This window comes from Streptomyces sp. NRRL S-87 (assembly GCF_000719335.1).
Taxonomy (GTDB): Bacteria; Actinomycetota; Actinomycetes; order Streptomycetales; family Streptomycetaceae; genus Streptomyces.
The window spans coordinates 1-55057 of the sequence record NZ_JOGB01000013.1 but is presented as its reverse complement, the minus strand read 5'-3'; the positions used below and the strand labels follow the sequence as shown (position 1 = coordinate 55057).

Here is a 55057-nt window from a genome sequence, read left to right as displayed (position 1 = left end):
GTGCAGGAGCTGCCGCCCATCACCCGGGTCCGCACCATCGCCGGCGCGGAGGCCTGGCTGGTCTCGTCCTACGAGCTGGTCAAGCAGGTGCTGGAGGACGACCGGTTCAGCCTCAAGAACACCTCCGACCCCGGGGTGCCGCGCCAGTACGCGCTGACGATCCCGCCGGAGGTCGTCAACAACATGGGCAACATCACCGGGGCCGGCCTGCGCAAGGCCGTCATGAAGGCCATCAACCCCAAGGCCCCCGGCCTGCAGGAGTTCATGACCTCGTACGCCGCCGAGCTCGTCGAGAAGATGCTCAAGCACGGGGCGCCGGTGGACATCCGCAGTATGTTCACCGACCCCTTCAGCGAGGCCCTGCACTGCCACATGCTCGGCATTCCGCTGGAGGCCGCCGCACCGCTGGCGGAGTCCCTGCCGATCGCGTTCATGAACTCGGCCACCGAGATCCCGGCCGCCCGCCTCAACTGGGACCGGGACATCGCGTACATGAAGGCCCGGCTGGACGACACCACCACCGGCCTGATCGGTGACCTGGCGGCGCTGCGCGGCACCCCCGGGTACGAGCACGTCTCGGACGAGATGTTCGCGACCGTCGGGGTGACCCTCTTCGGCGCCGGCGTCATCTCCACCGCGGGCTTCCTCGCGATGGCCATGGTCACGCTGCTGACGCACCCGGACGAGCTCGACCAGCTCGCCGCGCAGCCGGAGATCATGCCGCAGGCGGTGGACGAGCTGCTGCGCATCAACCTGTCCATCGGCGACGGGCTGCCCCGCCTGGCCATGGAGGACACCGTCCTCGGCGGCCAGGAGGTCCGGGCGGGCGAGTTGGTCCTCGTCCTTCCGGAGGGCGCCAACTTCGACCCCTCGGTCTTCCCGAACCCGCACGTCCTGGACTTCCACCGGGAGAACTCCTCGGCGCACTTCTCCTTCGGCGGCGGCTCGCACTACTGCCCGGCCACCGCGCTGGGCAAGAAGCACGCCGAGATCGGCCTCAAGGCCGTGCTGGAGGCGATGCCCAGGCTGCGGCTGGCCGTCCCGGTCGAGCAGCTCGTCTGGCGCACCGGCTTCATGAAGCGCCTCCCGGAGCGCCTGCCCGTCATGTGGTGACCGCCCCGGCAGCCGCGTGGTCACCCGCAGCCGACGTGGTGACCCCGTCCGCGTGACCCCCGCACGCCGCCGCCCGCTCGCCCGGTCCCCCCGTACCGGGCCGCCCGGGCGGCGGCGTCCGTGCCGTGCGGTGCGCGTCAGACCAGTTCGGGTTGGGTCTCGCGGCGCTGTTCCGGGATGCGCGGCTGTACCGGCAGGCGGTCCCAGGACCTGGTGGTGCGGACGAAGGCGACGGCCACCGAGGCCGTCGACAGGACGACCAGCGGGCCGAACAGCCACGGGTGGTCGGCCATCTGGGTCGAGAGGTAGCGGTACGAGAGCAGCAGTGCCGTGAAGACCGCGGCCCCGTGGACGACCAGCACGGCTCCCTGACGGTCCCAGCCGCGGCTGAGCGCGCGCATCCCGGCGTCGATGGTGAGCGTGAAGACCACACCGGCGACGATGTCCGCGCCGTAGTGGTAGCCGAAGCCGAGCGTGGCGCCGAGGGTGGCGACGAGCCAGAACGCGCCGAGGAACCGCAGCGCGCGCGGGCCCTTGCGGGAGTGGATGAAGATCGCGGTCGCCCACGCGGTGTGGAGGCTCGGCATGCAGTTGCGCGGCGTGATCCCGTCGAAGGGCATCGCCCGCGGGGCGGGGATCTGCGGCGGGGTGTCCGGCCAGAGGTTCGCCACCGCCCAGTGCCCGCCGTCGGCTCCGTAGGCGAAGATCGGACCGACCACCGGGAAGATCATGTAGAAGGCCGGCCCGAGCAGGCCGATCACGAGGAAGGTGCGCACCAGGTGGTGTGCCGGGAACCGCCGCTCGGCCGCCACGTTCCGCAGCTGGTAGAGGGCGACCAGGACCGCGCCCACCGCGAGCTGGATGTAGACCCAGTCGAGGACGTGCGCGCCGACCGAGCCGGTGGCCTCCACGATCCGGCCGGCCACCCACGACGGGTTGCCCAGGGCGTGGTCGGCGGCCGCCACGTACTGGTCGAGCACCGTCGGCCGGGTCTTCGAGGTGATCATCAGCCACGTGTAACCGGTCTTGCGGCCCGCCACCAGGAGCAGGGCGAGGCCCGCGCCCTTGAGGAGCAGGGTGCGCTCGCGTCCGGTGCGACGCGTGACGGCGACGACGGCGCAGCCCAGCGTCACCCAGAGGGCGCCGCTGCCGAACATCGACTCGGCGCCGACCCACCAGCGCACCAGCCAGAAGACCAGGTCGATGCCGATCGCGGCGCCGATCGCGAGGAACCGCTGCCGCCAGGTGAGCACCACCATCATCAAGGCCATGGCGGCGTACAGCACCGTGCCCGACCGGGGCGCGAAGATCACCTCGCGCGCCTGGGCGCTGACAGGACCCGCCACCCCGTAATGGCGCGCCGCGATCTCCAGTGCGATGAGGAACCCGAGGGCCACCACACTCACAGCGGCCCACAGCACGACCCGTGGTTGACGCCACGCGGCGGATTTAATTCCGCCGTCAATTCGCGAAATCACTCGCGATATCGCAGATATCAATTTTTCAGCCGATGTTCATGTGTTCAACGTGGTCATTGTTGGCCCGAACATGCTAGCCGAGCAGCCAGGATCTGATCACGGGTGCGTCGAATGCGGCCATCGACTCACCTTTCCCGCCCGTCGCGGCTGGCACGGCGGACGCACTGCGCCCCCACCGCATGCCCGGCGGCGGGAGAAGGCGCCGAGGCGGGCGGCGCCTGGGGTGGGGTGGGCGGCCGGGATGGGCTGGGGCGGGCGGGGCGGGTGCCAGGACCGCGCGCACCCGTCCCATCCGGGACGCACGAAAGGCCGTCCTCTCGTGCGTGAGAGAACGGCCTCCGACCTGCGTGAAGCAGAGTCGGGACGACAGGATTTGAACCTGCGACCCCTTGACCCCCAGTCAAGTGCGCTACCAAGCTGCGCCACGTCCCGATGCGCGCTGACCTGGGGTTTCCCCCTGGCTGAACGCGCACGAGAACCATACCGCACTTCCCGGGGTGGTCGCGCGCACCTTTCGGGATCCATGATCGGCCGCCTGGATCCCGCGAGGGGAAGGAGTTGACCTCAAGCGCACTTGAGGTACGAGGGTGGGGGCATGACGCAGACGCACGTCCCCGCTCCCCCCGCTCCCCCCGCTCCCTCCGCTCCGGCCTCCTCCCCGGCTCCCGCCGCTCGCCCCGCTCGCCTCGGTCACGCCGACCTGCCGCGCCTCATGAGCCTGATGACCGGGGCCGAGAAGCACGGCCCGGCCGCCACCTCCACGCTCGACGCGCTCTGGGTCCTGTACGACCGGGTGCTGCGGGTCACCCCCGCCACCGCCGACGCGGCCGACCGGGACCGGTTCCTGCTGTCCAAGGGCCACGGCCCCATGGCGTACTACGCGACCCTCGCCGCCAAGGGCTTCTTCCCCGTCGACTGGCTGCCCGGCTTCGGCTCGTACGACTCCCCGCTCGGCCACCACCCCGACCGCGTCCTCGTCCCGGGCGTGGAGATCGGCAGCGGCTCCCTCGGGCACGGCCTGCCGCTCGCCGTCGGGACCGCCCTCGGGCTGCGCGCCCAGGGGCTCGCCGACCCGGCGGTGTGGGTGCTGATCGGCGACGCCGAGCTCGACGAGGGCAGCAACCACGAGGCCATCGCGTACGCCGGCCCGGCCGGACTGGACCGGCTGCACACCCTCGTGATCGACAACTCCTCCGCGACCCACGGCTGGCCCGGCGGCATCGCCTCCCGCTTCACGGCGGCCGGCTGGACCGCGACCACCGTCGACGGCCGCGACCACGACGCGCTGTACGCCGCCTACACCGCCGAGCACCCGGGCCGGCCGCACGCGGTCGTCGCCCGTGTCGAGGCCAAGGGCTGATTTCGCCACACCAGTTCCGCAGCAAGCTCAGAACAGCCCGGAAAGAGTCGTCATGGACACGATGCGCGAGCGCTTCATCAGCACCACCACCCGCCTGCTCGACGAGGACCCGCGGCTCGCCGTCGTGCTCGCCGAGATCACCATGGACGGGTTCCGCCCCGCCCAGCAGGACCACCCCGACCGCGTGATCAACGTCGGCATCCGCGAGCAGTTGCTGATCGGCGCCGGTGCCGGGATGGCCCTGACCGGCATGCGGCCGATCATGCACACGTTCGCGAGCTTCCTCGTCGAGCGGCCCTTCGAGCAGGTCAAGCTCGACTTCGGGCACCAGGGCGCGGGCGGGGTCCTGGTCAGCGCGAACGCCTCGTACGACTGGGCTGCCGGCGGCGTCACGCACATGGCCCCCGGCGACGTGGCGCTGATGGACACCCTCGACGGCTGGACCGTCCACGTCCCGGGCCACCCCGACGAGGCGGAGGCGCTGCTGCGGCACGCAGCGGGGGCCGGGGACGACAAGGTCTACGTCCGGCTGTCGAACCTCGCGAACGCGGCTCCCCGGGCGCTCCCGCGGCCCGGCGCGGCCACCGGATTCCTGACCGTCCGCGAGGGCTCCCGCGGCGTGGTGCTCGCGGTCGGCCCGATGCTGGACGCCGCCCTCGCCGCCGTCGAGGGGCTCGACGTGACCGTCCTGTACGCGGCCACCGTGCGTCCCTTCGACGCCGCGGCCCTGCGCGCCGCCGCCGGTCGGCAGGACCGCGCCGAGGTCGTCCTCGTCGAGCCGTACCTGGCGGGCACCTCGACGGCCGCGGCCAGCGACGCGCTCGCCGACCTCCCGCACCGGGTGCTGGGTCTCGGGGTCGGCCGCGCCGAGCTGCGCAGGTACGGCACCGCGGAGGAGCACACCGCCGCCCACGGCCTGGACGCCCGCGGCCTGCGCGGGCGCATCACCGGCTTCCTGGGGTGAGGACCGCGGGCGTCGCCCCCGGGCTCCGGGTCAGCCGGCCTCCCGCGCCGCGCCGGCCGCGTCCTCGCGGGCGTGGATCAGGGCGACCAGTTCCGCCGCCAGGGCCTTGATCGTCTCCAGCCCTTCGCGCCCCCACCGGCGCGGCTCCAGGTCCACCGCGCACACCGTGCCGAGCACGAAGCCCTGCCGGTCGGTGAGCGGGGCGCCGAGGTAGGACCGTACGCCGCTCTCGTCGGCCACGGCGTTCGGCGCGAACCGCGCGAAGTCCCGTACGTCCTCGAGGACCAGCGCCCGGCGCCGCACCACCACGTGCGGGCAGTAGCCGTGGGCCCGGTCCAGCACCCGCCCCGTGTAGGCCCCGGCGGGGGCGCCGGCCCGGTGGTGCAGGCCGGCGAAGAACTGCCGGTCCTCGTCGATGAAGTTGACGGCCGCGTACGGGGTCCCGGCCGTCTCGCCGACCTTGCGCGCGAAGGCGTCGAGCTCCGGGTCGGTCCGCTCCCCCAGGCCCAGCTCGCGGAGCCGGACGGCGCGCGCGGGCGCCTCCCGGTCCACCGGCGTGAGCAGCAGGTGTCCGGTGGACTCGTAGTACGTCATGTCTGTTCCCCCTGGTGGTTGGTGGACCGCGGGCGTACCGGCGCCCCGGCGAGCAGGTGGCCGACCAGCGTCGCGAGGACGCGCGTGCCGGCGCGCGGCAGGCGGGCGTCGCACCGTACGACCGGGATGCCCGGCGCCAGCCCGACGGCCTCGCGCACCTCCTCCGCGGTGTAGTGGTGGCCCCCCTCGAACTCGTTGACGGCCACGACGAAGCCGACCCCCCGCCGCTCGAAGAAGTCCACGGCCGGGAAGCAGTCCGCCAGCCTGCGGGTGTCGGCCAGCACGACCGCCCCGAGGGCGCCCGTGCACAGCTCCTCCCACAGGAACCAGAACCGCTCCTGCCCGGGCGTGCCGAAGAGGTAGAGCACGTGCCCGGCGTCGAGGGTGAGCCTGCCGAAGTCGAGGGCGACCGTGGTCGCCGTCTTCGCCTCGACCCCCGTCAGCGGATCGGTGGGCGCGCCGAGGTCGCTCAGCAGCTCCTCCGTGCTGAGCGGCTCGATCTCGCTCACCGCCCCGACGAACGTGGTCTTGCCGGCCCCGAAACCGCCCGCGACCAGGATCTTCAGGGTCGCGGGCGGCGGCCCGCCCGGGTCCTGGCACTCCCCGGGCTCCCGCCGGCGGGCACGGTCAGAGTCTTCTACGCAGGCCATCGAGCACCGCCCGGAGCAGGTTCTGGTCGTCGGCGGCGCCGCCGGCCGGGAACCGGGGCGCCCGGGCCGTGACGGCCCCGCACTCCAGCAGGTCGGACAGCAGCACCTTGGTCACCGCGGCGGGCAGCCGCAGCTGGGCCGCGATCTCCGCGACCGAGAGCGGGCCGGTCGGCCCGGCGCACAGCCGCAGCGCCAGGGTGTGGTCGTGGCCGAGCGGCTCACGGACCGGCGTCCCGGTCGCACGGACCAGGGACAGCAGGTCGAGGAACGCGCTCGGGCGGGTCCGGCCGCCGCTCGCCGTGTACGGGCGCATCAGCCGGCCTGCGGAGTCGTCCAGCCACGGCAGGTCGTGCGGGGGTGCCGGTGCCCTCACCGGCCGGGGGCCGCGGCCGGGGGCGCGGTCGCCGGCGCGGGCACCCGCACGGGCGGGGCGCCGGGCGCGCTGAAGGTGCCGGGCGCCGTGGAGGTGCCCGCGGCGGTGGACGGGGTGCCCGGCGTGGCCGGGGTGCCCGGGGCGGCGGTCACCGGACGGGGCCGGCCGGCGGCGGCGTGTCGGGGCGGGGCCGCCAGGTACGGGCGGACGCTCTTGACGAGCATGGCCATCTCGTAGCCGAGCACGCCCGCGTCGGCGTCCCGGTCGGCGAGCACCGCCAGGCAGGTGCCGGAGCCGGCCGCCGAGACGAAGACGAGCAGCGAGTCCAGCTCGACCACCACCTGCCGGACCTCGGCCCCGTCCCCGAACCGGGCACCGGCGCTGCGGCCGAGCGAGTACAGCCCGGAGGCGAGGGCGGCCATGTGGTCGGCGCTGTCGGGGTCGAGGCCGTGCACGCAGGTGACGAGCCCGTCCGCGGTGAACAGGACCGCGCTGCGCGCGTAGGGCACGCGTTGCACCAACCCGCCGAGCAGCCAGTCGAGTTCGGACAGCTGGGGGGTCTTCACGTCGCCGGACATGGCAGTGCGCTCCTTGCGGGGAGAGGGGAGGGTGGGGGCGATGGGCGGGGATCGAGGGGGCTCACGGGGCCTCCGCGCCCGGGTCGGCGGAGCCGCCGCGGACCGGGTCGGCGGCCATCTCGACCGCGGTGGCCTGGGCGAGGCCGAAGCCGCGCCGGAACGCGGCCATGAGCCCGGCGTCGGGCACCGGCTGCTCCGTGTCGTCGGCGGGCCGCACGGCGGCCGGGGCGGGGGCGTCGCGCAGCTGCGGGACCACGTGCTGCTGGGCGCGGCGCCGTGGCAGGGGCGGCCGGGCGGGGGCGGCGGCGGGACCGGCCGACGGCTCGGCCGACGGCTCGGTGGACGGCGCGGCGGACCGGGAGTCGGCCGCCCATGCCGGTACGTGCGCCACGCCGGCCCGCTCCGGCTCGGCCCGCGCCGCGTCGAGCTGCACCGGTACCGTCGCCGCGCGCTCGGCGTGCGCCCGTACGCCGACGCCCGGCTCCGCGTACGCCCGCACCCGCGCGGCCGGTGTCGCGGCCGGGGCGGGGGCGGGCGCGTGGGCCCGAGCCGCCGTCCCGGCCGGGGCGGGCGCCCCGGCCGACGCAGGTGCCGGGACGGGGCTCGTGTCGGCGGCCGGCACCGGGGCCGGTTCCGCACGCGGCGGCGTCCGTACCGCCGCGTCGTGGGCCCGCGCCGGCTCCAGCGGGGGCAGGCCGGTCCCGGCGCCCGTCCCGGCGACGGTCGGGCCGGCGGCACCCGGCTCCCCGAAGCTACCGGAGGCCGGTGCCGCGCCGGCCCCGGGGGCCGGCGCGGCGGGGCCCGCGGACGCCGACGAGCCGCCGAAGCGGTCGGCCGTCTCCTCCGGTTCGGCCCCCAGGAGGTCGCGCGGCAGTACCAGCACCGCCACCACACCGCCGTAGATGTTCGTCTTGAGCTCGACTGCGATGCCGTGCCGCCGCGCCAGCGCGGAGACCACGAAGAGGCCGATCCGCCCGTCCGCCAACAGGTGCCGGACGCTGATCCGGTCCGGGTCGCCGAGCAGGGAGTTCATGCGGTGCTGCTCGTCCGACGGCATGCCCAGCCCGCGGTCCTCGACCTCGATGGCGATGCCGGCCGTCACGCGCTCGGCGCGCAGCAGCACGTCCGTGTCGGGGGGCGAGAACACCGTGGCGTTCTCGACGAGTTCGGCGAGCAGGTGCACGACGTCCGCGACGGCGTGCCCCCGCACGCTGCCCCCGGCCGGGGGCACCACCTTCACCCGCGTGTACTGCTCGACCTCGGCGACCGAGGAGCGCAGCACCTCGCTGATGTCGATGGGCCGGGTCCACTGGCGGCGGGAGGCCGATCCGCCCAGCACGGCGAGGTTCTCGGCGTGCCGGCGGATGCGGGTGGCGAGGTGGTCGACGTGGAAGAGCTCCTTGAGCAGGTCGGGGTCCTCGACGATGTCCTCCAGCCCGTCCAGCAGCTGGATCTCGCGGTGGACGAGGGACTGCAGGCGCCGGGCGAGGTTCGTGAAGACCTCGACCTTCTGGTCGCTGTCGGAGTGGCCCCCGATGGCGGCTGTGCGCACGAGCGCGGCGTGCGCCTGCTCGCGGGCCTGCCGCAGCTCCTGGCCGAGCAGCCAGAACTCGTCCACGCCGGCGGGCGCCGGACCCTCGGGCAGCACCGTGCCCCCGGACCGCCGGGGCGGCACGCTCTCGCCGCGCTCCAGCCGGTCGAGCACGGTGCGCAGCTCCTGCTGCCCGCGCGCGCTGGAGCGCCGCAGCGCCTCGCAGCGGTCGCGGACCGTGCGGGCGGCGCGGTGGGCCCCGAGCCAGGCGGCGGCCAGGGCGCCGGCGAAGAGCACGGCGCAGCCGGACAGGACGAGCCAGAGCCGGCCGTCGGCCGCCGCACCGCCTCCGACCGCACCGGCGCCCCCGGCCCCGCCGCCCCCGAGCCGGAGGCCGTCGAGCTGGAGGGTGAACAGGACGGCGGCGGCGCCGATCAGTCCGGCGGCCACGGTGGGCAGGACGGCGGCCCGGACCAGCTGGGGCCGTATCTGGCGGGGGGCGCCGGCCGGGGCCGGGCGCGCGGCGGTGTGGCGCGGGGCGGTTCGGGTCGCGGTGCCGGCGGTGTGCCGGGGGCCGGCGGGGCGGGCGCGCCTGCCGCCCTCGGGGCGGTCGGCGCGGGCCGCGGGTTCGCGGAGTCCGGACATCGTCGTCCTCGGTACGTGGGGTCCGGACCCGGGAGGTCCGGCGTTGATCACCGGGAAGCCACGCTAGTCCGGACGGTCCGCCCGCGGCCGGCCAGTCGGGGAACTTCACCGGCTTCGCGGGGCTGCTTCCAACTCCGGAAGGAGCGCTCGTACGGCAGCCCGAATGCGCGCCGGGGCACGCCGTCGGCGGTCCGGTCCAAGGGGGCGCTCCGGATGGGCCGCGCGCCGTCCGACAGCTCCCGCACGCCGCGGGCAGTCACTTTCAAGCCATGGTCGGGCCGGACGGCGGTGTGTAGGTTCCTCACCGCTGACGTGGGCCGACGGCTCGGATCCCGGGCGGCCCGCATTCGAGTCCGTGCGGATTTGGGGGAGGAAAAGGACGTGCGAGTTTCGCGATTCCTGAAGGAGTGGCGTACGCGGCTGCTGGCCGCGGGTGCCGCGCTGACCATGGCGGGCGGGGCCGTCGTACTGGCGCCGGGGGTGGCGCAGGCCGCCCCGGCCCGCGGACTGGCGTACGTGTGGGCCAACTCCCCGAACTCCGCGCTGAACGTGCCGTACACGCCGTCCGCGTTCTACAGCCGCAACTCGACGGGCGGCACCAACACGGTCGTCCGCACCGGAACCGGCCAGTACACGGTGCGGATGCCCGGACTCGGCCTGATCGGCGGCACGGTGCACGTGACCGCGTACGGGTCGACCAGCCACACCTGCGGCGTCAACTACTGGGTGCCGGGGGCCGGCGGCCGGCTCGACGTGCACGTCAGCTGCTTCACCCGCACCGGTGCCCGGGTCAACACGACGTTCGACGCGAGCTTCGTCAACACCGCGGTGGTGGGCGGCAGTCGGATCGCCTACGTGTGGGCCAACCAGCCCACCAGCGCCGCGTACACGCCCTCGACGTCCTACCAGTTCAACTCGGGCGGGTCCACGAACACCATCACCCGCCAGGGCGCCGGCCAGTACCGGGTGCGGGTGCCGTCCATCGGCGCGGCCGCCGGGCACGTGCAGGTGACCGCCTACGGTGACGTGGCGGCCCGCTGCAAGGTCGTGAACTGGTTCCCGTCCGGGTCGACCGAGTACGTCAACGTCCGCTGCCACAACGCGGTCGGCCGGCTCGCGGACAACCGCTTCACGCTGACGTACGTGCGCTCCACCGGCATCCTGCGCACCACGCCGGCCGCGTACGCCTGGGCGAACCAGCCCACGACCGCCGCCTACAACCCGGCCGCCTCGTACGCGTACAACTCCACCGGCTCGGTGATGCGCATCCGCCGCATCGGCACCGGCACCTACCGGTTCGTGCCGCCGAACATGCCGCTGGGCAACGGGCACGTGCAGGTGACGGCGTACGGCTCCGACTCCGCCTACTGCAAGGTCGACTTCTGGACCCCGAGCACCGGCGTCCAGATCCGCTGCTTCGCCCCCTCGGGCGCGCTGGTCGACACCTACTACGACGTGGCCTTCCAGCGCTGACCCCGGCCCCGTGCACCACGCTCCTGCCCGGTCCGCACCTGCGGGCCGGGCAGGACCCGTTGCGGGGCGGGCAGGACCCGTTGCGGGGCGGGCAGGACCGGTTGCGGGGCGGCGGGATCCGTCACGGGGCGTAGAGCCGGGGCGGGTCGACGAGCACGACCTCGCCGCGGTCGGCCGCGGCGTGCAGGTCGTCACTGAAGCCGCGGGTGCCGAAGAGCAGGAGGCGGACGTCCCCGGCCGCTGCCCGGGCGGGCTCCGCCGACCGGGCGGCCAGGGCGCGCAGCCGCTCGAGGTGGCCCGCGTCCATGGGCGTGCCCCAGCGTGCCAGTCCGAGGGCGAGCGGAGGTCCGACCGTGTCCCCGGCCGACCGTACGACGACCTCGGCCGCCGTCGCGTCCGGTGCGCCGGTGGGGCGGTCGGGTTCTCCCGGGTCGGCCGGCGAGCCGTACACCGCCGTGACGGGGCCGTCGGCGCCGAGCAGGGCGGGACCGGCGAAGCGCGCCGCCCACTGCCGGCAGACGTCGCCGAACTGGGGCTCCACCACGTACGCCGTGAAGTCGTCGCGGGCCGCGCGCCAGACCGACGCGGCGTCCGTCTGCTCCAGCTCGGTGCGCCGGGGGCGGGCCACGGCGTGCTCGAACGCGAGGAGTTGGTCGGTGATCCGGTGCCGGGTGACGGCCGGCCGCAACCCGTCCGGCTCGGACCGCAGCACCCCGTGGTCACGGAGCAGGGTGAGCGCGCGCGAGACGTCGGCGAGCTGCTGTCCGAGGAAGGTGGCCACCTCGCCCTGGGTGGTGCGGCCCGTGGCCAGTGCGGTGAGCACGGAGTGGCAGATCCCCGGGGTCGCCTGTGCGACCTCCTCGTCCACGAGGTGACGGGCCTCGGCGAACAGCGGGGTGCGCGGGCTGAGCACGGTGCGGCAGATCCAGTCGTCGAAGTCGTCGAGGTCCCGCGGCGCGTCCTCGCTCACGTAGTCGTACCGGTAGGCGGGGGTCCCACCGACCACCGCGTGCACCAGGAGCGCCAGCTCGGGATCGTCGAGACCCCACAGGCGCGCCGCCCTGCGGTAGTCCAGCGGCCGCACCTCGAGCCGCAGGCCCGCCAGGGCGTGCAGGTGCGAGCCGACGGTGAACAGCCGGCCCATGACCGGCCCCGTCTCCCCACTGAGCACCAGGCGCACGCGGTTCGTGCGCGGTGCGACCTCCAGCCGGTGCAGGGCGGCACGGAGGGCGGCGGGCAGCGTCGGACTCGACCTCACCAGGGCGGGGAAGGAGTCGACGACCACGAGGTACGGCCGGTCGTCGCCGAGCGCGAAGAGGGCGTCGAGCGCCTGGCCCCAGTCCTGCCAGGCCGGCCCGTCCGGCTGCGCACCGGCGTGCCGCTCGTACTCGGCGCGGAGCCGCCTCAGCGTCTCCGCCTCGGTGGCCTGCTGCCCGCAGAAGTAGAGGCCCCCGGTGGACCGGGCCATCGCTTCGAGCAGGAGGCTCTTGCCCTGGCGGGGGCGGCCGCGCACCATCCCGAGGCGCGGCGCCGGCGTCGGGTCGTCGGCGAACGCGCCGAGGGCGGCCCATTCGTCGTCCCGGTCGAAGAGCCGGTCCGGCTTGACGTGCTCCGGCGCGGCGACGTACGCCGCTCGCCGTCCGTGTGCGGTGTTCACGCTGTGCACCTCCGCAGCCTGCCGAGGCCCGTGTCCATTGTGGGCCGCCGGGCCTCCGGACGCGCGGCGGGCGCCGGGATGCGCGGGTCCGCCGGATCGGGGACGCGTCGGGTACGGGGATGCATCAGGCGTCGTCGTCCGGGTATGCGCGCGGTGCCTATAGCCGTGCTGTGGAGGTGGCTGGACATGGCCGCAGGGAAGAAGGCCAAGAACGTCGGCAAGACCGTCAAGGGCAAGGCCGAGGAGGCCACGGGCAAGGCCCTGGGCAACGAGAGGATGGAGATGAAGGGCCGCGCCGAGCAGATCAAGGGTGACGCGAAGCAGACGGGCCAGAAGGCCAAGGACACCCTGAAGCACTGAACGAACGGGCTCGGACACGGGCCCCGTACGACGAGGCCGACGGCATCCGCCGTCGGCCTCGTGGCGCCCGGGGTGGGCCGGGGGCCTCGGGGGATCAGCGCCGGCGCCGGCGGCGGGGCGGTTCGTCCTCGTCCTCGGGCGCCTCGTCCTCGTCCTCGTATCCGCCTTCGTCCTCGTCCTCGTATCCGCCTTCGTCCTCGTCTTCGTCCTCGTACTCCTCCTCGTCCTCGTCCCCGCCTGCCTCCGGCTCCTCGGCTGCGGGCTCGGCCCGACCCCCTTCTGCCTCGCCCTCGTCCTCGCCCTCGTCCTCGTCGTAATCCCGCTCGCCTTCGTCCTCGTCCTCGTAGGCGCCCCCGTCCTCTCCCTCGTCCGCTCCCTCGTCCTCGCCCCCGGTACCGTCCGGTTCGTCCTCGCGCTCTGCTTCGTCCTCGGGGTAGTCCTCGTCCTGGCCGTCCTCTTCGCCCTCCCCTTCGGCGCCGGACTCCTCGGCGGCGGCGCGCTCCTCCTCCTCGACGGCCTCCTCGTGGCTGACCACGACCTCGCCGTCCCGGATCTCCCCGCGCCAGCCGTCGGGCTCGTCGTTGGAGAGGGTGACGAAGCGGCTGAAGTGCTTGAGGTCCAGCCGCATCCGTCGGCCCTGTGCGCGCCACAGGTTTCCGGTCCGCTCGAAGAAGCCCGACGGGTAGTACTCCACGACCAGCACGATCCGGGTGAGGGCCGGGGCCAGCTCGTGGAAGCTCACGCAACCGCGCGTCGTGCCCTTCGGCCCGTCGGAGGTCCAGATGATCCGCTCATCCGGGACCTGCTCCTGGACGGTGGCCTTCCACGTCCGCGTGGACGGGCCGACCTTGACCCTCCAGTCGGTGGTCGTGTCGTCGCCCTGCGAGACGGAACGCACGCCCTTCGCGAAGCTGCTGAAGTCCTCGTACTGGGTCCAGTGGTCGTACGCGGTGCGCAGCGGCACACCGACGTCGATGGTCTCCACGATGTTGATGGCCTTGTTGCCGCTCTTGCGGCCCCGCTTCTTGCCGCCGCCGCCCCCGTCACCTCCGCCGTCCCCGTCACCTCCGCCGCCGAAGAGGCCGGCGCCGGCGTCGGTGACCTTGTCCTTGATCCCGGAGAAGGTCTGGCCGATGACCGCCTTCATGGGTGAGTCGCCGCCCAGGATGCGGCTTCCGACACCCGCGAGCGAACCACCGTTCTCGGCGACGTCGTACAGGCGGTCGGTGAGGTCGTCGACCTTGTCGGCCGCCCGGTCCGCGAGCTGACCGGCCTGCGCGCTGAGGAACCCGCCGACCTCGTCCAACAGCCGGTCCATTCCGGACTGCCCGCTCCCGGCTCCCTTGGCGTCCTGTTGCTTCGTGGCCATGGTTCACCTCCGCGCGGTCGGCCGGCGAGCGGCCGTCTTCTTCGTGGCGGTCTTCTTCGCCGGGGTCCTCGAGGCCGATCCGCCGGATCCGCCGGCGCGCGCCGAAGCGGTCTTCTTGGCGGGCGCCTTCTTCGCGGGTGCCTTCTTCGCGGGTGCTCTCTTCGCGGGTGCTCTCTTCGCGGGCGCCTTCTTCGCAGCGGGCCTGCTCGCGGTGGTCCTGCTCCCGGAGGTCCGCTTCGCGGCGGCCTTCTTCGGCTCCGCCTTCTTCGCGGCCGTGCTCGTGCTCTTGGTGGCCGTGCCCTTCGCCGCCGTCTTCGTCCCCGTGGCCTTCCCGCCCGTGGCCTTCCCGCCCGTGGTCTTCGCGCCGGCGGTCTTCGTACCCGCCGTACTGGTCGCGGTCGTCTTCTTCGCCGCGGTCTTCTTGGCGGCCGGTCCGCCGGCCGACTTCGCAGCCGGGCTCCGGCGCTTCGCATCGGCGGAGGACGCCTTGGAGGTCCTGCCGCCCGTGCTGCTCCGCGCGGTGCCGCCGCGCGCGCCGCCGCCGGACGAGGTCCGCGTACGGGAGGCCGGCTTCTCGGCAGCGGCCGGCTTCTCGGGGGCCGCGGTGCGCGCCGAGGTGCTGCGCCGCCGCCGTGGTGGCTCCTCCTCGTCCCCGGGCTCTTCCTCCTCCTCGTCCTGGTCGCCGGGCTCCTCGGCCTCCTCGTCCTCGTCCTCGTCCTCGTACCCGCGTCCGTCCTCGTCGTCGCGCTCGCCCTGGTCGTCCCGCTCGCCCTCGTCGTCCTCGTCCTCGTCTTCGTACTCGTCCTCGTCCTCGTACTCGTCCTCGTACGCGTCCTCGTCCTCGTCGTCCTCCCCCTGGTCACGGCCGTCATCGCGCGGACCGCTCTCGAGGGCGAGGGTGCGCTCGTGGAGGGAGTCGGCGAGCGAGGCCAGCTGGCGGTCGGCGGTGGCCTTCAGGGCCTTGCGACCGGCATCCAGCGCCTCACCGGAGAGCTGCTGTCCGAGTTCGGCGACCTGCGGCATCTCGCTGAGCTTCTTCAGGCCCTGGGTCGCGAGTTGCTTGGGGTCGAGACCGATGCGGCGGCCGGCGATGTACGTCGCCAGCGTGAAGGCCAGGCGCGCCTTCTTCGTCCGCCCCAGTAGGTAGCCCCCGGCGACGGCGGCCGCCAGGCCGATCTTCGTCATGTCCTGCATGTGCCTTGTCCCTTCCGTGCTCGGGCGTGCGAATGGGCCGTCGATACTGGGGGGCTGCTCCACCTCCGGCCAGATATGCGCTGAATCCATAAGAAATTGGTCGAGACGCTACAAAACGGTTTGCTTCGACGGTCGGCGGGCAGCCGCAGACACCGTCCGACGCGTGAGGGGAGTGCTCCATGGCCACGGCAGAGCCGCCGCGCCGGCGGCGCGCCCCTCGGGACGACGACAACGACCAGGACGCACGGACCGCCGGCCGTCGCCGCAGCGGGAACCCGGCGCGGGGCGCGTCCGCGCGCGGGGGCGTCACGGGGGCGGGCAAGGCCATGCACCTGGCGGTCGGGCAGCTCGCGGAGCTGCTCGGACGCAGGCCGGACTCGGTGTCGGCCCTCCGGCCCACCGAGGACGGCTGGGAGGCCCAGGTCGAGGTCGTCGAACTGCCCCGCATCCCCGACACCACCAGCGTCATGGCCAGCTACAAGGTCACGTTGGACGGGGACGGGGAGCTGATCTCCTACGAGCGGACGCGACGGTACAGCCGAGGCATGATCGACCGGCCGACCTGAGGGGCCGGCCACCTGTGGAGGAAAGCGGCCATGACTCTGATGCCGCAAGGCGGAAACACCATCAGCAGGGGCTCGAGCGGACAGAGCGGCACGAGCAGCCTCTACGACGTCCTGGAACTGATTCTCGACCGCGGCCTCGTGATCGACGTGTTCGTCCGCGTCTCGCTCGTCGGGATCGAGATCCTGAAGATCGACGCGAGGATCGTCGTGGCCAGCGTCGACACCTACCTCCGCTTCGCCGAGGCGTGCAACCGCCTCGACCTGGAGGCCGGCCGGAAGGCGCCCGAGCAGCTCACCGACCTGGTCGGCGACACCATGGAGAGCGGGGCGAGCGGCAAGGCCAAGGGGGCCCTCAGCGGAGCGGTCGACGCCGTGAAGCAGTCCCTGACCGGCGGGTCTTCGGACGAGGAGGACGCCGAGGACGAGGAGGACGAGGACCAGGAAGAGCTGCAGGCCGAGGAAGAGCCCGTCCGCCGGCGCCGCCGCCCGGCCCGCCGGGCCAGGGAGAGGGAGTAGACGATGGCCCTGTACGTGTACTCGATCGTCGCCGCCGAGCACCCCTGCCGTCTCGAAGGCCTGAAGGGCATCGGTGCGGAGCCAGGGCCGCTACGGACGGTCGCCGCGGCGGGGCTGCGCGCGGTGGTCAGCGACGTCCACGAGGCGGTCCGACCCGCCCGCCGGGACCTGACCGCCCATCAGGCCGTCCAGGAACGCCTCATGGCCGACGGTACGGTCCTTCCCCTCCGGTTCGGGTACACCGCCCCGGACGAGGCCACGGTCACCGCCGCCCTCGAGGAGGGCGCTGCTGCCTACGGTGCGGCCCTGGACCGGCTCCAGGGCTGCGCCGAATTCCACGTCAAGGCCTCCCGCGACGAGGAGTCGCTCCTGCGCGAGATCCTCACGGACTCCGCTCAGGCGCGGCTGCTCAACGAACGGATCCGGGCCGGCGACACCGATCCCCGGCTGCCGCTGCAACTCGGGGAGCTCGTCGCCGCGGAGGTGCACGGCAGACAGGAGGCGTTGGCCGCCGACCTCGTACGCGAGCTGGTCCCGTTCGCCCGGGCGCATGCCGCGCACCCTCCCGTCGAGGACGGCAAGGCCCTGGCCGTGTCCCTCTCGCTCCTGGTCGCCGACGACCGGCAGGAACAGTTCCGCAAGGCCGGCGCGGAGCTCACCGAGCGGGCCGGCGACACCGACGTCAGGGTGACGGGGCCGCTGCCCCCGTACAGCTTCGTGTAGGGCACCGCGGCCGGACGGCCGCCCCGCCGTCCGGGCCGGGGCCGACGGGAAGGAGAGCCATGGGACTGCTGACGGGCCTGCTGGGCGCGCCGCTGGCGCCGGTGCGCGCCGCCGTGTGGGTGGCGCAGCAGCTCGAGGAGCAGGCGGCCCGCGTGTACTACGACCCCGCCCCGGTCCGGGCCGCGCTGGCGGACCTCGACCGGCGGCTCCGCGCGGGCGAGATCGACGAGGCGGAGTTCGAGCGTCTCGAGGCGGAGCTCCTGGACCGCCTCGACGAGATCGCGGCGTTCCACCGCGGCCCGTCCGGGGCCGGGGAGGGCGAGGACCATGAGTGACCCGTTCTTCGACCGACCGACGCCCGCGGTGCCGTCCCGCGCCTCGGTGGCGTCCTATCCGCAGGGCTCGTCGGCCAACCTGGCCGACATCCTCGAGCGCGTCCTGGACAAGGGCATCGTGATCGCCGGCGACATCCGGATCAACCTGCTCGACATCGAGCTGCTGACGATCAAGCTGCGGCTGCTGATCGCCTCGGTGGACAAGGCGAAGGAGATGGGCATCGACTGGTGGGAGCACGACCCCGCGCTCTCGTCGCGCCACGTCTCCCGCGCCGAGCGGGGCTCCCTCGACGGGACCGGGCGGTCGCGGGACGCCCGCGAGGACACCGGACGGCTGGAGGAGGAGAACCGGCGCCTGCGCGCCGAGCTGGCGGCACTCCGCCGGGAGCGCCCCGCGGTCGGCCCCGCCGAGGGCACCGACCCGGGCCTCCCCGAGGAGGAGGCCTCCCCGGACCGCGCGGCACGGAGCAGGAGGGCCGCGCCGTGAACGGCGGCCCCCAGCAGTCAACCGCGCCGGGCGCCGGGCCGGCGGCCCTCACCTACGTGTACGCGGTGGTCGCGCCCTCCCCTGGCCTCGACGCGGTCGTCTCCGGCATCCGCGGAGTCGCCGGCGCCGCCGTGTCCCTGCTGGGCTGCCCGCCCGAGGACGGGCCCGCCGCCCCGGCCTTCGCGATCAGCCGGGTCCCGGCCGACGCCTGGGACGAGGCGGCGCTCACCACCCGTTTCGAGGACCTCGGCTGGCTGGAGACCACCGCCCGGGCCCACGACCGCGTCATCCAGGCCCTCGCCGCGCACACCACCGTCCTGCCGCTGCGGCTGGCGACGCTCTACCAGGACGGCGACCGGGCCCTGGCGGCGCTGCGCGCGCAGCGCGAGGACTTCGCCGACCGACTCGCCCGACTGGCCGGGCACACGGAGTACGGCGTGAAGGTCTACCTCCGGCCGGACGCCCACGCCCCGGCTCCGGGCACGGAACCCACCGCGCCCGCCGGCCCGGGCTCCGGGCCCGACCCCGCCTCCCCCGCCGCCTCGGGTCCCGGCAGGGCGTACCTGCAGGCCCGCCGGGCGGACCGCACCGCCCGCGAGGACCGCTGGCGGCAGGCCGGGCAGGCGGCGGAACGCATCGCGGCCGCCGCGATCCGGCACGCGGCCGGGGTCGTGCGGCACCCGGCCCAGACCGGCCCCCTGACCAGCGCCGAGACCGGTGAGAACGTCCTGAACGACGCCTACCTGGTCCGGAACGACGAGGTCGGCGCCTTCCGCGCCGCCGTCCGGGAGGCGGGCGAGCGGCTGCCGGACGTCCGCATCGAGGTCACCGGGCCCTGGGCGCCGTACTCGTTCGCGGTGCCGCCGCCCCGGGCGACGGCGGACCGGGCCGAAGCCGACACCGACACCGACACCAGCACGAGCACCAGCACCAGCACCAGCACCAGCACCAGCACCAGCACCAGCAGCGACACCGGCGCGCGGACATGACGTCGACGACTCCCTGGGACGGGATCACGACGGGGTACGCGGCCGGCGCGCCGCACGAGCACCAGCCGGTCCGACGCGTCGCCCTCGTCGACCTCCTCGACCGCCTCCTGGCCACCGGTGTGGTCATCACCGGCGACATCGTCCTGTCCGTCGCGGACATCGACCTCGTACGCATCTCCCTGCGCGCCCTCGTCACCTCCGTCAGCGGCGCCGCTGAGCCGGGGCCCGGGGCGGTGACCGACCATGGGCGCTGACCGCGGCCCCGGCCCGTCCCCCGACCCGGACCTCGGCGACGTCACCGACACGATGGCGACGGCGTTCCGCCTCCTGGGCGCGGCCCCGCCTGCCGCGGGCGACGCCTCGGCCCGGGCCCCGCGGCCGGACCCGCCCGCCGGTGCGGACCGGGTCCCGGCGCGGCGCATCCGGACCGGTCACGAGACGGTCGGCGAGGACCTCCTCAAGCTCGTCCTCACCCTCGTCGAGCTCCTGCGCCAGCTCATCGAACGCCAGGCGCTGCGCCGCGTCGAGGCGGGCGGGCTGACGGAAGCCCAGGAGGAGGAGCTCGGCGCCACCCTCCTCGCCCTGCACGACCGCATGGTCGAACTGTGCGCGGAGCACGGCCTCACCCTCGACGACCTCAACCTCGACCTCGGACCGCTCGGCACCCTCCTCCCGCGCGACGGTGCGTCAGATCCGGTCGGCACGCCCGACGTCCCGGCCCCACCCGGCGCCTCCGGCGCAGCTGACACGACCGGCAGCCCCCCGACCACCGGCGGCTGAACGGCCCGACCACCGGCGGCCGACGCGGTCAGCCGGACGCCTCGCGGGCCAGGGCCAGGGCGAGCTGCTGCAGGACCTCTTCGCTGGTGACCGGCGGGTCGATGCCGTCGTGCGCGTCGGCGAGGGCGTCGAAGGCGAGCAGGAACCCGGTCACCAGGCCGCTCAGCGGCTCCGAGAGCTGTTCCAGCACCGCCACGCCCGCCTCCTCGGCGGTCGCCCCGACGGGGACCTGGAACTCCTTGGGAATGGCCTCTTCCAGGAGGTCGGAGACGTACTCCGTCCCGGCTCCCGACCTCGCGGCGGTGAGGGCGGCGATCGCCGTGAGCTCGACGTCGTTCTCCGTCATCGGCCTGCTGCTTCCTGTCGTCGGTGGGAGGCGCCACCGCCCGCTCTGCGGGCTGCGGGGGCGCGGGCGGCCTTCCTGGCGGGCGCCTCCTCGTATGCGGCGTCTGTCCCGCGGGCGCGGGCCGAAACCGGGAGGGGCCCGAATCCGCGGCCCGAGCAGGTGCCCCGTCGGCTGCGGCGGTGCCTTTCGCGAACGGGTCGTCGGCACCGGGGCGGAAGAACCGGCCACGGACCACGCATGGACCGGCGGATCGGTGGTACACGCGATCCGTTGCCCCGTTCGAGAGGCACAAGGAGGTACTCATGATTGTCCTCGGCGTCATTCTTCTGATCATCGGCTTCGTGACCGGGATCACGTTCCTGTGGACGATCGGCGTGATCCTGGTCGTGATCGGCCTGGTGCTGTGGCTGCTGGGTGCGGTCGGGCACGCCGTTGGCGGCCGTACGCACTACTGGTGAGGCCGGCGACGGCCATGAGCGGCGCGCCCCCGGCGGACCTCGACGGTCCGGCCGGGGGCGCCGCGTGTCGGAGCGGCGCGAGGCGGAGGTACGTGTGCCGGGGCGGCGCCCGGCGCCTGATTGCCGCGCCAACGGCCGGGTATCCGCGTCCTTCCCGAGGAGGACGTCATGGCCAGCGCACCGTTCCAGAGGACCACTCCCACCACCGCAGGAGGCTCGGGCGCGCCGCTGCCGGCCCCCGCGCCCGCGCCGCCCGACCCCTCGGGTGCCGGGGGCCCCGGACGGCCCGCACCCGCGCCCCGTCCGCCCCACGCCCCCGCCGCGTCGACCGCGGGGGCCGTGGCCCTCGCGCCCGAAAGCGCCCGGGAGCGGGTGAACCGCCGGTGGGCGGAGATCCTCCAGGAGACCCGTGTGGCGCAGACCGGCGGCCAGATCCTCTTCGGGCTGCTGCTGAGCATCGCGTTCACGGCCCGGTTCCAGACGCTGAGCCCGTTCGAGTACGGCCTCTACGTGGTCACCGTCGTCCTCGGGGCCTCCTCCACCGCCGCCCTCGTCGCGCCGGTCGCCCTGCACCGCTGTCTGCACGGCCTGCGGCGCAAGCACGAGGTCGTGGAGGCCGCCGGCCGCATGATGGCCTGCGGGATCCTGCTGCTGGCCCTGACGATCGCCTGCACCCTGCTGCTGATCCTGGACGTCGTCCTGCCCCACCCCCTCGCGCCGGTCATCGTCGGCGCCGTGATGGTGTGGTTCGCCCTGTGCTGGTACCTGCTCCCGCTGAGACTGCGGCGCCGAACGGTCACCCGCCCCGACGGCCGAACGGCGAGCTAGGGCGAGAAGACGAGGAGCCGAAGCCGATCAGCTCCTCGTCCTGGAGCCGCTCCGGGCGGGGGGGAGCAGTCGTCGAACGCCTCAACTCCTGTGGCTCTGCCGGGCGGACCGCTCCTGGGACTCGGGGCCGGGAGTGCGGGCGTCCCCACCCGCTTCCGTCCCGGTCTCCCGCGTCTCCCGCGTCTCCCGCTCGGTACCCTCCCGCCGTTCGGCCGCCTCCCTGCGGGTGGGGCCGCCGCCCCGGCCCGGATCGGGCCCGGCGTGCGGCCGCCGGCGCCGGTCCTGCGGGGTGTCGTCGTCGAGGGGCGCGCCGCCCGCGCCGCCCTGGGGCACGTCGTCCATCGCACCGCTCCTTCCTCCGCCGCGCCGCCGTCCGCCGGCCGCCCGTGGTCGCGCGGCACCGGTACGGCGGACGGACGCACGTACGCAGGTTCGTACGCACGCGCACGTCGGCATGCGCGCGCCGTGGCGTCCTCCCAGCCTCGCGCACCGCGACCGGCCCCGCGAATCGGCCCCGCGCCGGGCCGGTCGTCGGGCATGCCCGGCCGCCCACCGGGCAGTCGCAGGCCATCGGGCCGCAGAACGCACGGACCCACGAGGACACAGGAGCACGCCATGTCCACGGACGCGATCGTGATGCTCAGGGACGACCACAAGCGGCTGCGCAGACTGATCCGCGACTACCGGTCGGCGGACGGCGGGCCGTCCGCACCCCCCGGCACCCGCCGCACGGCCGCCGACCCGCGCGCCGAGGCGCAGGCGGTCGAGGAGTTCCTGCACCTGCTCACCGTGCACACCTTCCTGGACGAGGAGGTCGTGTACCCGCGGGTGCGCCGGCTGGCCCCGGACACCCAGGAGACCCTGCTGGAGCTCCACGAGGAGCACCACGTGGCGGACGTACTGGCGCGCGAGCTGAGCGGGATGGACGCCGGCGACGAGGCGTACGGCGCCAAGACGCGGGTGCTGATGGCGGCCGTCGAGCGGCACATGGAAATGGAGGAGGACGGGTGGTTCCCGCAGGTGCGCCGGGCCGTCGGCCGCAAGGAGCTGCAGGCCGTCGGCGCCCGCATGGCCGAGGTGCGGGAGCAGGCGCCCCGGCAGCCGCACCGGCCGCTGCTGGACAAGGTCGTCGACGCGTTCGCCGCGACCTGAGCCCGCGCGGCCCCGGGACCGGCTCTTCGTGCCCGCGGGATCGCCCACACCCGGGTTCCGGGGCGCCGGAGGGGGCAGCCGCGGGGCATGGTGCGAATCGGATACACGATGATGACCGAGCAGTCCGGGCCGCGGGAGCTGGTGGACCACGTGGTGGGCGCGGAGCGGGCGGGGTTCGACTTCTCCGTCGTCTCGGACCACTACTTCCCCTGGCTGGAATCCCAGGGGCACTCGCCGTACGCGTGGAGCGTCCTCGGCGCCGCCGCCCAGGCCACCGACCGGATCCCGCTGATGACGTACGTGACCTGCCCGACGTTCCGCTACCACCCCGCCGTGGTGGCCCAGAAGGCCGCCACGGTGCAGCTCCTGTCCGGCGGGCGGTTCCGCCTCGGGCTCGGCTCGGGCGAGAACCTGAACGAGCACGTCGTCGGAGCCGGCTGGCCCGCCGCCCACGTCCGGCTGGACATGCTCGAGGAGGCCGTGGGGATCATCCGCGCGCTCTTCGACGGCGGAGCCGTCAGCCACCACGGCCCGCACTTCGACGTCGAGAACGCCAAGCTCTGGGACCTGCCCGACGAGCCGCCCCCGATCGGGATCGCGGTCTCCGGGGACCGGTCGTGCGAGATCGCGGGCCGGTACGGGGACCTGCTCGTCGCCGTCGAGCCCTCGCGCGAACTCGTCGCGGCCTTCGGCACGCACGGCGGCGCCGGCAAACCGTGCGTCGGCCAGGTCCCGGTCTGCTACGACCCGGACCGCGAGGCGGCGGTGGCGCGCGCCCACGAGCAGTTCCGATGGGCCCTGGGCGGCTGGGAGGTCAACGCCGAGCTGCCCGGGACGGCGGCCTTCGCCGCGGCGACGCGCCACACGCGCCCCGCCGACGTGGCCGGGACCGTGCCGTGCGGGGACGACGTGGACGCGGTGGCGGCGGCGGTACGGCCGTACGTGGACGCCGGCTTCACGGAGGTCGCCCTGGTCCAGATCGGCGGCGACCACCAGGAGCCGTTCCTCGACTGGGCCGCCGCCAAGCTGCTCCCCGCCCTGCGCGACCTCTGACCGCCGGCGGTCAGGTGCCGAGGACCTGCAGCGACAGCCACAGGGCCAGGGTCGCGGCGAGCAGGGCGGCGGGCACGGTGAGCAGTCCGAGGAGGCTGAACTCCCTCAGGTCGACGTCGTGGTCGTGATGGTGGGCGATGCTCCGCCACAGGAGGGTGGCCAGGGAGCCGGCGTACGTGAGGTTGGGGCCGATGTTGACGCCCAGCAGGACCGCCAGCACCGCGCCCGGACCGGCCGGGGCCGCGAGCGGCACGAGGGCCAGCACCGCCGGCAGGTTGTTGATCAGGTTCGCGAGCAGCGCCGCCAGCGCGGCCGTACCGAGCAGCGCCGGCAGGGCCGTGCCGTCGGGGAGGACGTGGTCGAGGGCGTCGCCCAGACCGTTGTCGACCACCGCCCGTACGACGACGCCGAGGGCCAGTACGAACGCGAGGAACGGCACGGAGGCCGACCGCACGATCGCGAGCGGTGTCGTGTGCCGCCGGGCGAGGGCCCGCACGGCCAGCACCGCGGCCCCTGCGGCCGCCGCCCACGCGGGGTCCACCCCGGTGGCGGAGGCCACCGCGAACCCGGCCAACGTCGCGGCCACGGTCACCAGCGCGAACAGCGGCAGCTCCGGCGGCTCCTCGGCCGCCACCGGCACGGCCCCCGCATCGAGGTCCGCGGCGAAGAAGCGGCGGAAGACGACGTACTCGACGGCGAGGGCGGCCAGCCAGGGCAGCGTCATCAGCAGCGCGAAGCGGGTGAAGGTCAGGCCGGTGGCGGTGAAGGCGAGCAGGTTCGTCAGGTTGGACACCGGCAGCAGCAGGGACGCGGTGTTCGACAGGTGGGCGCCGGCGTACACGTGGGGCTTCGGCCGGGCGCCCATGCGGGCGGCCGTGGCGAAGACGACGGGCGTGAGCAGGACCACGGTGGCGTCCAGGCTCAGCACGGCCGTGATCACCGAGGCAAGCGCGAAGACGGCCCCCAGCAGCCGCCGCGGCCGGTGGTGCGCCCACCGGGCCATCCAGGTGCCGCAGGCGTGGAAGAGTCCCTCGTCGTCGCAGAGCTTCGCGAGGACGAGCACCGCGGCCAGGAACCCGATCACCGGCCCGAGCCGCGCCGCCTCCTCACCCACCGCGGCGAGCGGGACGGCCCCCGTGGCGATCACGACCCCGGCAGCGGGCAGCGCGAAGGCCGCCTCCGGCCAGCGGAACGGACGGACGACGGCGCACACCAGCACCACGACGAGCGCGGCGACGGACAGGAACTCGGACAGCACGCCCCCATCATCGACACCGCCCGGCCACCACCGGACCCCGCCCCCCGGTAGCCCGAGACCATGCGCTCCCCGACCGCCCGAAACGCAGCCCCTCGAAGCGGCCCCCGCACCAGCCCGGGAGTACCACCCCCGATCCCGGGTAACCGCAGGCCATGGACGAGACGCGCGACACCGAAGCACTGGGCGACGGCGTCTACCAGCCCCAGACGGACGCGGAGCCCTCCGAGGCGCAGCCGGACATGGAGAACGCCCTCGGCGAGCCGGACCTCGACGCCACCCTCGACAGCGGCTACTCGCCGCCCGACCGGCCCGTGGCGGCCACTCGCCACGGCACCACCGCCGCCGAACAGCGGACCGGCGAGACACTCGACCAACGGCTGGCCGAGGAGGAGCCCGAGCCCCCGGGCGAGCCGGAGGGCGGCGCGGCCCGGAGGTCCGAGACCGCCCCGGACGACGACCTGGCTGCGGACGCCGACGCCGTGGGTGATGCCGGTCGGGCCGCGGACGCCGCCGGCCGGGAGCCGGGCGAAGACGTCTCCGGCGACCCGGACGGCGACGCCTCGACCGCGGGCCGGGCACGGGCCGGCCGGATCGCCCAGGCCGACGAACCGTACCCGTCGCGCCACATCTCGCTACTGGCCCACGACACCGGCATCGACGGCGGCGCGGCCTCGGCCGAGGAGGCCGCGATGCACGTGATCGATGCGGAGCCGACCGAGCGCTGATCCGGTCAGCGATCGCCCGCGAGGTCCAGATCGGACTCGAAGGCTTGCCCGGCTCGACGGGCCCACGACGCTCGACGGACTCGACAGCTGCGGCATCCCCCACAGCCGTGGCAGCCGCGACGGCGCCATCGCCCGCCGCGGCCGCCGGGCCACGCCAGGGACGTGCGATCGGCGCAGAAGACGCGCGCCACCAGGGGTCCACGGGTACCGTGCCGGCGGGCTCGAACGGCTCGCCCGGGCGGGGTGCGGCCACGGTCTGGCCGGCCTCCTCGCCCGCGTCCGCCGACCACTCGCCGGGCTCCGCCCAGGCGTGCGGGGCCAGGTTGAAGGTGCCCCAGTGGATCGGGAGCAGGACGCCGTGCGGGCGCCCGCCCTGGAGGTCGAGGTGGGCGCGCATGCCCTCGGCCGGCGTCATGTGGATGTCCGGCCACCACTCGCTGTACGCACCGATCTGGATCATCGTGGCGTCGAAGGGGCCGTGCTCGGCGCCGATGTCCTGGAAGCCGGGGAAGTACCCGGTGTCGCCGCTGTGGTAGACGCGGTGCTCGGGGCCGGCGACCACCCAGGACGCCCAAAGGGTGTGCTGGGTGTTGCGCAGGCCGCGGCCGCAGAAGTGGCGGGCCGGGGTGGCCGTCAGCGACAACCCGGCGATTTTGGTCGTCTCGTTCCAGTCCAGCTCGCGGATCCGGTCCGCGGGCACGCCCCAGTGCTCCAGGTGCGCCCCGACGCCCAGCGGCACGGCGAAGACCGTGTCGGTGGCGGCCAGCGCCTTGATCGTCGGCAGGTCGAGGTGGTCGTAGTGGTCGTGGGAGATCACGACGACGTCCACCGGACCGAGGGCGGCCAGCGGTACGGGCACGGGATGCAGGCGCTTGGGGCCCGCGAAGGGGAACGGGGAGCAACGATCGCCCCAGACCGGGTCGAAGAGCACCCGGCGCCCGTCGATCTCGGTGAGCACGCTGGAGTGGCCCATCCAGGTCAGCCGCAGGCCGGAGGCCGGAGGCCGGGCGATGTCGGCGAGCGTGGTCGGGTGGACCGGGATCGGTGCCCGCGGGGCGCGCCGGACCCGTTCCTCCTTGCGGAAGTAGACCTTGGCGAACTCCAGCATGGAGCCGGAGGGGCCGCGCCGGGCGCCGAGCGGGTTCTGGAAGACGCCGTCGGCGAAGTTCGGCGAGCGGCGGATGCGCTCCAGCCGTTCGCCGGACGGATCCGCGCCGAAGGCCTCGGGCCGCAGTGAGCGCAGCCCTGCTCGCAGGGAACGTGAGCCGGACAAGGCGCCTCCTGGGACGACGGGTGCTGGTGAGAGCGGGTGGACGGGGTATCTCTGCCCTTCCCAACGCGGGACCCGGCCCAAGGATTCCAGCCGCCGGGAATCCTGTCGTCCGGATCACGGTGGCCGTTCCCCCCGGCCGGGGCGGTCATGCCGGCCGCCCGGCCCGCCCCGGCACGTTCGCCCGGTCGGAACAGCACGTTTGACCCGGCCGGGTGGCACCGAACCCGCCGGGCCGCCACCGGACCCCGCCAGTGCCGCCCCCTTCCCCCGGGGCCGGCACCGAACCCCACCGGACCGGCCCCTCCGCAGTGTCTACAGCGGCAGCAGATCCGGGCGCTTCGGCTCCACGTTGTCGCCCGAGGACTCGCCGCGCAGTCGGCGCCCGATCCACGGCACCAGGTGCTCGCGCGCCCACTGGATGTTGTCCCGGGTGACCTCGGCGGAACCGCGCGGCTGCTCCGGCGGCCAGGGCTGGTCGGGGTCGGCCGGCACCTCCAGCCCGAGGACCTGGGCGGCCCGCAGCGCGACCCGGGTGTGGCCCTCCGGCGAGAGGTGGAGCCGGTCGTCGTCCCAAGCGCGCCGGTCCTGGACGGACTTGAGCGACCACAGGTCGAGGACCGGGCAGCCGTAGCGGTCGGCGATGGCCCGGACGTGCGCGGTGTACGTGGCGACCTTGCCGCGCAGGTGGCGCAGGACGGGTACGCCGCGGGTGTCGAAGCCCGTGGTGATCATCACGGTCGGGACCACGCCCACGAGGTCGGCCACGGCCGCCTCGAAGCGCTCGGCGACCGCGTCGGGGTCGCTGCCCGGCCGGATGATGTCGTTGCCGCCCGCACAGAAGGTGACGAGCTCGGGGGCGAGCTCCTTGGCCCGCGGGAGCTGTTCGGCCACGATCTGGTCGAGGAGCCGGCCGCGGACGGCGAGGTTGGCGTACCGGAACTCGTGCTCGGGGAGCCGGTCGGCCAGGAGTACGGCCAGCCGGTCGGCCCAGCCGACGAAGGCGCCGTCGGGTCCGGGGTCGCCGACGCCCTCGGTGAAGCTGTCGCCGACGGCCGCGTAGGAGCCGATGGGAGGGAGGGGGGTTACGGGTGCCGGAGCTGCTGATGGTGTCGAATCGCCTGCCACGGGACGACATCCTCCACCGAAGGATGTGACCTACGCGACCGTAAGGAGGGGTTGACGCAGGGTGATATGGACCACCCGGTCAGTTTGGCCGGAAAGCTACGCCGTGACCGAACCCGCATCCCCGAACGCCGGCACACGGAACCCCCAACGCCGGCGCACGGAACCCGCCGAGGGAACCGGACCACCGGACCGACGCGGCACTCGGACCCGCGCAACGCACCGAGCGGCGGAGCCGGCACCCCTCCTCGGTGCCGACCCCGCCGCTCGCCCCCCACCCCCTGGACGCGGCTCAGACGTTGACGCCCTTGGCCCGCAGGTAGGCCAGCGGGTCCACGTCCTGGCCGTAGCTGGGGCCGGTGCGGATCTCGAAGTGCAGGTGCGGGCCGGTGGAGTTGCCCGTGGAGCCCGAGAGGCCGATGACCTCGCCGACGCGGACGGTCTGGCCGGCCGAGACGCTCAGCGACGACAGGTGGCCGTACTGCGAGTAGCGGCCGTCGGCGTGCCGGATGATCACCTCGTTGCCGTACGCGCCCGCCCAGCCGGCGGACACCACCGTGCCCGCACCCACGGCGTGGACGGACGTGCCGGTACCGACCGCGAAGTCGACGCCGGTGTGGTAGCCGCTGGACCACATGCTGCCGCCCAGGTGGTACGGGGTGGTGATCGCTGCACTGACCGGGACCACGAAGCTCGGGGCGGCTGCCACGGCGGCCGCGGCGGCTGCGGACGCCGGCGCGGCGGCCGGACGGGCGGCGGAGCGGCTGGCGGTCTGCGGGGCGGCGGACCGCTGCGCGGCGGCCGGGGCCTTCTTCGGCGCGGCCTGGACACCGGCGCCCGACCCGGCGCCGGCCTTCGACCCGGCGCCGGCCTTGCGCGCGGCGCCGGCCTCGTGCCCGGCGGGAGACTCCGGCGCAGCACCCCGGCCGGTCAGGCTGAGCTTCAGGCCGGGGTGGATCAGGGACGGGTCACCGCCGACGGCCCGGCGGTTGTCGGCGTACAGCTTCTGCCAGCCGCCCGCCACGTGGTGCTCGGCGGCGATCTCCGAGAGGCAGTCGCCGGGGACGACGGTGTACGTCGACCGGGCCGCGGCCGGAGCCGTCGCGGCCGCGGGGGCGGCGGCCGACACGGCCGCGCCCTGCGTCGCGCGAGCGGCGGCCGGAGCGGCGGCGGGGGCCGCCGCGTGGGCGCCCGCGGCGCCGATCAGCGGCAGCGCGAGTGCGGCGCCGCCGGTGCCGGCGGCGGCGAAGCCCCGGGCGATCGGGCTGGACTTCGGGCGGCGGTGCTTACCCTTTCCGGGCATGGCGATTTCCTCTCCGGCGCCTGCGAGGTGAGCTGTCGGGTTCGGGCTGGAGGTGCCCGGCCGCGTGTGATCGCGGCTTCACCCCGAGCCGTCCGGAAGAAGATCCGGAAGCCCGGACGGAGATCCGGAACTCCGGAGAAAGATCCGGAAACGGCGGTGTAACTGGTTCCCCCGCTCCTGCCGGACGAGTGATCGGGTGCGGTCCATCGGGCGGCGGCAGGATTTGGCGTTCCGCCCGGATCGATCGCGACCGTAATCGAGCACCGCGGAACGGAACAAGCTTCGAATTCCCTAGCGGATTCCGTACGGTGAATGATCGCCGGAAATACGGTCACACTCCGTCTATTGCCCCGCCTTAACGGCCCTGCCCAGAACGGAATTCAGGATTCCAAAGCAGCCACACACGGTCACCGTATGATCCTGCTCACGAGGGGGGCTCCATCTGCCGCCACATTGCGGTAACTTGACGTCAAGTAGTGCAATTCGGACACCACTCGAGCCGCAAGGAGTCCCTTGTGACCCAGCAGATACCTCAGGCGCCCACGGGCGAGCCGGAGCTGACCGGAGTGCGCAACTTCCGCGACGTGGGCGGCCTTCCGACCGTCGACGGACGACACGTACGTACAGGACTTCTGTATCGAAGCGGACATCTCGCTCATGCCACAGAAAACGATGCGGAATATCTCGCATCACTCGGACTCCACACCATCTTCGATTTCCGCAACGAAGAGGACACCCTCATCGAGGGCCGGGACGTCGAACTCCCCGGCGTCCGCCACGTCAGCATCCCGCTCTCCGACGTCGGCGACGGCAAGGAGTTCTGGGCCACGGTGCGCTCCGAGGACGTGACCCGGCTGCGCGCCGAACTCGGCGGCGGCAGGGGCGAGGCCGGGATGGTCGCCTGGTACCGCAGGCTCGTCCGCACCCGGACCGCCGAGCACGGCCGCATCGTCCACGCCCTCGCCGACGACAACGTGCCGGCGCTCATGCACTGCGCGGCGGGCAAGGACCGGGCCGGGCTCTCGATGGCGGTCACCCTGCTCGCGCTGGGGGTGGAGCGCGAGGCGATCCTCGCGGACTACCTGGAGTCGAACGCCCCGCACCGCCGCTACGTGGTCCGCCCCCGCCCCGGCGTCCCGGCCCGCTCTCCCGAGGTCACGCAGCTGCTGAGCCCGTTGTTCGACGCCCGGGCCGAGTACCTGCACGGCGCGTTCGGGGCCATCGAGGAGACCTGGGGCGGCGTCGAGGGCTACCTGTCCGAGGGGCTCGGCCTCACTCCGGACACCCGCGAGCGGCTGCGGGCCCGCCTGCTGGTCTGAGCACCCGCCTCCCCGGCCGCGCCCGGGGAGGCGGGTCACACCCGCTTCCCCGGCGCCCCGCCCGCACGCCGCCTCCCCGCTTCACGCTCCGCCGGCCGCCGCACCCGGGCGGGCCCTCCCCCTCACCGGCCGCCGTTGACCGCCTGCTTCACCAGCGTCCGCCCGAACTCCCACATCAGCCCGCCCCCACCGTGCGCCTCGTCCATCACCGCACGGAAGGCGGTCACGAAGCGGTCCACGTCCGCCTCGTCGATCACCAGCGGCGGGATCAGCTTGATGACCTCCAGGTGGTCGCCCGAGACCTGGGTCAGGATCCGGTGCTTCTGCAGCAGCGGCACCACGACCATCTGCGCGAAGAGCCCCTTGCGCGCCGCCTGGAGCATCGTCCACCGGCTGCGCAGCCCCAGCGACGAGGGCCGCCCGAACTCGATGCCGATCATCAGCCCCCGCCCGCGCACCTCGTGAAGCAGCTCGTACGTGTCGACGAGCGCGGCCAGCCTCCCGCGCAGCAGGTCGCCCGTCGCGCGGGCCCGGGCGACGATCCCCTCGTCCTCCATCACCGACAGCACCGCGAGCCCGGCCGCCATGGCCTGCGCGTTGGAGCCGAAGCTGGCCGAGTGGACGAGGACCCGGTCCATGGACGAGTAGACCTTCTTGAAGATCCAGTCCTTGCCGAGGGTGGCGCCCACCGGGACGTACCCGCCCGACAGGGCCTTGGCCACGCACACCAGGTCCGGCTCGACGCCCGGCTCGTACTGGTAGGCGTAGAAGTCGCCGGTCCGTCCCAGTCCGGTCTGCACCTCGTCGGCGATCAGCAGCGCCTTGTGCCGGTGCAGCAGCTCCTGGGCCCCGCGCAGGTAGCCCGGCGGGGCGGGGTAGACGCCCTTGCCCTGGATCGGCTCGACGATCAGCGCGGCGACGTCGCCGTGCCGCAGCTCGCGCTCCAGCGCGCCGAGGTCGCCCAGCGGCACCGCCGTGTCGGGCAGCAGCGGGGCGAAGCCGTCGCGGAAGCCGCTCTCGCCGTTGACGGAGAGGGAGCCCGTGGTCAGTCCGTGGAAGGCGTGCGAGCAGTACAGGATCCGGGGCCGGCCGGTGGCGTAGCGGGCGAACTTCAGGGCGGTCTCGACCGCCTCGGTGCCGCTGTTGCCGAAGAAGACCCGGTCGAGGTGGGGGCTGTACGACAGCAGCCGCTCGGCCAGCAGGCCGGGCAGCGGCTGGCAGTCGAACCGGGTGAGGTCGGCCAGCGACGCGTCGAGGACGTCGTGCAGGGCCTTGCGCACGACGGGGTGGTGCCGGCCGAGGCCCATCACGCCGAAGCCGGCGAGCATGTCGAGGTGGTCGTTGCCGTCGGCGTCCCAGAAGTGGGCGCCCTCGGCCCGCTCGTAGACCTTGTCGAAGCCGATGGTGTGCAGCATCCGGGGCAGCTGGTGGTTCAGGTACCGGGCGTGCAGCTCGTACCGCTCCGCCCCGCGCTCGGCGAGCAGCCGGCCGAGGTCGAAGCCCTTGCCGGCGCCCGTCGGGCCCGTGCCGGCGCCCGGGCCCGTGCCGGCTCCCGGTCCCGGTCCGGCGGCCTGGCCGTGCGGCGTCCCGGTGGGGTCCTGCGTCATGCGCTCCGCTCCTTGTCGTACGCCGTGCCCGACCTGTTGCCGATGCGTTCCAGTGCCTCCGCGATGCGGCCCGCGACCTCGACGGGGGTCAGCCCGAGGTCGGCCAGCACCTCCCCGCGCCTGGCGTGCGCGAGGAACCGCTCGGGGATGCCGTACACGCGCAGCGGTACGTCGACCTCCGCGTCCCGCAGCAGCCGGTCGGCCGCCCATCCCACGCCCCCGGTGCGGACGCCGTCCTCCACCACCGCGACCATGCGGTGCCGGGCGGCCAGCGGGACGAGGGCCGCGTCGAGCGGCTTGACCCAGCGCGGGTCGACGACGGTGCAGCCGATGCCCCGGGCGGCGAGCAGCTCCGCGGCGCCGAGGCAGACCCGGGCCATCACCCCGGCCGAGACGATCAGCACGTCCTCCCCCGGGCCGCGCTCCCCCAGGGCGGCCTCCCCCGGTCCGCGCTCCCCCAGGGCGGCCCCTCCCGGGCCGCGCTCCCCCGGGGCGGTCCCTCCCGGGCCGCGCTCCCCCGGGGCGGTCCCTCCCGGGTCGCGCTCCCCGAAGGCGCCGCCGACGAGGTCCGCCGGACGGGCGAGCACGTCCAGGCCCCCGGCCCGGTCGACCGCGGTCACGGGCGCGCCGACGGCCTCCTTCGGGAACCGCACCACGGTCGGCGCGTCGGCGACGTCGAGGGCCTCGCGCAGCTGGGCGCGCAGCTGGTCCGCGTCGCGCGGCGCGGCGATCCGCAGCCCGGGTACGACCTGGAGGATCGACATGTCCCACATGCCGTTGTGGGAGGGTCCGTCGGTGCCGGTGACCCCCGCCCGGTCCAGGACGAAGGTCACGCCGCACCTGTGCAGCGCCACGTCCATCAGGACCTGGTCGAAGGCGCGGTTGAGGAACGTGGCGTACACGGCGACGACCGGGTGCAGGCCGCCGGCCGCGAGCCCCGCGGCCGACGTGACCGCGTGCTGCTCGGCGATGCCCACGTCCCAGACGCGGTCCGGGTAGCGGGCGGCGAACTCGGTGAACCCGACCGGGTTCAGCATGGCGGCGGTGACCGCGACCACGTCGGGCCGCTCGGCGCCGATCCGGGCCAGTTCGCTGCCGAAGACCGCGGTCCAGGACGGACCCGGGCGCTCCAGGGGCTCACCGGTGCGCGGGTCGATGACGCCCACGGTGTGGAAGCGGTCGGCCTCGTCGGCCAGGGCCGGCGGGCAGCCGCGTCCCTTCTCGGTGAGGCAGTGCACGAGGACGGGGCCCTGGAAGCGCTTGGCGGTGTGCAGGGCCTCTTCGAGGGCGGCGGTGTCGTGGCCGTCGACGGGGCCGAGGTACTTCAGGCCCAGGTCCTCGAACATGCCCTGCGGGGCGAAGGTGTCCTTGAAGCCCTTCTTGGCTCCGTGGAGGCTGCCGTAGAGGGGCTTGCCCACCACGGGGGTGCGCTCCAGCAGGTCCCGTCCGCGGGCGAGGAACCTCTCGTAGCCCTCGCTGGTGCGCAGGGAGGCGAGGTGGTGGGCGAGGCCGCCGATGGTGGGGCTGTAGGAGCGCTCGTTGTCGTTGACCACGATGACGAGGGGGCGGTCCCGGGCTGCGGCGATGTTGTTGAGGGCCTCCCAGGCCATGCCCCCGGTGAGGGCGCCGTCGCCGACGACGGCGACGACGTGGCCATGGCCGTGGCCGTGGGTGTGGGTGTGGCCGCCGCGCACCTCGCGGGCCTTGGCGAGGCCGTCGGCCCAGCCGAGGGCGGTGGAGGCGTGGGAGTTCTCGATGACGTCGTGCTCGGACTCCTCCCGGGACGGATATCCCGAGAGGCCGCCCTTCCCGCGGAGCTTCGAGAAGTCCTGGCGGCCGGTGACGAGTTTGTGTACGTAACTCTGGTGTCCGGTGTCCCAGAGAATGCGGTCGACGGGTGAGTCGAACACCCGGTGCAGTGCGAGGGTCAGTTCCACCACGCCGAGATTGGGTCCGAGGTGCCCGCCGGTTCTGGAGACGGCCTGGATCAGGAATTCCCGGATCTCCGCCGCGAGTTCGCCGAGGCGTTCCTCGGGAACCGCCTTGAGATCGCGCGGTCCCCGGATCCCTTCGAGAATCGACATGCTGGGTCACCCTGTCCGGTTGGGGGAATCCGGTGCTGAACTGTGCGGGGGCTGGGGCCGAGGCTGGGGCTTGGGCCGGAACGACGACTGGCGCCCGAGCTCCGACCGGGGGGCCGGAACCACGGCGAAGGCCGGTCGAAGACCGGGGCCGCCGGGCCCGGCCGCGGACGGCCGGGGCCGGGCGGCCGTCAGTCGCGGTTGCCCGAGACGGTCTCGCGCATGGCGCGCAGGGACTCCTTCAGGGAGCCCATGGTGGCGAGGACGGCGGTGGGCTCGTAGCCGCAGTGCGCCATGCAGTTGGCGCAGCGGGGGTCCTTGCCGCGGCCGTACTTGTCCCAGTCGGTGTCCTCGATCAGCTCGCGGTACGTGGGGACGTAGCCGTCGCTCATGAGGTAGCAGGGTCGCTGCCAGCCGAAGAGGGAGTAGTTGGGGATCGCCCAGGCGGTGCAGGGGAAGTCGGCCTTGCCCTCGAGGAAGTCGAGGAAGAGCGGCGAGTGGTTGAGCCGCCAGCGGGCGCGGTTGCCGCCGGCGAAGGCCTTCTTGAAGAGCTCGCGCGTCTGCTCCACGCCGAGGAAGTGCTCCTGGTCGGGGGCCTTCTCGTACGCGTAGGCGGGCGAGATCATCATCTCGTCGACCCGGAGGTCGTCGTTGAGGTAGTTGAGCACCTCGATGACGGTCTGGGGCGTGTCGGTGTTGAAGAAGGTCGAGTTGGTGGTGACCCGGAAGCCGCGCCGCTTGGCCTCCTTGATGGCGGCCACCGCCTCGTCGAAGACGCCTTCCTTGGCCACGGACTCGTCGTGGCGCTCGCGGAGCCCGTCGATGTGGACGGCGAACGCGAAGTAGGGCGACGGGGTGAAGTCCTCGATCTTCTTGCGCAGGAGCATCGCGTTCGTGCAGAGGAAGACGTACTTCCGCCGGGCCACGAGCTGGCGGACGATCTCGTGGATCTGCGGGTGCATCAGGGGCTCGCCGCCGGCGATGGAGACCATCGGGGCGCCGGACTCCAGGACGGCGCCCACCGCCTGGGCGACCGGCATCCGCTGCTTGAGCACTCCGGCCGGGTGCTGGATCTTCCCGCAGCCCTCGCACTTCAGGTTGCAGGCGAAGAGCGGCTCCAGCTCCACGATGAGCGGGAACTTCTCGCGCTTGCGGAGCTTCTGTTCGAAGAGATAGGTCCCGACCCTGATGGACTGTCGCAGCGGCATGGCCATCTGGCTCACCTCCTGGGGAGCAGCAAAGAACGGTGCCAGTCGTGAAATGCGGGAAGGACGGCACGAAGGACGCGGAAGGCCGATATTCCACCGCGTACCGTGCCGATTCGGACGAGCTCATGCTCCGGAGCGTCCACGATCACCCGGACGGCCGCAACCGGGCGGGGTCCGCCCGGGTAGGGGGGCCGCGGCGGGCCGGCCGGGGGCGGCCCGGTGCCGGCCCCGGGACCCGGGACGGTGTGGACCGCGGTCCACAGCGTGGCGGCCGACTCCATGTCGACGGCGACGGCCCCGGTCGCGCGCAGCTGCGCCCGCTCGGCACCGCGTACGACGTGGTCGGAGCCGGTCAGGAGGCCGGTGTGGACGGTCCGGCCCGGTACGGCCCGGGCGAGGGCGGCGGTCAGCTCCGCGGTGCCGGCGCAGGCGACGGTGCCCCGCGGGTCGCGGGCCTCCGTGGCGACCACGAGGTCCCCGGGGTCCATGCCGGGCAGCAGCCCGGCGCAGAACCCGGTGGCCACCACGGCCGCCCCGGCCGTCCGGGGTTCGGCGAGGGCCCTGCCCACCGCCCGCTCGGCGGCGCGCGGGCCCATGCCGGTGCGCAGGACGGTCACCGAGCCGTAGGGGGCCGCGCGCCCGCCCGCGCGCAGCGCGAGCCGCTCGATGCCGAGCGCGCAGGCCACGAGCAGGGGTGCCCCCTCCGGGTCCGGGCCGGGGTCGGGTGCCATCACCGCACCTCCGCGGCCGGGGCGAGCGGGTCGCCGCCCAGGTAGCGGCCCAGGGCGGTGAGCGGGAAGACCTGCCGGTAGAGGTGGTAGTTGATCGAGAAGTCCCAGGGGAAGCCGGTCCCGGTGAAGTGCGGCTCGTCCCAGGAGCCGTCCTCGCGCTGGGCGGCGGCCAGCCAGGCGACCCCGCGTGCGACGGCCTTGGACTCGCGCTCCCCCGCCGCCAGCAGCGCGAGCAGCGCCCAGCCGGTCTGGGAGGCGGTGGACTCGCCCCGTCCGGCCCAGGCCGGGTCCCGGTAGGAGCGCTGGTCCTCGCCCCAGCCGCCGTCCTCGTTCTGTACGGACTCCAGCCAGCCGACCGCACGCCGGACGGCCGGGTGCGAGGGGGCGATCCCGGCGGCGGTCAGGGCGGGCACCACCGACCCCGTGCCGTACACGTAGTTGGTGCCCCAGCGGCCGAACCAGGCGCCGCTGGGCTCCTGTTCGGCCAGCAGCCAGTCGACCCCGCGGCGGGTGCGCGGGTGCTGGGCGCGGCCCTCGGCGGCGAGCATCTCCACGACGTGGGCGGTGACGTCGGCCGAAGGCGGGTCGACGACCTCGCCGAAGTCGCAGAACGGCAGCCGGTTGGGGAAGGGGCTGGTGTTGTCGGCGTCGAAGGCGCCCCAGGCGCCGTTCTTCGACTGCATGCCGAGGGTCCAGCTCAGGCCGCGCTTGATCGCGGCCTCGACGCGGGCGGGCTGCGGGTGCTTGATGCGGCGCAGCGCGAGCACGACCTCGGCGGTGTCGTCGATGTCGGGGTAGGTGTCGTTGTGGAACTCGAAGGCCCAGCCGCCGGGGGCGAGGCCGGGGCGGCGCACCGCCCAGTCGCCGGTGCGGTCGATCTCCTCGGCGAGCATCCAGTCGGCGGCCTTGACCAGGGCGGGGTGGTCGGCCGGGAGGCCGGCGTCGACCAGGGCGATGGCGGCCAGGCAGGTGTCCCAGACGGGCGACTGACAGGCCTCGACCATGCGGGCGCCGTCCTCGCGCCAGACGGCGAACCGGTCCAGCGACTCCAGACCGGCCTTCATGACCGGGTGCCCGAGCTGGTAGCCGAGCAGGTGGAGGGCGATCAGGGAGTAGACGGCGGGGGGTTGGATGCCGCCCCAGCAGCCGTCGTTCTCCTGGCGTTCGATGATCCAGCGGGCGGCGTGGTCCATGGCGGCCTTGCGCAGCCGGCGGGGGGCGACCCGGTGGTAGACGTGCAGCACCTTGTCGAGGCGCTGGAAGACGCCTTCCCAGGTGGTGGCGGGGGCGAGCGGCCGGGCCGGGTTGGGGTCGCGGGCGTCGGTGTGGAGCTCGTCGAGGGAGAAGGGCGCGGGGCGTACGGGGCGCTTGGCGGAGACGACGGTCAGCGGCACGATCGTCTGGCGGGCCCAGCAGCCGAAGTCGTAGATGTTCAGCGGCGCCCAGGGGGGCAGGAAGACCAGCTCGGGCGGTACCTGGGGCAGGTCCTCCCAGCGCCACCAGCCGAAGAGGGCGAGCCAGATGCGGGTGAAGACCCGGGCCCCCGCGATGCCCCCGGCGGACCGGATCCAGGCGGAGGCCTTCGCCATGTGGGGGGCGTCGGGGGCGTCCCCGGCCAGCCGGAGGGCCACGTACGCCTCGACGGTGGCGGAGAGGTCGGGAGGCCCGCCGTGGAAGGTGGCCCAGGTGCCGTCCGGGCCCTGTTCACCGCGGATGAACAGGGCGGCGGCCCGGGTGGTCCGCTCGTCGCGGATGCCGAGGAACTGGCGCAGCAGCAGGTCCTCGGCGTCCATGGTGACGTTGGTCTGCAGGTCGCCCTTCCACCACCCGGCCCGGTCCTGCCGGGCGAGCAGGTGGGCGGTGGCGCGCGCCACCGCCGCCCGCGCCGCCTCCTCGGGTGGCCCGGCCGGATCCGGGCCGACGGCCGCCCCGGCGGGCGCGCCGGCGGCCTTCGTCCCGGTCCCACTGCCCGAGTCGGCGCCCGGGGCCCCTGCTCCGGCGCTTCCGTCGGTCGTCGCTGTCATGGCTTCCCCTTCGTGCAGTGTCGCGGTGTGCCTCTGCTGTGCTGGGGTCCGCCGTCGGCCGGCGCCGTCTCCTGACGAGCGGTCAGGTGGGGGCGGCGCCGGTCGGCGACTCGCGATTCAACTCCCGATGGTGATCATCTCTTGCGGACGACGACGAAGTCCGCCAGCGCCACGAGCTGATCGCGGATCTTCTGCGGCATGTCGACCTCGTCCAGGGCCCGGATGGCGACGGCGTGCTGCCGCCGCGCCTCCTCCTCGGTCCAGCGGCGGCCGCCGGCCTCCTCGATGAGGGCGGCGCGGGTGGCGAACTCCTCCTCGGAGAAGGATTCGAACTCGGTGCTCTTGGCATCGGCGGCGAGCAGCTCGCCGAGCCGCTCCGAGGCCGCTCCGCCGGCGGCCAGCGCGGCGACCACGGGCAGGGACTTCTTGCGCTGGCGCAGGTCGGACCAGGTCTGCTTGCCGGTGGCCTCGGGATCGCCCCAGATGCCGAGCAGGTCGTCCACGGCCTGGAAGGCCAGGCCCAGGTGGTAGCCGTACTCCTCCAGCTTGTCGGCGGTGCGGTCGTCGGCCCCGCCGAGCACGGCGCCGATGGAGACGGCGCAGGCCAGCAGCGCGCCCGTCTTGTTGCCCTCCATCTCCAGGCACTCCTCGACGCTGACGCGCTCGCGGTGCTCGTAGGAGATGTCCTGCGCCTGGCCGTCGATGAGCTTGCGGGTGGCGGTGGTCAGGCGGCGGGTGGCGCGGCCGGCCTCGACGGTGCCGAGCTCCAGCAGCAGCTCGTTGGCGAGCGCGAAGAGGGCGTCGCCGACGAGGATCGCCTGCGCCGGACCGTGCACCTTCCAGACGGTGTCGCGGTGGCGGCGCTGCTCGTCGCCGTCCATCAGGTCGTCGTGCAGGAGCGAGAAGTTGTGCACGAGCTCGACGGCGACGGCGCCGGGGATGCCGACCTCCGCCGGTACCCCGGCGGCCTCGGCGGAGAGCAGGGCCAGGGCGGGCCGGACGGCCTTGCCGCTGTCGCCGGCCGCGGGACGGCCCTCGGCGTCGATCCAGCCGAAGTGGTAGGCGGCGACGGTGTCCATGGGCGGCGCGAGCCGGTCCACGGCGGCGCGCAGCACCGGCGTGGACAGCTCGCGGCCGCGCTCGAGGAGCGCGAGCGTGTCCGCGACCTCCGCCGTCCGCGCGCCGGCATCCTCGACAGCCGGGTTCCCCGGGTTCACTGGCTCTCCTCTTGTTCCTGTACGAGACGTACGTGCAGTGCTGATCGTCGTCATGCCGCGCTCCTGCTGGGGGTCCCCCCGACACAGCCCGGGGGAGGATGTTCATGGTGGCGGCCGAGTGCGGCGAGCGCGTGGTGCGCCGCGCCGATTCCGCTGCGGACGGCGCCCTCCATGGTCGCGGGCCAGCCGGTGGCGGTCCACGCGCCGGCCAGGTAGAGGCCGTGGGCGTGGGTACGGGTGCCCGGCCGCAGCCGTCCGACGCCGGGGGCGGGGTCGAAGGTGGCGGTCCGCTCGCGGGTGACGAAGAAGTCGCGGACCTTCGCGCCGCGGGCGGCGGGCAGCAGCCGCTCCAGTTCGGGCAGGTACTTCTCGCGCAGGACGGCGACGGGCTCGTCGATGTCGTCCTGCGCGGCCGACTGGGACAGCGCCAGGTACTGGCCGCCGTCGGTGAGTCCGGAGGCTTCGGTGCGGTCGAAGACCCACTGGACGGGGGTGCCCAGGGCCGCGAAGAACGGCTGCCGGAGCACCTTGCGGTCGTAGACGACGTGGACGTTGAGGATGGGGGCGGTGCCGATGTCGAGGAGGGTGTCGGCGTCGTCGAGGGCGCCCGCCGGGAGCAGGGCGTGGGCCTCGCGCTGCGGTACGGCGAGCACGACGGTGCCCGCGTCGTGGTGGCCGGTGTCGGTGGTGATCCGCCAGGCGCCTTCGGCGGTGCGGGTCAGGGAGGCGGCGCGGGCGCGCAGTTCGGTGCGGACCCCGGCGGCGTCGAGGGCCTTGCGGGCGAGGGTGTCGTGCAGGTCGCCCAGCGGTACCCGGGCCCAGCCGATGTCGGCGGCGCCGGGCTCGGTGAGCAGGGCCGTCTTGAAGACCATGACGGCCAGGGCCAGGGAGGACCGGTCGGCGGTGGCGTTGAGGGTGGCGATGCCGATGAGGTCCCACAGCGCCTCGATGCTGCGCGCGGACTGGCCGTACCGGCCGAGCCAGGTGGCGAAGTCGACGCCGTCGAGGGCCGGGTCGGCGGGGTCGAGGGAGCGCAGGGCGAGCGCGGCGCGGCCGACGGCGGCCCGCTCCTTCAGGCTCAGGTGCGGGTACGCGGCCAGGGACCTGCCCAGGTGCAGGGGTACGGGCAGCGCGGTGCGGCGCAGTCGGCCGAGCCGGGGGCCCTTGGCGTGGGCCACGTCGAGGACGGGCACGTCGAGCCGGTCCTGCAGGGGGGCCAGCGCGGCGCCCTGGATCCGGTCGAGGAACCAGCGGTAGGCGGTGCAGCAGCGCAGGTAGACGTGCTGGCCGTTGTCGACGGTGAGGTCGCCGCGCTTGAAGGAGAAGGCGAGCCCGCCGAGCCGGGGGCGGCCTTCGAGGAGGGTGACCTCCAGTCCCGCGTCGGCGAGTTCGAGGGCGGCGGTGACGCCGGCGAGGCCGCCGCCCACGACGAGGGCGCGCCGGTCGTGGGCGGGATCGCCGGAACCGGCCGGGCCGGTGCCCGCCGCGGCGCCGTGGCCGGTCATGCGCCCTCCCCCGGGTTCGTCAGTCCCGCTCGCGCGGCGTCCGACGCGGGAGACGCCGTGGGGGACGCCCCGGTTGCCCGGTGGCAGCGCGGGGCGACGTGTTCGTGCTGGTGCCGCATCCTCAGGCCCGCCTCCTCGTGCTCTGGCGTGAGATGGTCCGCGCGTCGAGGCCCGACAGTCCGCGCACGGCGACGTACGCCTTCTCGTGCGCGGGCAGCGAGACCCGGCCGCGCAGCACCGCCTCGGGCTCCCGCTCGATGCGGTCGAGCAGGCGGCGGTAGATGCCGGCCATGGCGGCCACGCAGGCGCCGCTGCGCCGGTCGAGCATGGGCAGCAGCCGGTAGCCCTCGGCGAACAGGGCGCGGGCGCGCCGGACTTCGTGGTGGACCAGGCCGGCGAAGTCGGAGCCGGCGGGGGCCCGGCCGGAGCCGAAGCCGTCCTCGCAGCCGAACTTGGCGAGGTCCTCGGCGGGCAGGTAGGTGCGGCCGTTCCCGGCGTCCTCGGACACGTCCCGGAGGATGTTGGTGAGTTGGAGGGCCAGGCCGAGCGTGTCGGCGTACTCGGGGGCGCGTGCGGCCTCGGGCGCGCCGGGGGTGGTGCCGAACACGCCGAGGGAGAGCCGGCCGATGGCACCGGCGACGCACCGGCAGTAGACCTTGAGGTCGTCCCAGGTCTCGTACGTGGCGCCGCGGACGTCCATGAGCACGCCGTCGATGAGCTCGTCGAGCCCGCCCAGCGGGATCGGGAAGCGGCGGGCGGCGTCGGCCAGGGCCACGGCCACCGGGTCGGTGTCGTCCTCGGCCACGTCGCCCCCGCGGATGCGGGCGAGCAGGGCCCGGGTCTCCTCCAGGCGGGTGTGCTTGGCCTCGGGCGCGAGCGTGCCGTCGCCGATGTCGTCGACGCGCCGGGAGAAGGCGTACAGGGCCGACATGGCCTGGCGCTTGTCGGTGGGCAGCAGCCGGATGCCGTAGGCGAAGTTCCGGGCCTGCGTGCCGGTGACGGCCTCGCAGTAGCTGTACGCGGCGACCACCGGTGCCGATGGTGCGGACGTGGACGAAGTGCGCTCCACGGTCGGGCTCACCCCTCTCTCGGCGCAGTGCGCAGGACGGCGCCCACCTCGCGGAGCAGGCGGGGCTTCGCTGCCTTGGGCGGGCTTGACAGCACATCGAACCCCGCCGCGGCGACGGCACCCAGCGCCGCGCGCCCCCCGCCGACGAACCCGGCCAGCAGCAGCCGGAGCCTGCCCCGGACGCTACCCACGAGCGGGGTGCCTTCATTCAGCAGGTCGCGGGCCCGTTCCGCCTCGAACGCGACGAGGGAGCGCACGGACGCGCCGGCGCGCGGCGCGGCGAGGTCGCTCTCCGACACGCGGAACCGCTCCATGTCCTCGGCGGGCAGGTAGATGCGGTCGCGGCCGAGGTCCTCGGCCACGTCCTGGAGGTGTTCGACGATCTGCAGGGCGGTGCAGATGTCGTCGGAGCGGCGGACGCGCTCGGGGGTGCTGGTCCCGGTGAGGGAGAGCACCAGGCGTCCGACGGGGTTGGCGGACAGCTCGCAGTAGGCGAGGAGCTCCTCGTACGTGGCGTAGCGGCTCTTGGTCTGGTCCTGCCGGTTGGCCTCGATGAGGCCGAGGAAGGGCTCGGGGGTGAGGCGGTGCCGGTCGACGACGGGTTGGAGGTCCCGCAGCAGGGGGTGGCGGGGAGTGCCGTCGAAGACGCGCCGCAGGTCGGCCTCGAAGGCGTCGAGGAGGGCGAGGCGGTCGTCGGCGCGCTCGGGGGCGACGCCGAGGAACGCCGCGTCGCGGCCGCCTGGTGCGAGGTCGCCGTCGCCGATGTCGTCGACGAGGCGCGCGTAGCCGTAGACGGCCATCAGGCCCTCGCGCCAGGCGCGGGGCACGAAGAACGGCGCCACGGGGAAGTTCTCGTCGGCGGCTTTGCCGAGGGTGGCGCGCGCGTGGGCGTCGGGGGTACCGAGGGAGCCGCGCGTGGGGGCGTCGGGCCGGATGCCGGACCCGGCGGTCACCGCCCGCCGCCCGCGGCGGGGACGGCTCGCGCGCCTGGGGGCCGGAGAATTCCCGTAGCCATTGCCGTCACATCTCCCGTTCTACACTGCCACCCAATACATCCTATTTCGGACACGCCGCCGGTCCGTCCGGCGAAGGGGGCGCCTCACATGCGGGGAAAGTGCCCCACTTGCGGCGAATCAGCACCGCTACAGCTTACGTTGTACAACGCTTTCCGGCCCGCCCGGGTGTCCGCCCCGTGACCGAATGTCGCGGGAACGGACGTTCCCGCGCGTCGGCCCCCGCCGCGGAATGCGGCAGGGGCCGGGGCGAACGCGGGATTCCGGGATGCCGCTAGCGGCCGGTCTCCTTCTCGTAGGCGGCCACGACCTCCTCGGTGGGGCCGTCCATCAGCAGCTCGCCGCGCTCCAGCCACAGCACGCGCGTGCAGGTGTCGCGGATCGACTTGTTGCTGTGGCTGACCAGGAAGACCGTGCCGGCCTCCTTGCGCAGTTCGCGGATCCGCTCCTCGGAGCGGATCTGGAACTTGCGGTCGCCGGTGGCCAGCGCCTCGTCGATCATCAGGACGTCGTGGTCCTTTGCGGCGGCGATCGAGAAGCGCAGGCGCGCGGCCATGCCGGAGGAATAGGTGCGCATCGGCAGGGAAATGAAATCGCCCTTCTCGTTGATGCCCGAGAAGTCGACGATGCCCTGGTACCGCTGCTTGATCTGCTCGCGGGACATGCCCATGGCCAGGCCGCCGAGCATGACGTTGCGCTCGCCCGTGAGGTCGTTCATCAGGGCCGCGTTCACGCCCAGCAGCGAGGGCTGGCCGTCGGTGTAGACCCTGCCGGACTCGCACGGCAGCAGGCCGGCGATGGCCCGCAGCAGCGTGGACTTGCCGGAGCCGTTGGAGCCGATGAGGCCGATCGCCTCGCCGCGGTAGGCGGTGAAGGAGACGCCGCGCACCGCGTGGACCTTGCGGACGCCGCGGGAGGCCTCGCCCTTCTTGCCGCGCATGATCTTGCTGAGCGCCGCGGTGGCGCTGCCCCTGCCGCCGCCGCCCGTGTTGACGCGGTAGACGATGTGGACGTTGTCCGCGATGACCGTCGGTACGGCCGCCTGGTTGTTCTCAGCCACGGCCGTAACGCTCCTCAGCCTTCCAGAAGTACACGAAGCCGCCGAGGCCGATCAGCACCGCCCAGCCGACGGCGAAGGCCCAGACGTGCGGGGGCAGGTTCGAGGACCCGTAGTCGTCGATCAGCGCGAACCGCACGAGGTCCATGTAGATCGCCGCCGGGTTCCACTGGAGCACGTCGGCGATCCACTGCGGCTTGTCCTCGAGCATCACCGTGATGGAGAACATCACGCCGGAGGCGTACATCCACGTCCGCATGATGAACGGCATCAGCTGCGCGAGGTCGGGCGTCTTGGCGCCCATCCGCGCCATGACCATGGCCAGTCCGGTGTTGAAGACGAACTGCAGGAACAGCACCGGGACCACCAGCAGCCACGACGCCGACGGGTAGTTCCCGAAGGCGATGGCGACCGCGAAGACCACGATCATCGAGTACAGCAACTGCTGGAGCTGCTGGAGCGAGAACGAGATCGGCAGTGAGGCGCGCGGGAAGTGCAGCGCGCGCACCAGGCCGAGGTTGCCGGAGATCGCCCGGACGCCCGCCATCACCGAGGACTGGGTGAACGTGAAGACGAAGATGCCCATCACGAGGAAGGGGATGTAGACGCCCTTCTCCATGCCGCGGCCCGCGTCCAGGATCAGCCCGAAGATCAGGTAGTAGACCAGGGCGTTGAGCAGCGGAGTGGCCACCTGCCAGATCTGGCCCAGCTTCGCCTGGCTGTACTGGGCCACCAGCTTCGCCGAGGAGAACGCCAGGATGAAGTGGCGACGGCCCCACAGCTCGCGGATGTACTGGCCGAGCCCCGGTCGGGCACCGCTGACGGACAGGCCGTACTTGGCGGCGAGTTCCCCCGCACTCAGCCCTGCGTCCGGAGACGGCGGCGTGCTCGTGGCGAGAGCGCCGTCATGGGTTGTGTCACTCACAAGTTGAAACTTTCGTCTTCAAGATGCGCGGCCGGTCGGACGTGGGGCGGATCGGCGGTGCGGTGCCCGCCCGGTCCGGGGAGTACGCCCATGCTCCCAGAACCGAGCTTGTCAGATGACGGGAGGTCGGCCCAGCCGGGTCAGCCGCCACACGGTGCGCCACTTCATGGGGCGGCGCGGGCCGCAGTCGGCGGTCCAGCCCTCGCGGAAGCCGGCGAACCAGGCCTTGAGGGCGTCGGCAGAGGGGCGGCGGACCAGCGTGAGCAGGGTCCACACCCCGAGGTACACCGGCACCAGGAGCGCCGGCAGGTTGCGCCGGGCCAGCCAGACCCGGTTGCGGGCCACGTTGTGGTGGTACGTCGCGTGCCGGGAGGGCGCGGTGGTGGGGTGGTGCAGGACCATGTCGGCCCGGTAGTCGATGCACCAGCCCGCGTCGAGCGCACGCCACGCCAGGTCGGTCTCCTCGTGGGCGTAGAAGAACGCGTCCGGCAGACCACCGACCTGCTGGAAGACCGAGGTACGGACGGCGTTCGCACCGCCGAGGAAGGTGGTGACGCGGGAGGAGCGCATCGGGTCGGAGGCCCGCAGGCGCGGCACGTGCCGACGCTGGGTGACCCCGGTGTCCGGGTCGGCGATGCGGAAGCTGATGATGCCCAGCTCCGGGTCCTCCGCGAAGGCCTGGCGGCACAGCTCCGCGGTGTCGGTGCGGGGCAGCAGCCCGTCGTCGTCCAGGAACAGCAGGACGTCCACGTCGCGGCCGCCGGGGCCGAAGGCCTCGATGCCCGCGTTCCGACCACCCGGGATGCCCAGGTTCTCCGGCAGGTCGACGGTGCGTACGCCCGCGGGGACCTGGCCGGTGACCCGTACGCCCTGACCGACGACGACCACGTCGACCGGGTCGCCCTCCTGGCGGGCGACCGAGTCGATCAGGGCCTTGAGGTCGTCGGGGCGGTTGCCCATGGTGATGATCACCGCGCCGACGCGCAGCCCGGCCGTCACTTCAGCCTGCTGGAGGCGAGGACGGACACCAGGTGCAGCACCGTCTGCAGCATCGCGATGCCGGCCAGGACGGCGACCCCGAGGCGCTCGTAGAACAGGTCGCCGCGGACCTGGTCGAGCACGGCCAGGACCAGGATGAGCAGCGACGCCTCGATGCCGAGGATCAGCCGGTGGAACTTCAGCGCGGCGGCGGCCCGGCGGGCCAGCGCCATGCCGGAGGACCGCGGCTCGGCGGCGGACTCCTTGACCACCGGCATCCCCGCCTGGTGGCGGGCGACGCCGACCAGGTCGGTCTCGGCCTTGATCAGGATGGCGCCGAGGGCGGCGAGGGTGCCCAGGAAGGCCCACAGCCAGTCGATCCGGCCGCCGCCCCACAGGTCGGAGGCGCGCAGGCCGAAGCCGACCAGCACGGCGGCGTCGCACAGGTACGCGCCGACGCGGTCGAGGTACACGCCCGCGAGCGAGTACTGCTTCTTCCAGCGGGCGACCTCGCCGTCGACGCAGTCGAGCAGCAGGTACAGCTGGACCGCGACCACGCCGAGGACGGCGCCCCAGACACCCGGCACCAGCAGGGCCGGGGCCGCGAGCACGCCGCAGAGCGTCATCACGTAGGTCAGCTGGTTCGGCGTGACCTTGGTGGTGACCAGGCGGCGGGTGATGCGCAGGGAGACCTCGCGCATGTACAGGCGGCCGCCCCAGTGCTCTCCGCTGCGCCGGTCCTTCACGCCCGGGGGGTGAACGACGGGGCGGAGCTCAGCTACTGATGGTCTTGGCATAGTCGGCGTATGCGTCCCTGATCTCGGCTGCGGACAGGTTGAGGTGCTCCAGGATCGTGAAGCGTCCCGGGCGGGTCTGGGGGGCGTACTCGACGGCCGCGACGAACTCCTCCACGCTGAAGCCGATCTCCTCGGGCAGCACGGGCAGGCCGTGCTTGCGCAGGACGTCGGCGAAGAGCCCGGACTGCTCGCGGGCCCCGCGCAGGTGCATGGCGAAGGCGGCGCCGATGCCGACCTGCTCGCCGTGGAGCGCGGAGCGCCCGGGGTAGAGCAGGTCGAAGGCGTGGCTGATCTCGTGGCAGGCACCGGACGACGGGCGGCTGTCGCCGCTGATCGACATGGCGATGCCGGAGAGGACCAGGCCCTCGGACAGCACGGTGAGGAACTCGTCGTCGCCGCAGCCGCCGGGGTGGCGCAGCACGGACTCGCCGGCCGTGCGGGCCATCGCGGCCGCGAGGCCGTCGACGGCCTCGCCGGTGACCTCGTGCGACAGCTCCCAGTCGGCGATGGCCGAGATGTTGGAGATGGCGTCGCCGATGCCGGCCCGGATGAACCGGACCGGCGCCTCCCGGATCACGTCGAGGTCGATGACCATCGCGATCGGGGTGGGGACGCCGTAGGAGCCGCGCCCGTTGTCGTTGTCCAGGATGGACACCGGCGAGCAGATCCCGTCGTGGGACAGGTTGGTGGCCACGGCCACCATCGGCAGGCCGACCCGCGCCGCGGCGTACTTCGCCACGTCGATGATCTTGCCGCCGCCCAGACCCACCACCGCGTCGTAGCGGCGGCCTTTTATGTCGTCGGCCAGCTTCACGGCGGAGTCGATGGTGCCGTCGACGACCGGGTACCAGTCGGCGTGCGGCAGCACGGGCTCCAGCTTGGCGCGCAGCGCCTGGCCGGAGCCGCCGCTGATGGCGAAGGCCAGCTTGCCGGAGGCGGAGATCCGCTGGTCGGCCAGCAGGCCGGCCAGGTCGTCCATCGCCCCGCGGCTGATGTCGACGACGACCGGCGACGGGATCAGCCTCGTCAGTACTGGCATGCGATCTTCCGACCCTTGGCGAGGTCGTCGTGGTTGTCGATCTCGACCCACTGGACGTCGCCGATGGGGGCCACGTCGATCGTGAAGCCGCCGTCGACCAGGTGCTGGTACCCGTCCTCGTAGTAGAGGTCGGGGTCGCGCTCGAAGGTGGCCTTCAGCGCGTCGGCGAGGGCCTCGGCGGCCTCGGGCTCGATGAGGGTGACGCCGATGTACTCGCCGGTCGCGGAGGCCGGGTCCATCAGCTTCGTGATCTTCCGGACGCCCTGGCCGTCGGCCGTGATGACCTTCATCTCCTCGTCGGCCAGGTTCTTGACCGTGTCGAGGGCGAGGATGATCTTCTGGCCGTCGCCGCGGGCGGCGAGCAGGGTCTTCTCGACGGAGACCGGGTGGACGGTGTCGCCGTTGGCGAGGATCACGCCCCGCTTGAGGACGTCACGCGCACACCACAGGGAGTAGGCGTTGTTCCACTCCTCGGCCTTGTCGTTGTCGATCAGCGTGATCGACAGGCCGTACTTGGCCTCCAGCGCGGCCTTGCGCTCGTACACGGCCTCCTTGCGGTAGCCGACGACGATCGCGACCTCCGTGAGGCCGACCTCGGCGAAGTTGCCCAGGGTCAGGTCGAGGACCGTGAGGCTCTCCTCCTGGCCCTCGGGACCGACGGGCACGAGGGCCTTGGGGAGGGTGTCGGTGTAGGGACGCAGACGGCGTCCGGCACCGGCAGCGAGGACAAGGCCGATCATGCGGGTTCTCCTTCGTCGTGTACGGCGGGTGCTCCGGCGGAGACCCAGAAGCGGATGCTCTCCGCGAGCACCACGAGTGCCACGAACACGGCCAGGGCCGTGAGCGCGACGGGGAAGTCGGTGCGCGCGAGGACGGTGGCGAGGACCACGGTCAGCAGGACCCGGCCCTCGTGGCCGCCGATCGTCCGCACCAGCCAGTGCGGGGGCGCGCCGGCGTTGCCGCGGATGCGGTACACCGTGTCGTAGTGATGGTAGGCGACCGCCGCCACCAGCCCGAAAGCCGCGGGAAGGGCTCCGTTCACCTCCGCCTTCGCGGCCAGGACGAGGACGGTCCCGTACTCGGCGGCCCGGAAGAGGGGCGGGATCAGCCAGTCGAGGGCGCCCTTGAGGGGGTGGGCGACGGCCTGGCCGGCCGCCACCGCGTAGAGCAGGGCGACGCCGATCAGGGCAGGGGCCCCGTAGGGGAACGCCAGGGCGCAGGCGACGAGCGCGACCGCCGCGGCCGCGGCGACGAACAAGGAGGTCGCGGCGGGCTTGCGGGCCTTGAGCAGGCGGCGCGGGAACTCGGCCAGCGGACCGGAGTCGGTCAGGTCGTACAGCGCCTGGGCGGCCCGGTCGGTCCGCGTCGCCTTGCGGGTCAGGGAGCGCAGCACGCGGCCGGCGGTGGTGTAGAGGGCGCCGAAGGCGCAGCCGGCCAGCAGGGCGTAGAAGGTGATGCGCGGCGTGGTGGTCGCGGTGAGGACCGCGATCAGGGCCCAGCGCTCGCCGATCGGCAGGACGATCATGCGGCGGGCCCAGACGGTCCAGCCGACGCTGTCGAGCCGGTCGGAGAGGGCCGCGGTGGGGCTGGTGTTGGCCGTCGCGTCGTGGTTGGCCTCGTTGAACGCGAAGTCGACCACGTGCCGGCAGGTCATGAGGATCATGGCGCCCAGCGCCAGTCCCCACACGTCGTCCCCGTTGCGGGCGGCGCCGAGCGCGAGGCCGGCGTAGAAGGCGTACTCCTTGGCCCGGTCGAAGGTGGCGTCGAGCCAGGCGCCGAGGGTGGAGTACTGCAGGGAGTAGCGGGCCAGCTGGCCGTCGGTGCAGTCGAGCACGAAGGAGACCAGCAGCAGAACGCCGGCCGTGACGTAGCCCCAGCGCTGGCCGGTGGCCGCGCAGCCGGCCGCCACGAGGGCGGTGAGCAGCGAGGCGGTGGTGACCTGGTTGGGGGTCAGTCCGCGGTCGGAGCACCAGCGCGCGATGTAGCGCGAGTACGGGCTGATGAAGAAGGTGGTGAAGAACCCGTCGCGGGACTTCACGGCCGAGCGCAGCCGCACGGCCTCCTCGTCCACCTCCGCGACGGCCGCGGCGGCCGCCTCGTGCTGGACGCGGGTCTCGGGAACGGCGGCGACCAGCGTGCCCAGCTCGGGGTTGTGGACGGCCGTGCCGTCCGTCTCGATGGCGCAGGCCAGCTCGTCGGGGAGGCTGTGCGCGGGGGCGGTGGCGCGGGCCAGGGCCCGGTCCAGGCCGGGCCGGGCGGCCGGCTGGACGCCGAGCGCGCCGGGGACGGCGGCGGCGTCGAAGCGCGGGTCGGTCAGCGCCAGGCGCAGGGCGTGCCGGTGGCCGGTGAAGCGGGCGTCGACCACGGCGACCCGCTCACCCGCGGGGACGGCGGCCAGCAGGGCCCCGACCTCGTGGGGGACGGCCGCGATCCGTACGTCGAAGCCGAGGGCGCGCAGGTCGCCCTCGAGCGGCGATCCGGATACCGGCGGGCCGGTGAGGATGGCGGTCGACAGACGAACTCACTCCTTGGGACGGGCGCCCCAGGGGGCGGGCTGCACGTCGGCAGAGGCTATCGGATGACGGGAAGCGGGCGTTCACCGCCCGTTTACGGTCCGATCAGCAGATGATCGCGGGCGAATGCGCCCAGCGGCCCTGCCCGGCGTGATCATCATGGTCGATGGGCCGTCCTGGCGACAAACCGCGGGGGAAGGGGGGCGGTGTTAGCCTCCCCACAATCCGGAGGTGGAGGCTCCGGTGCGTGGTCGCGGGGTGACGGTGGGGGGTGCCGGGGGCGCACGGGCCGGATCGCGGGCCCCTCGCGCACGCGTCCGCGGCGTCAAGGCCGTGCGTGCGGGCTCACCTGTCCGGGTGGTTTCGCCCGGACCGTCCCCGTCGGGATTCCCTTACACGATCAAGGCGTACCAACCGCACGGATCGCCGAAAGCCGGGACAAGCCGTTCTTGTACGGCAGACTGAGGGCCGTAGACCGAAGCGAAGGATGGTTATGCCGATCACCCCAGCCACCGCCGCCGCGAACGGCGCGTCCCACGGCACCGGCGCCGCCCCGATCATGCTCGAACTGGTCGACGAGTCGGGCAACACCATCGGCACCGCGGAGAAGCTCTCCGCCCACCAGGCGCCGGGGCAGCTGCACCGGGCGTTCTCCGTGTTCCTCTTCGACGAGGCCGGCCGGCTGCTCCTCCAGCAGCGGGCGCTGGGCAAGTACCACTCCCCCGGCGTCTGGTCGAACACGTGCTGCGGGCACCCGTACCCCGGCGAGTCCCCGTTCGCCGCGGCCGCCCGGCGCACGTACGAGGAGCTCGGGCTGTCGCCGTCGCTGATGGCCGAGGCGGGGACCGTCCGCTACAACCACCCGGACCCGGACTCGGGCCTGGTCGAGCAGGAGTACAACCACCTGTTCGTGGGGCTGGCGCAGGCGGAGCTGCGGCCGGACCCGGAGGAGATCGCCGACACCGCCTTCGTGACGGCGGAGGAGCTGGCCGGGCGGCACGCGAAGGACACCTTCTCGGCCTGGTTCATGACCGTGCTGGATGCGGCGCGGCCGGCGATCCGCGAGCTGACCGGGGAGTCGGCCGGCTGGTGAGCCGCGTCAGCCGGCGGTGAGCGGCAGGGCCGCCCAGATGACCTTGCCGCCGCCCGCGGTGTGCTCCACGTCGCAGACGCCGCCGGCCAGCGCCGTCATCTCGCGCACCAGCAGGAGCCCGCGCCCGTTGGTCTGGCCGAAGTCGGCCTCCAGCGCCTTGGGGCGGTAGGGGTGGTTGTCCTCGACGGCCACCCGCACCCACTCCGGACCGATCGCCACCTCCACGGCCACCTCGGGCGAGAGCAGGCGGGCGTGCCGGACCGAGTTCGTCACCAGTTCGGACACGATCAGCAGGAGCGAGTAGACGAGGTCCTGGCGGTCCGTCCCGGGTACGTGCGCCAGCTGGCGCGCCAGCAGGTCGCGGACCGCGTGGCGGGCCTGCGGAACGGATTCTTCAGTCGCGGGTGCACTGAAGCGCCACACACCGTCGTAGCGGGGCTGCAGCGGGATGCGCGGCGGGTACGCGGGGGCCTGGCGGCCCGGGGGCTCTGTCGAGGGCGATGCGTCCATGTCCCGGCCCCCGTCTTCACGCTCGATCGTCTCCACGGTCCAAGGGTGGGGAAGGAAAGGGGCCGGCCCGGGACGCTGACCAGAAGTCAGCGCCAAACGGACACTTTTTGACCGCTGGCTTATGACAGCGTCAGTTGTGCGACCGGTCCTGATCTTCCCCGTGGGGCGTCGCGCGAGGGGTCAGCTCCCGTTCCCGCCCTGGTCCCCGGCCATGGCGACCCCCGGACCACAAGACCGGTGCCCCGGGATAGCATCCGGCGCATGGAGCGCCAGGAGGCACAGCAACGTGCGGGGGACGCCGCGGCGGGCGGGCTGCGGCTCACCGTCGCCGAGGGGGTGGCCACCGTCGTCATCGACCGCCCGGCCAAGCGCAACGCCATGACGGCCGCGATGTGGCGACAGCTGCCCGCACTCCTCGCCGACGCCGCCGCGGACCCCGCGGTCCGCGCCCTCGTCCTGACCGGCGCGGGCACCACCTTCTGCGCCGGCGCGGACATCTCCTCGCTGCGCGGTGCCGCGCCCGGCACGGCCGACCTCGACGCGCAGACCCTGGCGGTACGGGCCGAGGAGGCACTGGCCGCCTTCCCGAAGCCGACCCTCGCCGCCGTACGCGGTTACTGCGTGGGCGGCGGCTGCCAACTGGCCGCCGCGTGCGACCTGCGGTTCGCGGAGGAGGGCGCCTCGTTCGGCATCACCCCGGCCAAGCTGGGGATCGTGTACCCGGCCGAGACCACCCGACGGCTGGTCGCCCTGGTGGGCCCCGCCGCGGCCAAGTACCTCCTCTTCTCGGGCGAGCTGATCGACACCGAGCGCGCACTGCGCACCGGACTCGTGGACGAGGTGCTGCCGGCCGGCCGGCTCGGCAAGCGGGTGGCGGAGTTCACGCGCGTCCTGGCCTCCCGCTCCCAGCTGACCCAGGCCGCCGCGAAGGAGTACGCCGACGGCCGTACCGGCCGCGAGGAGCACTGGGCGGAGCAGGCACGCGGCAGCGGCGACACCGCGGAGGGCGTCGCCGCCTTCCTGGAGCGCCGCCCCCCGCGGTTCACCTGGACCGTCTGACCCCCGTACGGACGGCCTCGCAACGAGCGCCGGGGGGACCCGCACGCCACGGGGCGGCCCGGGAAGCCACCCGCCCCGACACGGTGCGGCCTCGCAGCACCATCCCGCCCTCACCCCTCAGCGGCCGCCACCACGGTCATTGGAGGATGAACCGGCTCTTGGCCCGCCACTCCTCCACCAGGTCCGCCGGTGCCTTCTCCGGCGAGCCCGCGTCGTAGGGCGGCTGCGGGTCGTACTCGGTGAGCAGCTGCACGGCCTGGGCGGCGCGGTCCCCCGCGATCCGCCCGAGGAGCGTCAGGCCCATGTCGATACCGGACGAGACGCCGGCGGCGGTGACGTACTTGCCGTCGGTCACCACCCGCTCCCCCGTCGGCGCGGCCCCGTACGTCCGGAGCGTCTCCAGCGCGAGCCAGTGCGAGGTGGCTCGGCGGCCCTCCAGCAGCCCGGCCGCGGCCAGCAGCAGCGAGCCCGTGCACACGGAGGTGGTCCAGGTGCTGGTGGCGTCCGCGGAGCGCAGCCAGTCGAGCAGGACGGGGTTGTCCATCTGCGCGGTCTGGCCCGGGCCGCCCGGCACGATGACGATGTCCGGGGCGGGCACCTCGGCGAGGGTGCGCTCGGCGACGAGCGCCAGCGATCCCGAGTCGTTGCGGACCGGTCCGGTCCGTTCGGCGACGAAGACGGTCTCGGCGCCGGGCAGGCGGCCCAGGGTGTCGTACGGGCCGACGGCGTCGAGGGCGGTGAAGCGGTCGTACAGCACGATGGCGATCTGCACGGGGTCTCCTTCTACTGGACGTTCACGGGTATGGACAGGGGCCGGGACAGGACGGACCGCAGGTTGAACAAGCACCGGACAAGCACCGGACAAGCACCCCAGCCCGGACAGGCCCGCACCGACGGACCCCTCCGGCCGGCTCAGGCGCGGACGCCCAGGGCAGCACGTGCTCCCGCCGCCGCGGCCGGCCCCGCGCTTGCCCCCGCCTCCGCCCCCGGGCCGAACCTCCGCCGGTACTCGACCGGCGACTGCCCGAGGGTCTTGACGAAGGCGCGGCGCAGGGCTTCGGGCGTCCCGTACCCGCAGGCGCGGGAGATCTGGGCGACCCCGTCGGCACTGTCCTCCAGCAGGCGACGGGCGTGTTCCACACGCACCCGCTCCACGTACCGGCCGGGCGTGACGCCGGTCTCGGCCTGGAAGGCGCGGGCGAAGTGGCGGGGGGAGAGCCGGGCGCGGGCGGCGAGGGCCTCCACGGTCAGGTCGGCGTCCGGGTGTTCGCTGATCCACTGCTGCACCTCGCGCAGCGGCTCGCGTTGCGCGGTCTGGGCGGCCAACTGGGCGCTGAACTGGGCCTGGTTGCCGGGTCTGCGCAGGTAGACGACCAGGTGTCGGGCGATCAGCTGGGCCGTGTCGCGGCCCAGGTCCTCCTCGACCAGCGCGAGGGCGAGGTCGATGCCGGCGGTGACGCCGGCCGAGGTGGCGAGGTTGCCGTCGCGCACGTAGATCGGGTCGGGGTCCACCTCGACGGCGGGGTACGCACGGGCGAGTTGCTCGCACACCACCCAGTGCGAGGTGACGCGGCGGCCGTCCAGCAGCCCGGCCTCGGCCAGCAGCAGGGCGCCGGTGCACACCGAGACCAGGCGGCCGGCGCGCGGACCGCGGTCACGGAGCCAGTCGGTGAGGCGGGGGTCGATCCGGCGGGAGCCCTCGCCGCCGGGGACGATCAGGACGTCCGGGTCGGGCTCGTCGGCCAGCCGGCCGTCCGGGACGAGGGTCAGCCCGCTCGACGTCCGTACGGGCGCTCCGTCGAGCGAGGCCGTGCGGATCGCGTACCCGTCGCCGGGGTGCGCCTGCTCGGCCCCGGCGAAGACCTCGACGGGCCCGGTGACGTCCAGGCTCTGTACGGCGTCGTAGAGGACGACCAGCACGGTTCGCTGCGGCATGCCCCCATCGTCCCCACCCCCGCGGATGGCCGCAATGACGGCCTTCCCACCTTTCCTGCCACACCCCCGCTCCCGATGCCCCCCGCGCCAACCCCCGGCCCCGCACCCCCCGCACCCCATGCAC

Annotated in this window: 52 protein-coding genes, 1 tRNA gene, 3 pseudogenes and 1 riboswitch (1 of these 57 cut by a window edge); of the genes and pseudogenes, 21 read left to right on the top strand and 35 right to left on the bottom strand. The window is 73.9% G+C overall.

Annotation, left to right across the window (positions count from 1 at the left end; genetic code table 11):
• On the top strand, window positions 1-1113 hold the 3' portion of the coding sequence (locus IF43_RS0110670; protein ID WP_030197376.1) for a cytochrome P450. It extends 66 nt beyond the left edge of the window; 1113 of the gene's 1179 nt are visible here — the last part of the coding sequence; the start codon falls outside the window, past its left edge; it ends in the stop codon at window positions 1111-1113.
• Window positions 1114-1250: 137 nt separating this feature from the next.
• Here IF43_RS0110670 and IF43_RS0110665 read toward each other — a convergent pair whose 3' ends face one another.
• Both IF43_RS0110665 and IF43_RS0110660 read right to left on the bottom strand, forming a co-directional pair.
• Window positions 1251-2534, bottom strand: a complete 1284-nt coding sequence (locus tag IF43_RS0110665) for a phosphatase PAP2 family protein (RefSeq protein ID WP_030197372.1) — start codon at window positions 2532-2534, stop codon at window positions 1251-1253.
• A gap of 415 nt (window positions 2535-2949) precedes the next feature.
• Window positions 2950-3023 (bottom strand) — tRNA-Pro (locus IF43_RS0110660).
• Between the two features lie 280 nt (window positions 3024-3303).
• Between IF43_RS0110660 and IF43_RS0110655 the strand changes: the two genes are divergently transcribed.
• The gene (locus tag IF43_RS0110655; RefSeq protein WP_030197369.1) at window positions 3304-3951 is read left to right on the top strand and encodes a transketolase; all 648 of its coding nucleotides are present in this window, start codon (window positions 3304-3306) and stop codon (window positions 3949-3951) included.
• A gap of 52 nt (window positions 3952-4003) precedes the next feature.
• Entirely contained in the window at window positions 4004-4915 is a 912-nt protein-coding gene (locus IF43_RS0110650; protein ID WP_030197366.1) for a transketolase family protein, read from the top strand.
• 30 nt (window positions 4916-4945) lie between these two features.
• Here the strand turns inward: IF43_RS0110650 and IF43_RS0110645 are convergent, their stop codons facing one another.
• From IF43_RS0110645 to IF43_RS0110625, 5 genes and pseudogenes are all read right to left on the bottom strand, one after another.
• Window positions 4946-5509, bottom strand: coding sequence for a GAF domain-containing protein (locus IF43_RS0110645; protein ID WP_030197363.1), 564 nt, complete (start codon window positions 5507-5509; stop codon window positions 4946-4948).
• A complete protein-coding gene (locus IF43_RS0110640; protein WP_078910054.1) occupies window positions 5506-6159 on the bottom strand; it encodes an ATP/GTP-binding protein in 654 nt (217 codons plus the stop codon). The genes IF43_RS0110645 and IF43_RS0110640 overlap by 4 nt, the downstream gene beginning before the upstream one ends.
• A complete protein-coding gene (locus IF43_RS0110635; protein WP_051795083.1) occupies window positions 6137-6472 on the bottom strand; it encodes a DUF742 domain-containing protein in 336 nt (111 codons plus the stop codon). The genes IF43_RS0110640 and IF43_RS0110635 overlap by 23 nt, the downstream gene beginning before the upstream one ends.
• A 254-nt stretch (window positions 6473-6726) precedes the next feature.
• Window positions 6727-7110 (bottom strand): annotated as a pseudogene (locus IF43_RS0110630) (roadblock/LC7 domain-containing protein); the annotation flags it as partial.
• A 61-nt stretch (window positions 7111-7171) separates the two neighbouring features.
• Window positions 7172-9286, bottom strand: coding sequence for a sensor histidine kinase KdpD (locus IF43_RS0110625; RefSeq protein WP_063753303.1), 2115 nt, complete (start codon window positions 9284-9286; stop codon window positions 7172-7174).
• Between the two features lie 381 nt (window positions 9287-9667).
• Here IF43_RS0110625 and IF43_RS0110620 point away from each other — a divergent pair, with 381 nt between their 5' ends.
• Entirely contained in the window at window positions 9668-10759 is a 1092-nt protein-coding gene (locus IF43_RS0110620) for a hypothetical protein (protein WP_051795064.1), read from the top strand.
• A 121-nt stretch (window positions 10760-10880) separates the two neighbouring features.
• On the opposite strand, the gene IF43_RS0110615 is transcribed toward IF43_RS0110620, so the two are convergent.
• Window positions 10881-12416 (bottom strand): ATP-binding protein, encoded by a 1536-nt coding sequence (locus IF43_RS0110615; protein WP_030197350.1) that lies wholly within the window; start codon window positions 12414-12416, stop codon window positions 10881-10883.
• A gap of 186 nt (window positions 12417-12602) precedes the next feature.
• Between IF43_RS0110615 and IF43_RS0110610 the strand changes: the two genes are divergently transcribed.
• Window positions 12603-12776: a CsbD family protein gene (locus tag IF43_RS0110610; RefSeq protein WP_030197347.1), complete on the top strand. Its 174-nt coding sequence runs from the start codon at window positions 12603-12605 to the stop codon at window positions 12774-12776.
• A gap of 94 nt (window positions 12777-12870) precedes the next feature.
• On the opposite strand, the gene IF43_RS0110605 is transcribed toward IF43_RS0110610, so the two are convergent.
• Window positions 12871-14145, bottom strand: a complete 1275-nt coding sequence (locus IF43_RS0110605) for an SRPBCC family protein (RefSeq protein WP_030197344.1) — start codon at window positions 14143-14145, stop codon at window positions 12871-12873.
• A 3-nt stretch (window positions 14146-14148) separates the two neighbouring features.
• Window positions 14149-15339: a hypothetical protein gene (locus IF43_RS41565; RefSeq protein ID WP_030197341.1), complete on the bottom strand. Its 1191-nt coding sequence runs from the start codon at window positions 15337-15339 to the stop codon at window positions 14149-14151.
• Window positions 15340-15518: 179 nt separating this feature from the next.
• On the opposite strand from IF43_RS41565, the gene IF43_RS0110595 reads away from it, so the two are divergent.
• From IF43_RS0110595 to IF43_RS36335, 8 genes and pseudogenes are all read left to right on the top strand, one after another.
• Window positions 15519-15905, top strand: a complete 387-nt coding sequence (locus IF43_RS0110595) for a gas vesicle protein (protein ID WP_030197338.1) — start codon at window positions 15519-15521, stop codon at window positions 15903-15905.
• A 30-nt stretch (window positions 15906-15935) separates the two neighbouring features.
• Window positions 15936-16421: a gas vesicle structural protein GvpA gene (locus IF43_RS0110590; protein ID WP_030197334.1), complete on the top strand. Its 486-nt coding sequence runs from the start codon at window positions 15936-15938 to the stop codon at window positions 16419-16421.
• A gap of 3 nt (window positions 16422-16424) precedes the next feature.
• Window positions 16425-17144 (top strand): GvpL/GvpF family gas vesicle protein, encoded by a 720-nt coding sequence (locus tag IF43_RS0110585; RefSeq protein ID WP_030197331.1) that lies wholly within the window; start codon window positions 16425-16427, stop codon window positions 17142-17144.
• Window positions 17145-17203: 59 nt separating this feature from the next.
• On the top strand, window positions 17204-17479 hold the full coding sequence (locus IF43_RS0110580) for a gas vesicle protein GvpG (protein WP_030197328.1): 276 nt from the start codon (window positions 17204-17206) through the stop codon (window positions 17477-17479).
• The gene (gene gvpJ, locus IF43_RS0110575; RefSeq protein WP_037888035.1) at window positions 17472-17966 is read left to right on the top strand and encodes a gas vesicle protein GvpJ; all 495 of its coding nucleotides are present in this window, start codon (window positions 17472-17474) and stop codon (window positions 17964-17966) included. Before IF43_RS0110580 ends, gvpJ begins: the two co-directional genes overlap by 8 nt.
• The gene (locus IF43_RS0110570) at window positions 17963-18955 is read left to right on the top strand and encodes a GvpL/GvpF family gas vesicle protein (RefSeq protein WP_063753302.1); all 993 of its coding nucleotides are present in this window, start codon (window positions 17963-17965) and stop codon (window positions 18953-18955) included. The genes gvpJ and IF43_RS0110570 overlap by 4 nt, the downstream gene beginning before the upstream one ends.
• Window positions 18952-19209: a gas vesicle protein gene (locus IF43_RS0110565; protein WP_078910053.1), complete on the top strand. Its 258-nt coding sequence runs from the start codon at window positions 18952-18954 to the stop codon at window positions 19207-19209. The genes IF43_RS0110570 and IF43_RS0110565 overlap by 4 nt, the downstream gene beginning before the upstream one ends.
• Before the next feature lie 52 nt (window positions 19210-19261).
• Window positions 19262-19630, top strand: a pseudogene (locus IF43_RS36335) (gas vesicle protein K); the annotation flags it as partial.
• A 133-nt stretch (window positions 19631-19763) separates the two neighbouring features.
• Here the strand turns inward: IF43_RS36335 and IF43_RS37935 are convergent.
• On the bottom strand, window positions 19764-20081 hold the full coding sequence (locus IF43_RS37935; RefSeq protein WP_051795062.1) for a hypothetical protein: 318 nt from the start codon (window positions 20079-20081) through the stop codon (window positions 19764-19766).
• A 302-nt stretch (window positions 20082-20383) separates the two neighbouring features.
• On the opposite strand from IF43_RS37935, the gene IF43_RS42090 reads away from it, so the two are divergent.
• Window positions 20384-20539 carry a DUF6131 family protein gene (locus tag IF43_RS42090; protein WP_199922710.1) on the top strand — a complete coding sequence of 52 codons (156 nt, stop codon included), beginning with the start codon at window positions 20384-20386 and terminating at the stop codon, window positions 20537-20539.
• Window positions 20540-20707: 168 nt separating this feature from the next.
• A complete protein-coding gene (locus tag IF43_RS0110545; RefSeq protein ID WP_234332076.1) occupies window positions 20708-21367 on the top strand; it encodes a DUF6328 family protein in 660 nt (219 codons plus the stop codon).
• 81 nt (window positions 21368-21448) lie between these two features.
• Here the strand turns inward: IF43_RS0110545 and IF43_RS0110540 are convergent, their stop codons facing one another.
• A complete protein-coding gene (locus tag IF43_RS0110540) occupies window positions 21449-21709 on the bottom strand; it encodes a hypothetical protein (RefSeq protein ID WP_030197316.1) in 261 nt (86 codons plus the stop codon).
• A 273-nt stretch (window positions 21710-21982) separates the two neighbouring features.
• Here IF43_RS0110540 and IF43_RS0110535 point away from each other — a divergent pair, with 273 nt between their 5' ends.
• Window positions 21983-22519, top strand: coding sequence for a hemerythrin domain-containing protein (locus tag IF43_RS0110535; protein WP_030197313.1), 537 nt, complete (start codon window positions 21983-21985; stop codon window positions 22517-22519).
• A gap of 87 nt (window positions 22520-22606) precedes the next feature.
• The gene (locus tag IF43_RS0110530; RefSeq protein WP_030197310.1) at window positions 22607-23572 is read left to right on the top strand and encodes an LLM class F420-dependent oxidoreductase; all 966 of its coding nucleotides are present in this window, start codon (window positions 22607-22609) and stop codon (window positions 23570-23572) included.
• Between the two features lie 10 nt (window positions 23573-23582).
• Here the strand turns inward: IF43_RS0110530 and IF43_RS0110525 are convergent, their stop codons facing one another.
• Window positions 23583-24830 (bottom strand): SLC13 family permease, encoded by a 1248-nt coding sequence (locus IF43_RS0110525; RefSeq protein ID WP_030197307.1) that lies wholly within the window; start codon window positions 24828-24830, stop codon window positions 23583-23585.
• A 152-nt stretch (window positions 24831-24982) separates the two neighbouring features.
• Here IF43_RS0110525 and IF43_RS0110520 point away from each other — a divergent pair, with 152 nt between their 5' ends.
• Window positions 24983-25555, top strand: coding sequence for a DUF5709 domain-containing protein (locus IF43_RS0110520; RefSeq protein WP_030197304.1), 573 nt, complete (start codon window positions 24983-24985; stop codon window positions 25553-25555).
• Window positions 25556-25706: 151 nt separating this feature from the next.
• Here IF43_RS0110520 and IF43_RS39245 read toward each other — a convergent pair.
• The 3 genes and pseudogenes from IF43_RS39245 to IF43_RS0110495 all read right to left on the bottom strand — a co-directional run.
• A pseudogene (locus tag IF43_RS39245) lies at window positions 25707-26828 on the bottom strand (MBL fold metallo-hydrolase); the annotation flags it as partial.
• Between the two features lie 312 nt (window positions 26829-27140).
• Window positions 27141-27953: an SGNH/GDSL hydrolase family protein gene (locus tag IF43_RS0110500; protein WP_051795060.1), complete on the bottom strand. Its 813-nt coding sequence runs from the start codon at window positions 27951-27953 to the stop codon at window positions 27141-27143.
• A gap of 289 nt (window positions 27954-28242) precedes the next feature.
• Window positions 28243-29253: a LysM peptidoglycan-binding domain-containing M23 family metallopeptidase gene (locus tag IF43_RS0110495; protein WP_030197293.1), complete on the bottom strand. Its 1011-nt coding sequence runs from the start codon at window positions 29251-29253 to the stop codon at window positions 28243-28245.
• A gap of 4 nt (window positions 29254-29257) precedes the next feature.
• A riboswitch (cyclic di-AMP (ydaO/yuaA leader) is annotated at window positions 29258-29462 on the bottom strand.
• A gap of 306 nt (window positions 29463-29768) precedes the next feature.
• On the opposite strand from IF43_RS0110495, the gene IF43_RS0110490 reads away from it, so the two are divergent.
• Complete coding sequence (locus IF43_RS0110490) at window positions 29769-30572, top strand: tyrosine-protein phosphatase (protein ID WP_030197290.1); 804 nt, start codon at window positions 29769-29771, stop codon at window positions 30570-30572.
• 122 nt (window positions 30573-30694) lie between these two features.
• On the opposite strand, the gene IF43_RS0110485 is transcribed toward IF43_RS0110490, so the two are convergent.
• The 16 genes from IF43_RS0110485 to IF43_RS0110410 all read right to left on the bottom strand — a co-directional run bounded on the left by IF43_RS0110485 (window position 30695) and on the right by IF43_RS0110410 (window position 50338).
• Entirely contained in the window at window positions 30695-32179 is a 1485-nt protein-coding gene (locus tag IF43_RS0110485) for an aspartate aminotransferase family protein (RefSeq protein ID WP_234332073.1), read from the bottom strand.
• The gene (dxs, locus tag IF43_RS0110480; protein WP_051795057.1) at window positions 32176-34263 is read right to left on the bottom strand and encodes a 1-deoxy-D-xylulose-5-phosphate synthase; all 2088 of its coding nucleotides are present in this window, start codon (window positions 34261-34263) and stop codon (window positions 32176-32178) included. Before dxs ends, IF43_RS0110485 begins: the two co-directional genes overlap by 4 nt.
• Window positions 34264-34451: 188 nt before the next feature.
• A complete protein-coding gene (gene hpnH / locus IF43_RS0110475) occupies window positions 34452-35474 on the bottom strand; it encodes an adenosyl-hopene transferase HpnH (protein WP_030197280.1) in 1023 nt (340 codons plus the stop codon).
• 5 nt (window positions 35475-35479) lie between these two features.
• Window positions 35480-36199 (bottom strand): hypothetical protein, encoded by a 720-nt coding sequence (locus IF43_RS0110470; RefSeq protein ID WP_030197277.1) that lies wholly within the window; start codon window positions 36197-36199, stop codon window positions 35480-35482.
• The gene (gene shc, locus IF43_RS0110465; protein WP_030197276.1) at window positions 36199-38223 is read right to left on the bottom strand and encodes a squalene--hopene cyclase; all 2025 of its coding nucleotides are present in this window, start codon (window positions 38221-38223) and stop codon (window positions 36199-36201) included. Before shc ends, IF43_RS0110470 begins: the two co-directional genes overlap by 1 nt.
• Before the next feature lie 134 nt (window positions 38224-38357).
• Complete coding sequence (locus tag IF43_RS0110460) at window positions 38358-39494, bottom strand: polyprenyl synthetase family protein (protein WP_107048455.1); 1137 nt, start codon at window positions 39492-39494, stop codon at window positions 38358-38360.
• Window positions 39491-40945 carry a hydroxysqualene dehydroxylase HpnE gene (gene hpnE / locus IF43_RS0110455; protein ID WP_078910051.1) on the bottom strand — a complete coding sequence of 485 codons (1455 nt, stop codon included), beginning with the start codon at window positions 40943-40945 and terminating at the stop codon, window positions 39491-39493. The genes IF43_RS0110460 and hpnE overlap by 4 nt, the downstream gene beginning before the upstream one ends.
• Window positions 40946-41066: 121 nt before the next feature.
• Window positions 41067-42026: a presqualene diphosphate synthase HpnD gene (gene hpnD / locus IF43_RS0110450; protein WP_030197269.1), complete on the bottom strand. Its 960-nt coding sequence runs from the start codon at window positions 42024-42026 to the stop codon at window positions 41067-41069.
• Window positions 42023-42949: a squalene synthase HpnC gene (gene hpnC / locus IF43_RS0110445; RefSeq protein ID WP_030197265.1), complete on the bottom strand. Its 927-nt coding sequence runs from the start codon at window positions 42947-42949 to the stop codon at window positions 42023-42025. The genes hpnD and hpnC overlap by 4 nt, the downstream gene beginning before the upstream one ends.
• Window positions 42950-43301: 352 nt before the next feature.
• Window positions 43302-44087, bottom strand: a complete 786-nt coding sequence (locus tag IF43_RS0110440; protein WP_030197262.1) for an ABC transporter ATP-binding protein — start codon at window positions 44085-44087, stop codon at window positions 43302-43304.
• Window positions 44080-45009 carry an ABC transporter permease gene (locus IF43_RS0110435; RefSeq protein WP_030197259.1) on the bottom strand — a complete coding sequence of 310 codons (930 nt, stop codon included), beginning with the start codon at window positions 45007-45009 and terminating at the stop codon, window positions 44080-44082. Before IF43_RS0110435 ends, IF43_RS0110440 begins: the two co-directional genes overlap by 8 nt.
• 111 nt (window positions 45010-45120) lie before the next feature.
• Entirely contained in the window at window positions 45121-45996 is an 876-nt protein-coding gene (locus IF43_RS0110430) for a glycosyltransferase family 2 protein (protein ID WP_030197254.1), read from the bottom strand.
• Window positions 45997-46004: 8 nt separating this feature from the next.
• Window positions 46005-46784: a CDP-alcohol phosphatidyltransferase family protein gene (locus tag IF43_RS0110425; RefSeq protein WP_078910050.1), complete on the bottom strand. Its 780-nt coding sequence runs from the start codon at window positions 46782-46784 to the stop codon at window positions 46005-46007.
• Window positions 46762-47823 carry an iron-containing alcohol dehydrogenase family protein gene (locus tag IF43_RS0110420; RefSeq protein WP_030197247.1) on the bottom strand — a complete coding sequence of 354 codons (1062 nt, stop codon included), beginning with the start codon at window positions 47821-47823 and terminating at the stop codon, window positions 46762-46764. Before IF43_RS0110420 ends, IF43_RS0110425 begins: the two co-directional genes overlap by 23 nt.
• Window positions 47811-48563, bottom strand: coding sequence for a sugar phosphate nucleotidyltransferase (locus tag IF43_RS0110415; RefSeq protein ID WP_030197244.1), 753 nt, complete (start codon window positions 48561-48563; stop codon window positions 47811-47813). Before IF43_RS0110415 ends, IF43_RS0110420 begins: the two co-directional genes overlap by 13 nt.
• Entirely contained in the window at window positions 48560-50338 is a 1779-nt protein-coding gene (locus IF43_RS0110410) for a DUF5941 domain-containing protein (RefSeq protein ID WP_030197240.1), read from the bottom strand. Before IF43_RS0110410 ends, IF43_RS0110415 begins: the two co-directional genes overlap by 4 nt.
• 491 nt (window positions 50339-50829) lie before the next feature.
• Between IF43_RS0110410 and idi the strand changes: the two genes are divergently transcribed.
• On the top strand, window positions 50830-51429 hold the full coding sequence (gene idi, locus IF43_RS0110405; RefSeq protein WP_030197237.1) for an isopentenyl-diphosphate Delta-isomerase: 600 nt from the start codon (window positions 50830-50832) through the stop codon (window positions 51427-51429).
• 6 nt (window positions 51430-51435) lie between these two features.
• On the opposite strand, the gene IF43_RS0110400 is transcribed toward idi, so the two are convergent.
• Complete coding sequence (locus IF43_RS0110400) at window positions 51436-51975, bottom strand: ATP-binding protein (protein ID WP_234332071.1); 540 nt, start codon at window positions 51973-51975, stop codon at window positions 51436-51438.
• 225 nt (window positions 51976-52200) lie between these two features.
• Here IF43_RS0110400 and IF43_RS0110395 point away from each other — a divergent pair, with 225 nt between their 5' ends.
• On the top strand, window positions 52201-52998 hold the full coding sequence (locus IF43_RS0110395; protein WP_051795055.1) for an enoyl-CoA hydratase/isomerase family protein: 798 nt from the start codon (window positions 52201-52203) through the stop codon (window positions 52996-52998).
• A 136-nt stretch (window positions 52999-53134) separates the two neighbouring features.
• On the opposite strand, the gene IF43_RS0110390 is transcribed toward IF43_RS0110395, so the two are convergent.
• Window positions 53135-53770 (bottom strand): DJ-1/PfpI family protein, encoded by a 636-nt coding sequence (locus tag IF43_RS0110390; protein WP_030197228.1) that lies wholly within the window; start codon window positions 53768-53770, stop codon window positions 53135-53137.
• A gap of 140 nt (window positions 53771-53910) precedes the next feature.
• Complete coding sequence (locus IF43_RS0110385; protein ID WP_051795053.1) at window positions 53911-54933, bottom strand: GlxA family transcriptional regulator; 1023 nt, start codon at window positions 54931-54933, stop codon at window positions 53911-53913.
• Window positions 54934-55057: the final 124 nt, after the last annotated feature.

Excerpts from the sequence above, each read along its gene's own strand:
- IF43_RS0110655 (WP_030197369.1), top strand. The coding sequence starts at position 3,304 with ATGAGCCTGATGACCGGGGCCGAGAAGCACGGCCCGGCCGCCACCTCC.
- IF43_RS0110650 (WP_030197366.1), top strand. The coding sequence starts at position 4,004 with ATGGACACGATGCGCGAGCGCTTCATCAGCACCACCACCCGCCTGCTC.
- IF43_RS0110645 (WP_030197363.1), bottom strand. The coding sequence starts at position 5,509 with ATGACGTACTACGAGTCCACCGGACACCTGCTGCTCACGCCGGTGGAC.
- IF43_RS0110640 (WP_078910054.1), bottom strand. The coding sequence starts at position 6,159 with ATGGCCTGCGTAGAAGACTCTGACCGTGCCCGCCGGCGGGAGCCCGGG.
- IF43_RS0110635 (WP_051795083.1), bottom strand. The coding sequence starts at position 6,472 with ATGCGCCCGTACACGGCGAGCGGCGGCCGGACCCGCCCGAGCGCGTTC.
- IF43_RS0110625 (WP_063753303.1), bottom strand. The coding sequence starts at position 9,286 with ATGTCCGGACTCCGCGAACCCGCGGCCCGCGCCGACCGCCCCGAGGGC.
- IF43_RS0110610 (WP_030197347.1), top strand. The coding sequence starts at position 12,603 with ATGGCCGCAGGGAAGAAGGCCAAGAACGTCGGCAAGACCGTCAAGGGC.
- IF43_RS0110605 (WP_030197344.1), bottom strand. The coding sequence starts at position 14,145 with ATGGCCACGAAGCAACAGGACGCCAAGGGAGCCGGGAGCGGGCAGTCC.
- IF43_RS41565 (WP_030197341.1), bottom strand. The coding sequence starts at position 15,339 with ATGCAGGACATGACGAAGATCGGCCTGGCGGCCGCCGTCGCCGGGGGC.
- IF43_RS0110595 (WP_030197338.1), top strand. The coding sequence starts at position 15,519 with ATGGCCACGGCAGAGCCGCCGCGCCGGCGGCGCGCCCCTCGGGACGAC.
- IF43_RS0110590 (WP_030197334.1), top strand. The coding sequence starts at position 15,936 with ATGACTCTGATGCCGCAAGGCGGAAACACCATCAGCAGGGGCTCGAGC.
- IF43_RS0110585 (WP_030197331.1), top strand. The coding sequence starts at position 16,425 with ATGGCCCTGTACGTGTACTCGATCGTCGCCGCCGAGCACCCCTGCCGT.
- IF43_RS0110580 (WP_030197328.1), top strand. The coding sequence starts at position 17,204 with ATGGGACTGCTGACGGGCCTGCTGGGCGCGCCGCTGGCGCCGGTGCGC.
- gvpJ (WP_037888035.1), top strand. The coding sequence starts at position 17,472 with ATGAGTGACCCGTTCTTCGACCGACCGACGCCCGCGGTGCCGTCCCGC.
- IF43_RS0110565 (WP_078910053.1), top strand. The coding sequence starts at position 18,952 with ATGACGTCGACGACTCCCTGGGACGGGATCACGACGGGGTACGCGGCC.
- IF43_RS37935 (WP_051795062.1), bottom strand. The coding sequence starts at position 20,081 with ATGACGGAGAACGACGTCGAGCTCACGGCGATCGCCGCCCTCACCGCC.
- IF43_RS42090 (WP_199922710.1), top strand. The coding sequence starts at position 20,384 with ATGATTGTCCTCGGCGTCATTCTTCTGATCATCGGCTTCGTGACCGGG.
- IF43_RS0110545 (WP_234332076.1), top strand. The coding sequence starts at position 20,708 with ATGGCCAGCGCACCGTTCCAGAGGACCACTCCCACCACCGCAGGAGGC.
- IF43_RS0110540 (WP_030197316.1), bottom strand. The coding sequence starts at position 21,709 with ATGGACGACGTGCCCCAGGGCGGCGCGGGCGGCGCGCCCCTCGACGAC.
- IF43_RS0110535 (WP_030197313.1), top strand. The coding sequence starts at position 21,983 with ATGTCCACGGACGCGATCGTGATGCTCAGGGACGACCACAAGCGGCTG.
- IF43_RS0110530 (WP_030197310.1), top strand. The coding sequence starts at position 22,607 with ATGGTGCGAATCGGATACACGATGATGACCGAGCAGTCCGGGCCGCGG.
- IF43_RS0110520 (WP_030197304.1), top strand. The coding sequence starts at position 24,983 with ATGGACGAGACGCGCGACACCGAAGCACTGGGCGACGGCGTCTACCAG.
- IF43_RS0110495 (WP_030197293.1), bottom strand. The coding sequence starts at position 29,253 with ATGCCCGGAAAGGGTAAGCACCGCCGCCCGAAGTCCAGCCCGATCGCC.
- IF43_RS0110485 (WP_234332073.1), bottom strand. The coding sequence starts at position 32,179 with ATGACGCAGGACCCCACCGGGACGCCGCACGGCCAGGCCGCCGGACCG.
- dxs (WP_051795057.1), bottom strand. The coding sequence starts at position 34,263 with ATGTCGATTCTCGAAGGGATCCGGGGACCGCGCGATCTCAAGGCGGTT.
- hpnH (WP_030197280.1), bottom strand. The coding sequence starts at position 35,474 with ATGGCCATGCCGCTGCGACAGTCCATCAGGGTCGGGACCTATCTCTTC.
- IF43_RS0110470 (WP_030197277.1), bottom strand. The coding sequence starts at position 36,199 with ATGGCACCCGACCCCGGCCCGGACCCGGAGGGGGCACCCCTGCTCGTG.
- shc (WP_030197276.1), bottom strand. The coding sequence starts at position 38,223 with ATGACAGCGACGACCGACGGAAGCGCCGGAGCAGGGGCCCCGGGCGCC.
- IF43_RS0110460 (WP_107048455.1), bottom strand. The coding sequence starts at position 39,494 with ATGACGACGATCAGCACTGCACGTACGTCTCGTACAGGAACAAGAGGA.
- hpnE (WP_078910051.1), bottom strand. The coding sequence starts at position 40,945 with ATGACCGGCCACGGCGCCGCGGCGGGCACCGGCCCGGCCGGTTCCGGC.
- IF43_RS0110425 (WP_078910050.1), bottom strand. The coding sequence starts at position 46,784 with ATGCCAAGACCATCAGTAGCTGAGCTCCGCCCCGTCGTTCACCCCCCG.
- IF43_RS0110420 (WP_030197247.1), bottom strand. The coding sequence starts at position 47,823 with ATGCCAGTACTGACGAGGCTGATCCCGTCGCCGGTCGTCGTCGACATC.
- IF43_RS0110415 (WP_030197244.1), bottom strand. The coding sequence starts at position 48,563 with ATGATCGGCCTTGTCCTCGCTGCCGGTGCCGGACGCCGTCTGCGTCCC.
- idi (WP_030197237.1), top strand. The coding sequence starts at position 50,830 with ATGCCGATCACCCCAGCCACCGCCGCCGCGAACGGCGCGTCCCACGGC.
- IF43_RS0110395 (WP_051795055.1), top strand. The coding sequence starts at position 52,201 with ATGGAGCGCCAGGAGGCACAGCAACGTGCGGGGGACGCCGCGGCGGGC.
- IF43_RS0110385 (WP_051795053.1), bottom strand. The coding sequence starts at position 54,933 with ATGCCGCAGCGAACCGTGCTGGTCGTCCTCTACGACGCCGTACAGAGC.